We start from the raw sequence: 57133 nt of genomic DNA, 5'->3' as shown, positions 1-57133 counted from the left end.
TCAGCCGGTCCGTCGCCGCCGCCACCACGTCCTCGAACAGGGCCGGGACCGAGCCGTGCGGGTTGTACGACAGGGCCAGCTTCGCCTGGTTGCCCAGCCGGCCCTGGATCGACTTGGCCGGGGAGTTGACCCGCAGCATCAGCAGCCGGCGGGTGCCCGCCCACATCGCCCGCTGCTGGGCCTCCGGGGTGTCGAACAGCTTGATGCCGACCGAGCCGCCCTCGTCCACCAGCGCCGGGTAGGCGCGCAGCGAGTGGCCCTTGGAGCGCTGCTCGAAGGTGCGCTGCAGCACCGGCAGGTCGTCCGGCCAGGCGGACAGGCCGGTGCGCTCGATGCCGCGGCCGGACGCGGCGCTGGAGAGCGTCGCCGACAGCTTCGGCTGCAGCTTCAGGCGCAGCTCCTCCAGGTCCTTGGACTCGGCGAGCTTCCGCTTGCCGTCCACCACCCGGAAGGTCACCTTCAGGTGGTCCGGGATCCGCTCCTCGTCCCACGCCTCCGGCGGGATCGGCAGGCCCGACATCCGGTGCAGCACCCGCTCCAGCGTCGGCAGCAACGGCTCCTGCCGGTCGGTCAGTTCGCGCATCGCCGCCCGGGCGTAGTCCGGCGCCGGGACGAAGTTGCGGCGCACCGCCTTCGGCAGCGAGCGGATCCAGGCCGTCACCAGCTCGGCGCGCAGGCCCGGGATCTGCCAGTCGAAGCCCTCCGACACCACCTGGTTGAGCACCGCCAGCGGGATGTGCACCGTCACGCCGTCCGCGTCGCTGCCCGGCTCGAACTGGTACGTCAGCGGGAAGCGCAGCTTGCCCTGCTGCCAGAAGTCCGGGTAGTCGGCCTCGGTGACGCCGTCCGCCGAGTCGTTGATCAGCATCGACTTCTCGAAGTTGAGCAGGTCGGGCTGCTCGCGGCGGGTCTTCTTCCACCAGGCGTCGAAGTGCCGCCCGGAGACCACGTCCTCGGGCAGCCGGGCGTCGTAGAAGTCGAACAGGGTCTGGTCGTCCACCAGGATGTCCCGGCGGCGGGCCCGGTTCTCCAGCTCCTCGACCTCGTCGAGCAGCTTGCGGTTCTCCGCGAAGAACCGGTGGTGGGTCTCCCAGTCGCCCTCCACCAGCGCGGTCCGGATGAACAGCTCCCGGCACAGCTCCGGGTCGATCCGGCCGTAGTTGACCTTGCGCTGGGCGACGATCGGCAGCCCGTACAGGGTGACCCGCTCGTACGCCAGCACCGCGCCGGCCTTCTTCTCCCAGTGCGGCTCGCTGTACGTGCGCTTGATCAGGTGCGCCGCCAGCGGCTCCACCCACTCCGGCTCGATCTTCGCGTTGATCCGCGCCCACAGCCGGGAGGTCTCCACCAGCTCGGCCGACATCACCCAGCGCGGCGGCTTCTTGAACAGGCCCGAACCCGGGAACACCGCGAACCGGGCGCCGCGGGCGCCCGCGTACTCGCGCTTCTCCACGTCGAACAGGCCCAGGTGGGAGAGCAGGCCCGACAGCAGCGCCTGGTGGATCCGGTCCGCGTCCGGCTCACCTTCCTGGCCGTCGGCCCTCGTCGGGTCCTCGTCGATCGTCACGCCGAGCTGCTTGGCGATGGTGCGCAGCTGGACGTAGACGTCCTGCCACTCCCGTATCCGCAGGTAGTTGAGGAACTCGGACTTGCACATCCGGCGGAACGCCGAGGAGGACAGCTCCTTCTGCTGCTCCCGCACGTAGCGCCAGATCGACAGGTAGGACAGGAAGTCGGAGGTCTCCGACTGGAAGCGGCGGTGCCGGTCGTCGGCGGCCTGGCGCTTCTCGGCCGGGCGCTCGCGCGGGTCCTGGATGGAGAGCGCGGCCGCGATCACCATCACGTCCCGGACGCAGCCGAGCCGGTCGGCCTCCAGCACCATCCGGGCCATCCGCGGGTCCACCGGGAGCTGGGCGAGCTTGCGGCCCAGCTCGGTCAGCCGCTTGCGGTGGTCCTTCTCCTCCGGGTCGAGGGCGCCCAGCTCGTGCAGCAGGTTGACGCCGTCCTTGATGTTCCGGGAGTCCGGCGGGTCGAGGAACGGGAAGGCCGCGATGTCGCCCAGGCCCGCCGCCGTCATCTGCAGGATCACCGAGGCCAGGTTGGTGCGCAGGATCTCGGCGTCGGTGAACTCCGGCCGGGAGAGGAAGTCCTCCTCCGAGTACAGCCGGATGCAGATGCCGTCCGAGGTGCGGCCGCAGCGGCCCTTGCGCTGGTTGGCGCTGGCCTGCGAGACGGCCTCGATCGGGAGCCGCTGCACCTTGGTGCGGTGGCTGTAGCGGGAGATCCGGGCGGTGCCCGGGTCGATCACGTACTTGATGCCGGGGACGGTCAGCGAGGTCTCGGCGACGTTGGTGGCCAGCACCACCCGGCGCTGCGAGGAGCGCTGGAACACCCGGTGCTGCTCGGCCGAGGAGAGCCGGGCGTAGAGGGGGAGGACCTCGGTGGACTTCAGTTTCAGCTTGGTCAGCGCGTCGGCGGTGTCGCGGATCTCGCGCTCGCCGGAGAGGAACACCAGGATGTCGCCCGGGCCCTCCGCCTGCAGCTCCTCGACGGCCTCGCAGATGCCCTGGATCTGGTCCCGGTCGCGGTCCCGGTCGTTGCCGTCCGCGTCGTCGTCGAGGGCCGGGTCCTCGGCGGACTCGATCAGCGGGCGGTAGCGGACCTCCACCGGGTAGGTGCGGCCGGAGACCTCGATGATCGGCGCGTCGTCGAAGTGCGCGGCGAACCGCTCCGGGTCGATGGTCGCGGAGGTGATGACCACCTTGAGGTCGGGGCGGCGGGGCAGCAACTGCTTGAGGTAGCCGAGCAGGAAGTCGATGTTCAGGCTGCGCTCGTGCGCCTCGTCGATGATCAGGGTGTCGTACTGGCGCAGGTCCCGGTCGGTCTGGATCTCGGCCAGCAGGATGCCGTCCGTCATCAGCTTCACCAGGGTGTCCTGGCCGGCCTGGTCGGTGAACCGGACCTTCCAGCCGACCGCCTCGCCCAGCGGGGTGTCCAGCTCCTCGGCGACCCGCTCGGCCACCGTGCGGGCGGCGATCCGGCGCGGCTGGGTGTGGCCGATCAGGCCCTGGACGCCGCGGCCCAGCTCCAGGCAGATCTTCGGGATCTGGGTGGTCTTGCCGGAGCCGGTCTCGCCCGCCACGATCACCACCTGGTGGTCGCGGACGGCGGCCAGGATCTCGTCCTTCTTCTGCGCGACCGGCAGCTCCTGCGGGTACCGGATCACCGGCACCGCCGCCCGCCGGGACGCCACCCGGGCCTCGGAACGGTCGAAGTCGGACGCCAGCTCGGCCAGGACCTTCTGCCGGCCCTCGGCCGACCTGACCTTGCGGGTGCCCTCCAGACGGCGGCCGAGCCGCTGCGCGTCGCGCAGCATCACGCCGGGAAGCCGGGCGGCCAGCTCCGCGAAGGTGGGGGCGGGCTGCGGGGCGACGGGAGAACTCACTGCGGGCATCCCTCTAGATTGCATAAGGCCGGGGCCGGGGCGCACCTCGGTTTTTGTCGGTTTCGAGCCCCCCCAGTGTCACAGGCGGGGCGGGCGGACCGCGAACAGCCCGGACGGGGCTCCCGGGGCCGGACCCGCCCATTTCATCCGGGCGCCGTACTGACTAGCCTGGGGGGAACGGATTTTCGGGGAGTACGCGGGGGACAGGGGGACGGTCATGGGTCTGTGGGGCGACATCAAGCACCTCGCCGGCGACGTGGTCCAGGTCGGCGAGGACATCGTCATGGCGCCGGCCGAGATCGCGCACTGGGCGCTCGGCAAGATGTTCGGCGACGCCGACGCGGAACTGAACAAGATCGCCGAGGAGCTGGCCGAACTCGGCAAGCAGGTCGACGGCCTCGGCCGCGACGTCAACGCCGTGCTCGGCTCGATGACCTGGCACGGCGCCGCGGCGGACGCCTTCATCGCGCACGCCCAGGGCCGGGTCCGCGAACTGAACACCGTGGCGGACGAACTGGGACAGCTGAGCGGCTCGGTCAAGCAGCTCGCCAACGTCCTGTAGCACTTCCCGGTCGGGGTGACGAGATAGAAGTAGGGGGGAACACCGCGATGGCGGGGGACCAGTTCGGTTTCCAGGTGGGCGAACTGCTGAAGATCCAACGGGACTTCGAGCAGGTCAACCAGCGCATGGAAGAGATGACCGGCAAGATCGGCCACATCAAGGCGACCATCGCCAAGGCGGCCGTCACCGACGTCTTCTCGGGCGGCATCCTGGGGATCTTCGGAGCGGCGAAGGTCCTGGAGGAGGTGACCGGGAGGGTCCGGGAGATCCACGCCCGGGCCGAGGAGCTGACGAAGGCGAAGGAGAAGCTCACCAAGGAGTTGGGCGAGGACGCGGCGAAGATCAAGCAGATGCTCGCCGCGTACGAGGACGTCGAGCGGAAGATCGCCGAGGACCTCAAGCGCAAGCACTCCGAGCAGCCCAAGCCCCCCGCGCCGAAGTCGCCCGGCACCGGGATCGACAGCGCGGGCGGTGGCGGTGGTGGCGGGGGCACCGGCGGTGGTGGTGGCGGTCACGCCGCGCAGCCCTCCTCGCCGCACACCGGCGGCACCGACACCAGCGGCAACGACGGGACGGGCATCGTCAGCGGGCCGGGCGGCAAGCACGACGGCCCCAAGATCAAGGACCGCTCGACCGGCGACTGGAAGACCAAGATCGTCAACGGCAACAGCTGGGACGCCTGGTCCGACCACCGGCACCCGCGCAACGGCGAGGGCGGCGGCGTCCAGGCCCAGCCCAAGCTGGACGGGGTGTCGGACGAGCGCAAGGCGATGGTCGAACGGGCGATGGAGCGGGTCCAGCGCAAGCTCGGCTACAGCCAGGGCGCCGTCACCAACGGCTACCGGGTCGACTGCTCCGGCTTCGTCTCCGCCGCCTGGGGCCTGCCCGGCCCCGGCACCACCACCGGACCGCTGATCAGCGAGAAGGCGGGCATCGCGCACCACATCGCCCGCAGCGACCTCCAGCCGGGCGACGCGCTGGTGGTCGACAACAGCAAGGAGCAGCACGTGGTGCTGTTCGGCGGCTGGGCGGACGCGGCGCACACCCAGGCGATCATCCTGGAGGACTGCGGCAGCAGGGGCTGCATCTCGCACCAGGAACCGATCTCCAAGCTGGCCGCGTACACCCCGATCCGGAAGAACGGCATGTGACGCCCCCGGCGGGGCCGGCGGCGCGGTGGGAGACATCGGCACTGCCGGCCCCCCGGTGTCGGGCCTCCGGGAACCGCGGGCCGTCCGGTTAGGGTGGACGGATGAACGAGCAGCAGCGACCGGGATTCGAGGCGGACCCGACCGCGGTCCACCCCGTGGCCCGGGTGGCCTTCGGCGTGGCCGGGACGGCGCTCATCGTGGTGGGCGTGGTGCTGCTGGTCCTGCCCGGCCCCGGCATGCTCCTGCTGCTGGCCGGCATGGTGCTCGTCGCCCGCGCGGTACCGGCCTTCGCCCGCTTCGTGGAACCGGTACGGGCCAAGGCCATGCAGGGCGTCGAGGCCAGCGTCGCCTCCGGCTGGCGGATCGCGGGCTCGGTCCTCGCCGGACTCGGCCTGATCGCCGCGGGCGTCGTCGCCGCGGCCGTCCCCTCCCTGCCGCTCGCGGGCTGGGCCACTGGCACCAGCCTGGTCCTGTCCGGCCTGATCCTGCTCGGCCTGCTCGCCTGGAGCCACCGCCGGGTGCACGGCCGGCGGTAGGCGAAATCAGGGGCCCGGGGAACTGTCGGCAGACGGGCATGCACCATCAGGGGCCCGGGGAACGGCGGGTCGATGCTGCTGACGGCCGGAGCCCATCGGAGTGTCCGTGCTGCTGCGTGCCGTAAACAGAACCCGAAGCGGCGGCACCCAACGGCAGTCAACCGTCAGCAGCCACGGCCTCGCCGTTCCCCGAGCCCCTGAACGCGCGTACTGCCGAGCCCCTGGTGGGGCTCTCTTCAGTGCGTGAGGTGGAAGGCGAGGCGGGCCGCCGCGCGGAGGGGGAGGGGCGGGCGGGGGAGGGTGAAGGCGTCGCGGAGGGGGGCGTCGAGCAGGGCGGCGGCGAAGGCGGGGGCGTGCCGGGCGAGGGGGCCGGGGAGGCGGGCGGCGAAGAGCGGGGCGACGGCGTGCCAGAGGGCGCGGCCGGCCTCGCTGGGGGCGAACCTGGCGGTCTCGAACTCCCGCATCCAGGCGGCGGTCTCGGCCAGGGTGGGCCCGGGCGGCGGCGGGAGGCGGAGGGCGGCGGCGAGGTCGGTGGCGAAGGCGGCGGCCGCTTCGCGTTCGGCGGGGGTGCCCGCCGCGAACTCGACCGGGCAGACGGTGAAGCAGGCCAGCACGTAGCGCATCAGCTCCTCGTCCACGCCGGGGATCCGGTGCATCGCGGCGAGTTCGGCGACGATCTCCCGCCCGGCGGGGCTCTCGACGCCGTGGCCGATCAGGGCGAACATCATCGCGCCGGTGGCCTTCGCGCGGGCTTTCGGAGTGGCGGCCAACTTGCCGGTGCCGGACAGGACTTCGGCGATCTCGGGGACGGCGAAGGTGCGGACGAAGCCGAGCGAGAGGCCGACCCGGGCGCGTTGCGGGCGGCGGTGCAGGACGAGTGCGGCGAAGGCGTCCCGGGGTGGCGGGGGGTTCACGCGAGGGGTTCCAGGGCCCGTTCCAGCAGTGGGGAGCGCAGGTAGGCGGCGACCAGGACGAGGTGGGCGCGCTCCTCGGCGGGGGCGGTGTCCAGGCCGGGCAGGGCGGCCTGTTCCTCGCGCGGGCGGGGCACCGCGCCGGTGCCGAGGGCGGTGACGGCGGAGCGCAGCGCGGCGGCGACGACCAGGGCGTCCCGGTGGCCGGGGGCGAGCGAGGCGCGGCCGGCCAGGCGTTCGGCGGCGTGCACGGCGGCGGGGTCGACGAACGGCCGGAGGGTCAGCTGGCCGTCCCGGATCTCCAGCCCGCGCCGGGTGGTGCGCCATTCGAGGTCGCGCAGGGCGATGCGTTCGCGCCAGGCGGGGGAGGGCGGGCCCTCCAGGGCGAGGCGGCGGTCGGCCCGGTAGACCAGGTCCCAGAGCGGGCGCAGCGCGCGGAAGTCGCGGCGGCGGACGGCCCAGGCGGCGCCGGCCGGTCCGGCGAAGCCGCAGGTGATGCCGATCGCGCCGAGGGCGGCGAAGGCCGGGCCGAGGGCGGTGCTGAGCCATTCGGCGCCGTCGACGCCCGCGTGGGCGAGGGCGATGGCGGCGATCTTGCACAGCACGTAGCCGCAGGCGGTGAGCGCGCCGAGGGCGATCAGCCGGATGCCGCGGCGCAGCCAGCCGTCGGGGAGCCGGGCGGCGTGGCCGAGGCAGACCCGGCCGATGTCGACCAGCGCGTAGGCGAACAGGCCCTGGTAGAGCATCAGGAACAGGGCGGTGGCGGTGCGCGGGGCGAAGGTGGTGTCGAAGGTGAGCGGGGTCTCCGGCCGGTACGGGCCGCCGGCCAGGAACAGGGCGGCGAGGACGGGGACGAGGGCGGCGAAGACGGCGGTGCGGCGGCGCACCCGCTGCCGCAGCCGGTCGTCCAGCGGGGCCCAGACCTGGGTGCCGGCGCGCTCCTCGGGCGGGGTCCAGACCAGGGCGAGGACCACGGCGGCGGCCGAGAAGCCGACGATGCCGAGGTAGACGAACAGAGTGGCGAGGTTCCCGACGCCGGTGAGGCGGCCGACCGTCCGGTACAGCAGCGGGGAGGCGAGCAGGAAGGCGGTGGCCGGGGAGGCGACGGCCAGGGCGACCACCAGCAGGCCGAAGGACGGGTCGCGCCGCCAGGCCCTGAGCTTCAGCGCGGCGACCAGCCAGGCGGCGCTGCCGATGCCCAGGTAGACCAGGTCGTACGGCAGTTCAGACATGCTGTCCCTTGCGGTGCTCCAGCGCGGGGGCGAGCTGGGAGGTGGTGCCGGCGCCGGGGGCGAGGACCAGCAGGCGCATCAACTCGGCGCCGAGGACCTCGGCCTCCTCTTCGGCGGCGTCGTCGTAGTGCGAGCGGCCGAGCACCAGCCGGACCATGTCCGGGTCGATGGTGGGCAGTTCGACGAGTTCGGCGTCCTGCCCGGGGGGCGCGGGCGCGCTCAGGTGGCCGCAGAGCAGGTGGGCGAGCTCGTGGCAGACGATGTGCGCCCGGTGCAGTCCGGAGGTCTCCTGCTCGACGTGGACGACGTCCTCGGCGGGGAGGCGTTCGACGAAGCCGGAGGGCTCGCCGACCCGCATCCGGCGCGGGGCGATCCGGATCGGCCGGTCCAGGTGCGCGGAGACCGCGTCGCACAGTTCCTCGACGGTGCTCAGCGGTGGCAGGCGCAGGTCGCGCGCGACCGCCCGCATCCTCCGGCGGGTCCGCCCCAGTCCGCTCCCCACACCCCGCACGTCGACCCCTTCCGGTAGCCGCCAGTGTCCCAGCGGCACCTGCTGGCGCTCCGTCACGTCACCGGGCCGGCCTCGTCCGGCTGCCCGTCGGTCAGGCCCACGGCCCGCCGCAACTGCTCCACAATAGTGAGTGCGGCGTCCTGCATCTCGGGGGGCAGCCCGGCCGCGCGCATCGCGATCCGCTCGACCCGGGCGTCCCGCAGGGCCTCGATCTTGCGCAGGTCCTGCTCCACGGCGTGGGCGGTCCCGGAATCGGAGAAGTAGTCCAGCGGGACGCCGAAGAACTTCGCGATCCGGACGGCGTTCTCCAGGCTCGGTTTCTGGGTTCCCTTGCGGAGGTTGCCGATGTACGTGCCGCTCAGGCCGGTGCCTTCGGCGATTTCGGTGTCCCGCCAGGGGCGGCCGAGGTCCTTGGGGTAGATCACCGCTATCAGGCGCCGGAAGCGGCTGGCGAAGTCCGGGGCTTCGGCGCGGGATGAGTCCTGGGGCATGTGCCGGATCATAGAGGGTCCTTACCCCCGGGCGTATCCTCCGTCCAGCCCTTTCTGCACGATCGTTGGCGGAATCGTGGCGGAAACGTGGTGGACGATCACCAGGGGGCCCGGATCGTGGCGGAGGAATCCACGATAGTTGACACACCGTGGAGCCGGTCGGCAGGATCGGTGTCCGGAAGCTCGGGCGCCGTTGCCCCACGGGGGTGGGCAGCGGCGCTCGGTCGTTCCCGGAGCCCGCCGCGGCGCCCTTTTCCCGCGGCCGGCGCCCACCGGAATTCGGAGGACGGAACTCCGCTACTTTCTTTCCATCTTCCGTTCCCTGCAAGGTCGTTCAGGCCGGATATGCTGCGCGCGTCCGCGCCCGGCGGCATTTCCGCCCGCCTATTCGGGCGCCCAGCCCGAAAGGCCCGCGCAGCCGATGGCACCCCGTCTCTCCGTCGTCGTCCCGGTGTACAACGTCGAGCGCTACCTCGCCGCCTGCCTGGAGTCGATCGCCGCCCAGGCGTTCACCGACCTGGAGTGCGTCATGGTCGACGACGGCTCCACCGACGGCAGCGCGGCCATCGCCGAGCGGTACGCCGCGATCGACCCCCGCTTCCGGCTGGTCCGGCAGGAGAACCAGGGCCTCGGCGCGGCCCGCAACACCGGCGTGCGCCACCTCGCCCCCGGCACCGAGTACCTGGCCTTCGTCGACAGCGACGACGTGGTGCCGCCGCACGCCTACCGGCTGATGGTCGACACCCTGGACGGCACCGGCTCGGACTTCGCCACCGGCAACGTCCTGCGGCTGCGCACCGCCGGGCTGGAACCCTCGCACGTGCACGTCCGCCCGTTCGCCGAGACCCGGCTGCGCACCCACGTCAGCGAACTGCCCGCGCTGGTCACCGACCGCACCGCCTGGAACAAGGTCTACCGGCGCTCCTTCTACGCCGCGGCCGGCCTGGACTACCCCGAGGGCATGCTCTACGAGGACGCCCCGGTCAGCGTCCCGCACCACTTCCTGGCGGAGCGCGTCGACGTGCTGTCCGAGCCGGTCTACCACTGGCGGATCCGCGAGGACGGCGACAGCTCGATCACCCAGCGCCGCACCGACCCGCGCGGCCTGGCCGACCGGGTCCGCTCCATCGAACTCGTCCGCGGCTGGCTGCTCGACCGGCCCGAGCCCGTCTTCCGCGAGCACCTGCGGGCCTACGACCACAACACCCTGGTCGAGGAGATCCCGATGTTCTTCTGGACGATCCCCGACGGCGACCACGACTACCGGTACGCCTACCACCGGCACGTCACCCGGCTGGTCAGCGCCATCGGGGACGACCGGATCGACGCCCTGCCGCGCTTCCTGCGCCTCAAGTACCGCCTCACCGTGGCCGGTCGGGTGCACACCCTGGCGAACGTCCAGCGCCTGCACCGCCGGGTGCGCAACACCCGCAAGGCGCTGCGCCGGAAGTAGCGCCTGCCGCTCAGCGCCGCCCGCGGGACTCGACCTCGGCGCGGGCCAGCCACTCCAGGTACCAGGTGCGGAAGTCCGGGGCCTGCTGCGCCATCAGCCCGTCCGCGGCGAACGCGTCGTCCCAGACGCTGCCCCGGTGCGGGCCGGAGACCACCAGCCAGGACGAGTAGCCGCAGCCCTGCTCGCCGATCTGCACCGAGCCCGCCGTCATCCGGCGGCGCAGCGCCCCCCACTCGTCGTCCCAGACCCGGAACGCGGCCAGGTGGGCCTCCGGGTCGGGGAAGTCCTCCTCCCGTGGCTCGCGGGCGGTGAACTCCGCGTCCAGCCGGGCGCGTTCCGCCACCGAGAGGAACTCCGCCGCCAGGTCCCCCGGCCCGTCGTACTGCCCCGGCCAGCCCCAGCCGTCCGGGGAGTCGGTCAGCGGGAACAGGCCGTAGTACGGGCCGGCGCCGCCCGCGCCGACCTCGGCCAGGAAGGTGCGGTACTCGGCGGGCAGGGTGATCCGCAACTGCTCTTCGGCCCGCGCGAGTTGGTATTCGGTCAGCGGGGCGGCCAGGGTGAAGCGGTGCCGTCCGGAGCCGAACGCCCGCCCGCGGTACGGCCGGAGGGCGGCCAGCCGGGCCCGGACCCCGGCCCAGTTCGTCGTCATGCGGCGGACCCTACGCGGTCGCCCGGCCGGGCGGCAGCTCAGTTTCCGGGGCAGGCCGGGGCCGCCGAACCGCCCTGCACGTCGGTCGACTTGAGGTAGGCCAGCCGGTGGCCGTAGCGGATCGGGTAGTAGGTGTCGCAGCCGACCACCAGGGTGCGGTCCTCCGGGGCGTCGCCATTGATGTTCCGCGCGTAGTAGAAGTCGCCCCGCACCGGTTCGGCGTCCGCGGCCGGGTACGCCTGCCCGGCCGGGACGGTCGCCGACAGCGGCACCACCTGCTGGACCGGGATCGACGGGTGGCCCCGGTAGGCCGCGGCCTCCGGGTAGGCGCGGCCGTACACCGGGACCGAGGCCGCGCCGGGGCGCGGGGTGAGCACCGTCCGGCCGGAGCGGGTGTCGGGGGCGCTGACCGATCCGGCGGGGTCGGCGAACCACGCCTTCTGCCCGTCGTACCAGATCGCCGTCCAGCCGTCGGCGGTGTCCGCGACCACGTAGTGGGTGCCGGTGACGGCCTTGTCGCGCCAGTCGGCGGCGTCCCGGGTGCCGCCGTTCAGCAGCGGGGCGTCGGCGGACGGGCCGGTGTGCAGCGGGACGAAGTTCTCCGGCCGGTCCGGAGTGCCGTTCACCGCGGGGCGGTTGGTGTCGAACGCGGGGGCGACGGTGATCACCGCGCCGACCGCGGGCGGCCCGGTGTGCGCGGGCAGCGGGGCGCCCAGCAGGTCGAGGTAGTGCGCCCAGTCCCAGAAGGTGCCCGGGTCCCAGTGCATGCCGGCCACGTTCGCCTGCACCGGGCCCGGCACGTCGTCGTGCCCGAGGACGTGCTCCCGGTCCAGCGGGATGCCGTAGCGCGCGGCCAGGTGGCGCACCAGCGCGGCGGAGGACCGGTACAGCTGCTCCGAGTACCAGGTCGGCCGGTCCTTGGGGAAGGCGTAGCCCTCGTGCTCGATGCCGATGCCGTGCATGTTGAAGGTCTTGTTGCCCGCGTGCCAGGCCACGTCCCGGTTGCTCACCAGCTGGGCGACGTGCCCGTCCGAGGAGCGCACCAGGTAGTGCGCGCTGGCCTGGCTCTTCGGGTTGCGGAAGGTGGCGAGCGAGCCGTCGTAGCCGCCCTCGGTGTCGTGCAGCACGACGTACTGGATCCGCTGGCCGTCGTCCGGGCGGTTCGCCTTGGTGTAGTTGCCGTACGAGGAAGGGTCCGCGGGGTCGGTCAGCGCGTACGCGGCCGGGCGCGGCTCGCAGTCCAGCCCGGCCGGGCAGTCGGCGGCGGCGTCGCCGGAGCGGGGCGCCGGGCGGGCCGGGCGGTCGACCCGCAGGGCGGGGGCGCCGGCCAGCCGGACGTGCCGGCCGTCGGCGGTGGTGCGTTCGGCGCCGGTGCGCAGGGTGTCGAACACCCGGTCCGCGAACGGGCTCTCGTCGCTGCCGCCGTACCGGGCCACCGCCCGGTACCAGTCGCCCGGGTCGGCGCTCGCGGCCCGGCCGGACTCCCGCTGGTACTGCGCCAGCAGCGCGGCGGCGGCCCGCAGGTTCTGCGCCGGGTCGGCCGCGACCTGCTCGGCGGGACGGCCGATCAGCCGGGCGGCGGCGTCCAGGGTGTGCAGTCGCGGGCCGTCCGCGCCGGGCGGGACGGCGGCCGGGTCGACCCGGGTCAGCCCCGCCACCCCGTAGTTGCCGGTGGTGCTGGGCGCGCCGTCGTGCGACTCCCACCTGGTCTGCTGGTAGGCCACCGCCAGCAGCAGCCCCTCCGGAACGCCGAACTCGGCCGCGGCGGAGGCGAACCGGCGCTGCAGCGACTCCGCGGCGGGCTGCCGGTCGGCGGCGGGCCGCTGTCCGGTGGCGGCGGCCGGGGCCGCACCCAGGACGGCGGCGACCAGGGCCGTCGCGGCGGCCGCGGCGGCGGCCCGGGGCATCCGGATCACCGGGGACCTCCCTGCTGGTGGGCACGCCCGTGGACGTCCCCGGGCGGTCGCGACGCTACCGGCCGGGCCCGGCCGGACGGCGCTGCGACCCGCTGCCGGAAGGGTGGCCGGCCGCGGGCCTCAGCCCCGGCGGCGCAGCAGGGCGGCCCGGGCTCGCAGCAGCGCGGGCACCAGCAGGTAGACCACGGTGGGGACGACCAGGCCGGTGATGACCAGCACCCGCAGCGGCACGGACAGGCCGGCCAGCTCCGGGCCGAGCAGGAGTTGGGCCAGCGTGATCGCCGGATAGACGGCCAGCCAGGTGAGCAGGGCGCGGACGTGCACGGACGGCGCGGCGGCGGCTTCCGGGGTGGTGGCGGCGGTGGGGGCGGTCGGGGCGGTGGCGGTGACGGCGGTGGCGGTGACGGCGGTGGTCGACACGGGTTCCTCCTGGTCGGTCGGCTGGGAGGGGCGGCGGCAGGGTGCGGTAGTGGGGTGCGGTAGTGGGGTGCGGCAGGCCCCGCGGTGGTGGCTCGAAGCTAACCAACCAACCAGTTGGGTGTCAACTATCCAGTTGGTTGGCAGGTCCGCCCCTCCCGCCCTACGCTGACCGCATGACCCAGGACCCGACCTCCACCAAGCAACGGCTGCTCTCCGCCGCCAGGGAAGAGTTCGCCGCGCACGGGATCGCGGGCGCCCGCGTGGACCGCATCGCCGAACTGGCCGGCGTCAACAAGGAGCGCATCTACGGCTACTTCGGCAGCAAGCAGAAGCTCTTCGACCAGGTGGTCGCGCTGGCCCTGGACGAACTCGCCGAAGCCGTCCCGCTGCGCCCCGGCGACGACCCCGCCGAGTACGTGGGCCGGGTGTACGACTTCCACCGGGCCAACCCCGTCCTGCTGCGGCTCTCGCTCTGGGAGGGCCTGCACCACCGGGACGGCGCGCTGTCCAACGAGGAGCACCGGGCCACCCACTACGAACGGAAGGTCGCCGCGCTCGCCGAGACCTTCGGCACCGAGGTCTCCCCGCAGGTCACCTCCTGCCTGCTGAGCCTGATCGCGCTGGCCGCCTGGCCGCACGCGGTGCCCCAGATGTCCCGGCTGATCCTGGGCGCCGGGCCGCAGGCCGACCTGCGCGCCCAACTGGTGGCGTTCGCCCGGCAGGCGGTCGCGGACGCGCTCCCGGCCGGGAGGGCCGGCGCGCAGGCGTAGCGGGGGCGCCCGTGCGGACGTGCCGGTGCCCCCGGAGCGGGAACCCGCTCCGGGGGCACCGCGCCGTCCCCCGCTACGCCTGCGCGCCGACCCCCTCCCCGATCCCCTGCTCGGCCCCCTCCGGGGTCAGCCACTGGACGAACTGCACGACGATCCCGTTCGGGTCGGTGACCTGGAACAGCCGCTCGCCCCACGGCTCGTCCAGCAGCGGCATGGTGATCGCCACCCCCGCCGCCTTCAGCCGGGCCTCGGTGGCGGCCGCGTCGCCCACGGTGAAGGCCAGGATCAGCCCGGCCGCGTGCTGCTCGCGGAGGCCCTCCGGCAGCACCTCCAGGCCGCGGCGGAGCAGGACGACGTTCATCCCGGCGCTCGGGTGGCCGAGCGAGACGAAGCCGTCGGCGGACATCTCCTCGCGGAAGCCGAGGTGGGTGGAGAGGAAGGCGGCGGAGGCCGCGACGTCCTCGACGTTCAGGGACACGGCGGAGCGGTTGATCTTCAAGGGGGGTCCTTCCGGATCAGGAGGGTCGGGCTGCACCAGAATCTCCGTACGCCGTACACTATACACAGTACGGAGATTTTTGCGTGGAAGAATCCCCCGCATGGCCAGCAACCGGAGCAGCGCCGGAGACCCGGCGCAGACCCTCGCCCTGCTCTGGGGCGTCCCCACCGCCCCCGCCGCCGGACGGCGCGGGCCCCGGCAGGCCCAGTCACCCGCCGCGATCGCCGCCGCCGCGATCCGGGTCGCCGACGCCGAAGGGCTGGACGCCGTCACCATGCGCCGGGTCGCCCAGGAACTCGGCCTCTCCCCGATGGCGCTCTACACCTACGTCCCGGGCAAGGCCGAACTGCTCGACCTGATGCTCGACACCCTCTACGCCGCGATGCCCCGCAGCACCCCCGCCGACCCGGGCTGGCGCGCCCGCGCCGCCGCCGTCGCCGACGACAACCGCGCCCTCTACGCAGCCCACCCCTGGACCGCCGCCGTCCCCACCACCCGCCCGCCGCTCGGCCCCGGCCTGATGGCCAAGTACGAGTACGAGCTGCGCGCCCTGGAGGACACCGGCCTCGACGACGTCCGCCTCGACGCCGCCCTCACCCACCTGCTCGGCTTCGTCCACACCTGCGCCCGGATGGCCGCCGACGCCCGCGCCGCCCAGCAGGACAGCGCCATGAACGACCAGCAGTGGTGGGAAGCCAACGCCGACCTCCTCGCCCGCGTCCTCGACCCCGCCCGCTACCCCGTCGCCACCCGCGTGGGCACCGCCGCCGGCCAGGCCCAGGGCGCCGCCCACGACGCCGACCACGCCTACGAGTTCGGCCTCCCCCGCATCCTCGACGGCCTCGCCGCCCTGATCGAGCGGACCCCGCCGCGGTGAACTAGTACGGCAGCAACCCGGTCGTCACCAGCTCGAATCCGAACGGCTCGGGAATCCGCAGCGTCTCACCGAAGTCGACGTCCTCGCGCCGGTGGTACCGGCTGCCGTCCGGCCGGCTGAACAGCGTGACCGTCCGCTGCCGGGCGTCGACCAGCAGGTACAGCGGAATGCCCATCAGCGGGTAGTCGCGGACCTTGCCCACCCAGTCGTTCTCCGGGTTCGACGGGGAAACCAACTCGACGGCGACGGCGGCGAGTTCGGCCGGCACCTGGTTGGCCGCCGTCTCCAGCGCATCGCCCGGCAGGTAGGTCAGGTCCGGATTGCGGCTCTTGCCGACGTGCGGCGATACCAGGTCGGTGTTCTCGCTGGGCAGCAGCTCCAGCGGCGCATGGGCGTCGAACTGCCGCCGGACCACCAGCAGGTTGCGCTGGTGGATGCCCGAAGGGCCGACCATCACCACGATGGTGTCGCCCGAGATCTCCACCTTGAAGCCCTCCGGAAGGCTCCGGCGTGCCTCCTCCAGGAGAGCGAAGTGCTCCGGGGTCACGAGGACTCCTCCCGCCGCAGGCCGACCGACAGCCCAGGGTAAGCCCGGGTGTGTCGGCAGCCACGGAGTCGAGCCCGGACCGGTGGCGCCCGGACACGAGGAAGGCCCCGGAGCTGCTGCTCCGGGGCCTTCCTCACCAGCTGTGGCCAGGGCCGGGGTCGAACCGGCGACCTTCCGCTTTTCAGGCCAAGCCGGGGCGGTGGGATGCCCTGGTTTGGGCGATTCTGCCGTCCGTAGAAGGCTGCCATCGGACGCCGTCGTTTGGGTCGGTTGGCGTCAGCGTTGGCGTCAACCGGGGCGGGCTGGAAGTGTCACCAGGTAACAGACTGCTCCTTGATTCACACGATTCTCCGTGCCGGTTCCGCCGAAGAGGCGAGACTGAGCCTGCATCTCTCGGGAGGGGACTGATGGGGATCAAGATCGTGCCGGCGTCCGGTACGCAGGCGGACATGATCGAAGCGGCGATCGCGCTAGGAAATCGTTACACCAAGACGCTGGGCCTGTTGACTCCACCCGTCTACCAGAACGCCGCGGACGAGGGCGGCCTGCTGATCGCAGTCGACGGTGATGAGGTGATCGGCTACGCGCTCTGCGGACTTCCCAAGCGGAGCCCACATGTCCGCTTGACTCACCTTTGTGTCGCCGAGGAACGCCGGGGTGAAGGCGTTGCTCGCCTGCTGGTGGAGACCATCCGGACCAGGTACTCGCAGCGGCTCGGGATCAAGGTCAAGTGTCGGCGTGACTATGGGCTCACGGAAATGTGGACGAGTCTCGGTTTCGTCCCGCGTGGTGAGGTGCGGGGCCGTAGCAAGAATGGCGACGACCTGGACGGCTGGTGGCATGATCACAGTCATCCAGACCTCTTCACCGACGTCGAGAGCGATGCGCTGACCATCGTCGTCGACCACGGAGTGTTCGCGGACCTGCGCGGGCTGACTCCTTCACCCGGAGCGCTGGAGTCGGAGGCACTGGAGGCCGGCTGGCTGGCCGATCTCGTGGAGTTGGCCTTCACCCCTCAACTGTTCCGTGACGTCCGTGAGATCGCTGATGCGGCGGAGCGCAAGCATCAGCGGGCTGCCCTCTCTGGACTGCGCCAGATCACTCCTGCTTCGGAACCCGTGGCTGCCAGAAGCCGCGAGTTGCTCGAGGCGGCCCGTGGCGTCGGGGTCGACCTGTCCGAAGGGTCCGAACTGGAGCGGCGCGTAAGGTACGTGGCCGAGACCTCGTGTGCGGGGCTCCAGGTACTCGTCACACGTGATCCGCTGCTCGCCGGGTTGGCGGACGTAGCATGGGACATCGCCGGAGTACGGGTCGTCCATCCGTCGGTCGTCACCCTTCACGTGGACGAACTGCACCAGGCCCAGGTCTACAGGCCGGCCGATCTTATGGGCACCGAGTTTCGGGTCGGGGAGGTCGCTCCGGGCACCGAGGGCGAACTCGTCGCCTTCTTCGACCAGTCGAGCAGCGACAACGGCTCGGCCTTCGCACGACGACTCCGGGGGCTTGCGGAGGACGCCGTCGTGTGGCGTCGGGAGCTCCTCCGTGACGGGGACGGCCGACCGGTCGCTCTGTACGTATGGGCGATGGACGGCCGGACGTTGACTGTGCCCCTCCTGCGTACGGCTACACACCGGTTGGAGCAGACCCTGGCCCGGCAGTTGCTCTTCGGGTTGAAGCGCCTGGGTCGTGAGCGGGGCGCTCGAGCGGTACATATCTCGGACGCATTCATCTCGCCCGTCGCAAGGGCAGCTGCTGGCAGTGATGGATTCTTCGAGCATCAAGGCGGTCAAGCGGCCTTGCTTGTCGACGTGATTGGGACGGCCGATGCAGTCACGCAGTCCGCTGCGGAGGCCGCTCGTGGCCTGGGGTGTACGGCGACAGTCCTCCATACAGGACTGCCAGCCGAGGTGACGGGAGCCGTGGAGCGGGCCTGGTGGCCGGCCAAGGTCATGGACTCTCTGATGCCCTCCTTCATGGCGCCCATCAAACCGCGTTGGTCCACGGAGCTGTTCAACGTTCCCGCGATGCTGCTGCCGCGGAGCAGCGAGCTGGGAATCAGTCGCGAGCACGTCTACTACCGGTCACCCGGGCACCGGAACGAGAGCGTCCCGGGCCGCCTGCTCTGGTACGTCAGCGAGGGATTGCCCGGCCAGGACGGGCAGATGGTGATCGGTTGTTCGCGCTTGGACGAGGTGGTGATCGACACAGCTGACACCCTGTTCGCTAGATTCGAACACCTGGGCGTATATGGTCGAGCCGAGGTCCGCGAGATCGCCCACGAGGGCTCAGGTCGAGCGATGGCCTTGCGATTCTCGGACACTGAGATCTTCCCCAAACCGGTGACGCTGCGACAGCTGAAGTCGTTTGCCGGTGACCTGGGCCTACCGTTGTCCCTGATCTCGCTGACGAAGATCGACAACAGGCTGTTCCAAGCGATCTACGAAGAAGGGCATCGAAGGACGTGAACGAGCCGGAGCGCGCGATGCTGCTGTCCGTCCACCCCCGTTTCGCCACCGCGATTCTCGCCGGCAGTAAGACCGTGGAGGTGCGTCGACAGCGCGTCGCCGTCCCGCCGGGCACGCCCGTCGTGCTCTACGCCACTGCTCCCACAATGGCCCTGGTCGGAGCGGCTCTGGTCGCTGCCGTCCATGTCGGCTCTCCTCGGGAGGTCTGGGCGGCACACCGGGCGCAAACGGGCATCAGCAGGCGCGAGTTTGACGAATACATGAGCGGTGCTTCGCAGGCAAGCGGTCTCACACTTACGGAACCGGTTACTTTCGAGGAACCGGTTCCGCTCAGCGCGCTTCGGGCTGCCGGACCGTTCCACCCGCCGCAGAGCTACCGCTACCTCCACGGTGAGTCGCTCCGGCAGATGGTGGAAGCATCGTCTGCCGCAGGGGCTGTCCTGCAGGGCGTTTTGGGTACCCCGGTCCCTGTGTAACTCAAGCCTAAGCACTAGTGACGTGCACGATTCGGCGAGACCGGCGGATCAAACGCGCTCGTAGAGCTGGTCTTCGACCCGATAAATCGCTCGCTCGACGGACTCGGTCAGATTGGGGTTGTCGATGAGGACTCCGAACTCGACGTTGCCGTACTCCGCGCTCCAGGAGAAGTTGGCGCTGGTGACCAGGAGGAACCGGTGGTCGATAGCGAGGAACTTAGCGTGGTTGCGCACTGGTCCTCCATCGAACTCCCTCGTGCGTAGGACGATCCCTGGGCGAAGGTGCGCGGCCACCTCTGCTGTGGTCGGGGACCCGGGTTTGGAGTGCCGGTCGGCTGCTTGGGAATCGAGATAGACCCGCACATCGATCTCTGGACGGGTGGCCGCTCGGCGTAGTGCTCCCCAGAGCTCTGAGGACCGTTGGAAGTTGAAGGTCGAACAGGTGACGGATTGGCGGGCGCTGTCGACGAGGTGTGCGACGGAACTGGTCAGCGGACCGGACTGCGCGAGATGGCCGGGCATGGTCCAGAGCGGGTCGAGGGCGGTAGTGATCGACCGCGCTCCCTCCACGGCTCGGAGCACGGCCACGACCTGGCCTGTGCCGAGCGATCTTGGTCCAGAACCCCGTTCCAGCAGCGCTCGTATCTCGGGCCGGCGTCCGGCGGCGATCACCTTGAGGGCCGCCGTCAGGGTGTCGCCGTCGGTGAGCCGGTCGGCGAGCTCCCGGGCTTCGGTGCCGGTTAGGAGCCGCCCGAGCTGCCTTGCTGCTGCCGGGTCAATCGGCGTGGTCGAAGAAGCCAAGGTTGCTCCCAGGTAGGTCGACGAGGAAGCGCCGATCAAGAAAGCGGTTGGCCCGTTCGCAGGAGGTCTCGGAGGCCATGCCGCAGCAGTGGCAAGCGGCGCCGTGGAGGAAGTCCTCGGGGTCCTGCGGCGTGCGCGTGGCGCAGATCGGGTCGGAGGAGCACCGGGTGGCTCGATAAAGGGCGCGGGAGACGACCCCCTGCAGGCGCATGGGCTCGCTCAGCTGCACCAAGCCGCCGAGCGTGCCGTCGCTGTCCGAGGCGGTGGTGCAGATCAGCAGGCCAGCGGCGGCAGCCCGTCCCTCGGATGCCGGCCAGGCGTACAGGCGCTCGCTCAGGCTGGCTGCGGAGTAACCGCAGGTCATGGCCAGTTCGCGGATCAGCACGTGGGCGAGGGTGTGGACGAGCCAGTAGCGCGGCGGCCTCAGCCGGGTGTCGGGGTCGACCTCGACGGCCGTCTCGGAGAAACGACGGTGGAAGTTGCGCCGATGGGCGTCACGGTGCGCCCGCCAGATATCGCTGGTCGCGATCCGCTCCTCCCACGCAGCGACCGCTTGGTCGTCCAACTGCAGGAAGATGCCCTCCCCGCGGTCCTCGGTGGCGACGGTCCAGGCCGGATGGGCACTACGGGTCAATGGGACGAGCCGACGCGGCAGGTCCCCGACCCGGTCCATGGCGTCGATCCGGGTGAAGCCGATCAGGGCGTTGACCTTGCGCAGCTTTTCGACCGCGAGCACGCGGGCGATCTGCGGCGGCAGGCTGGGATCGCACTCTCGTTTCGAGAGCGTCAGCCCGCTGGCCGGGTCCTCAACCCCGGGTCCGAGCACGTCCTTTTGCAGGTAGAGCCATTCGGGAACGAGGAGGTCTACGGGATCCCAGCTGCGGATGCGCTCTTCCTGCTCCGCCTCGGAGGCCGCCGGCGCGTCAGCCGCCGCCACCGCCTCCGCCAGTTCGGCGTCCGACAGGTCGGTGACGTCGACCTTGCCGTCCAGCACGTCCCGCAGGGTCTCCAGGTCGTCGCGGTACTTCGCGAGCTTCTCGCCCAGAGCAGTGCGGACCTGGTCGGCGAGGTCGCTCTTACGCTCTTCCGAGGACTCCGGCATCACGATGATCGAGTGCGTCGCCGGGAACCACAGGTTGGAGGCACCGACGAGCATCAGCCGGGTGTCGTTTCCGCATCCGCTCGGCTCGAACGCGTCCAGGTGCGGGTGGCGCCCGCGGCAGCGCGGCAGCTTGGACCGTCCGGCTTCGCCCTGGGCCTCGTTCATCGGCCGCCGTGCGCCACAGGACTCGCAGTGGATCACGGCCGAGGCACCCTTGCCGGCCGTGCGGTCTACCATCTTCAGCGCCGGGAACTCTGCCTTGTCGCATTGCTGGCCCTGATGGACCCAACGCTCGTAGGGGAACTCGTCGAGATGACCGTCGACGCAGGCAAGCAGGTAGCGGGCCGGCACCGCCGGGCGCCGGGTCGGCCTGCGCATGCGGTCACCAGCTCGGCCGGTGCACCGGGTGTGCTCGAAGCAGGCCAGGTCGGTGCGGTAGGGGTGGGTGTTGCGGTAGTCGAACTGCGCGAGGCTGCCGAGCATGTCGCAGCCGGTGCATCGCAGCCACTGCGGGAACACGCGGGCTGGCACACCCAGGTCGTTGCCCTCGGTGGACAGGCTCATCTTCTTCGCCTGCCAGGGGAAGGGCCGCAGCTGGATATCCCGTGAGCGCAACAGCATCGCCACGGCCTGACGCAGCCGAGGTGCACGGATCTGCGGGACGCCGTCGCGGCGACGCCAGATCCGGTCCCAGTCGTCGAGTCCGGAAGGCATGACCGTGAACTGGGGAAGGTCCATGATCGCGCCCGGACCGTACGTGTACAGCAGGGAGGACGGGCGGCCCGAGCCGACCTTGGCCCTGTTGTGCTTGCGGCCCTCGTCCGACTCCCGCTCGGCGTCGCCCAGCGGATCGACGGCGTTGGACGCGTCGTAGAGGAACCGTGTCTCGGCAAGGGGTGCGGTGGTCACGAGTCCTCCTTGGGCGGAGCGAAGTTCCAGCTTGGGCTGCCGGGCGGTTCCACGAAGATCAGGTTCTCCTTGATCGGGCTCACCAAGAGGTTGATCTCCGGCTGCACCTCGCGCATCGAGTTGGCCACGACGAATGGTGGAGCGTCCTTCTTGTCCGCCCCGGAGCGGGCGTTCTCGGCACTGATCATGAGTGGTCCGAAGTGGGCTTCGTCCGAAGTCCGCTCGTAGACCAGGCCCTTGCGCAAGCGCGCCAGCTGCGTGCGCCGGTTTTCCCACTGGTCGAGCCGGTTGCGCAGACGCTGACGCGCCCGTTCGGCTGCGTTCTCGTCGGATGCGCGCTGCACCCGCGCCACCAGCGCGTCGATCAGCGCCTCCGCGAAGTCGCGCTCGGCCGCGATCCGGCCCGCGTGTTGCTCGGGCGACAAGCCGTCAGGTCGGACGGCGTCGAGGACCCGGGCCGCACTGACCAGAACGCCGTCCAGTCCGCGCTCCAGTGAGGTGACCGAGAACGGTGTGACCGACAGCGCCTCCACCCGGGCGTAGAAGGTCTCGTGGTAGTGCCGGAACTGCTCGAAGTGCGCGAGATCGCGCGGCCGGGCCCAGTTGCCCAGCGTAACCACAAGCCCCGGCTTGTCTCCGGAACGTCCCACGCGCGAGGACGCCTGGATGTACTCCGCCGTGTTCTTCGGCTGTCCGACCACGAGCATCAGCCCGAGCCGGGTCACGTCCACGCCCACCTGCAGCATCGAGGTGGCCAGGATCGCGTCGTACGGGCTTACCTCGCGGGTAGGCATCGGCTTGCCCGCCTCGCGCAGCGCGCGCAACTCCCGCTTACCGGAGACGGAGTCGAAGGCCGGGTCGAACGGCACTGCCATCTGGTCCAGCGTGGTGGTGATGTCGGCACTGGCCACACGGGAGGTGAGCTCCGCGGTGTTGAGCGTTCCGTAGGCCGTGCCGGTGCGGCGGGGCAGCTTCGACCATGGTCGCCGCTTGAAGAGAGCGGTTTGGATGTCGTCGCCCATGTAGCGGGCCATGCCGGCCAGTTCGCGGGTGGCGCTGAAGTAGCCGACTAGGGTCATGTAGGGATCGGCGGCCGGTCCGGACCGGTCGAGCAGCAGCTGCGCGCCGGCCATGAGGACCTCGGCGACCCGGATCTCCGCCGTGGTCAACCGAACCCCGGTGGTGCTGATCCCCACGTAGCGCCGGCCGGGGAAGTGCTCCGAGACGGGCTCCTCCTTGGAGAAGAACGTCTTCCCGGCGTCGAGCACCTGTGGCGGGAAGATCGTCACATCCCGCCCGTAGAGGGCGCGCACCTGATCGGCCGCGTTGCGGGCAGTGGCGGTGGAGGCGACCAACAGCGGCCGGACCGCCCGGCCCTGCGCGTCTCGCCAGCCCGCCATGACGTCGATTGCCACCTCGAACAGGCCCACCGTGGTGCCGAGCGCCCCGGTGATCAGGTGCAGCTCGTCCTGGATGATCAGGTCCGGCGGGCGCAGCCGCCCCGCCGGGCGGAGCCCTGCGGCAGGCAGACCGTCCTTGGCCGGATGCCTGCCGTTGTCGGTCAGCTCGCAGTACCGGGAGTCCGGGTGCACGTAACCATGCCGCCCACAGAACCGGGATACGTAGCCGAACAGGGAGGCGGCCTCCCCTTCCCGTGCGAGCCGGGCGAACTTGTCTACGGTGGCGATGACGAATGCCGGGGTGAGCCGGTAGATCTCCTCATCCACGGTCAGCACCGGCAGCCCCTCGGTCACCTCACCACCCTCGGCGAACGGGCAACCCGCAAGCTCGTCCCCGCAGTACACGTGTACCCGACGGGACGCCTTGACCGCCTTGACCTCCCGTGCATCGATCTTGCTTCCGCACCAGGGGCACCGCTGGATCTGCAACACCGTCAGCCGGTAGCCCGACCGGTTGTTGGCCTTCTCCAGCTGCGTCGCCGCCTCCTCGAACCGCTTCGGGCTCACATCCGTGCCCACCCACAGCCCAATCCGGAACGGCTCCTCCCCCCACGTCTGCGGCTCCGCCTTGCGCGCCAACTCAGCCGCGCACACCAACGCCGTCGCCCGCTGGAACTGCTGCGCCGTCAGCAGCCGCAGCGTGTAACGCATCAGCACGGACACACCTGTACCACCGTCCAGCGCGCCGTCCGGAGTCACGACGGCGCCCTGGCGCCGCCGGATCGCGAAGGTGTAGGCAGCCAGACCCAAATACGCCTCGGTCTTGCCACCACCGGTCGGGAAGAACAGCAGCTGCGCCTTCGCCAGATCGCCGGAGCGCTTCTCCGCCGCCGGATCGGTGAGCAACGGCAGCTGCATGAGAATGAAGGCCAGCTGGAAAGTGCGCCACGAGTGCGCCTTTGCTCCCTTGTCCGCCAGCACGGCGGCGCGAGCCTGCTCGATGCTCACCTGCGGGTGCTTGGCTCGGTGCTCGGCCACCTGAGTATGGATGCGCTGGTTCGCCATCACTCGGTTCATGAACTGGAAGCAGCGCAACGCCTCGTCGTCGCCGAGGAGGTGCTCCAAGCCATCGGCGAGCTGGCGCTGGACCTTGCGCGCCTCGCTGACCGCATCGAGACCCTCGCCCCGCAGGTGCTCCGGCAGAGCCTCGGCACGACGCTCCTCGCCATCCAGCCAGGCCGCGTACTCGCGGACGATCGGCTCCAGGCCGGCCCGCAGCTCCTCCCCGCTCGCCGCGGCGAGCGCGGTCATGTCCAGCAGCGCCTTGCCGATCTCCTCTGCCGTGGTCTGTGGCGTCTGACAGGTCGGCAGCCAGGTCGTCCACACTTCGCTGGCCCGGCGCGCACCCGCCGCCATCTGCCAATCCACCGAACATGTACGCCCGACGGCGAACTCCAGCCTGTCCCGGTATTGGAGATTCAGCCGCCGCAGCTCGTCGTCCCGCTCGTGACGGGTGTCCTCCACGGGATCCGCGACTGGGAGGAACACCTCGGCGCCACCGGCGTCCACGATCAGCTTGGTCTGGTAAAGCCACGCCTCGACCGGGATCTTGCGCGGCGTCTCCCGGTCATTGCACAACGCCACCTCGACGATCAGGCAGCCCCGCGCCTCGTCATCGTGCCGGTCGACGCGCAGCACGACCTTGTCCTTCAGCGGGAACTCCGTCGTTGCCGCTGCTTTGAGGTCGGCGACGGCGACCTTCGTGACGATCTCGATGGGCGTGCGCTTGTAGCGGCGGACGCGCCCGCCATCAGTGGCCTCGGACTCCACCTTGACCGGCTCGTACAGCCCCCAGGAGGCGGTGACCGTGAACGAGTCGAGATCGGACGGGACCTGGCAGCGCAGACCCATTGACGCGGGGATCATCAGTCCGCGCTGCTGCGGCTGGTCCTCGACGCCGGCGTCCTCGTCGGCGCCCGAGCCGCTCTCATCGACGGCCGTGACGGGCACACCGCGGCCCTGGTCCGCGTCCACGGCGTCACCGACATCGGTGGCCGCCTCGTTCGCGTCGACGTCCTGCGGGTCGTCGCGGCTGACGGTCAGCTTGAATGGGGCGATCCGGCCGATGAGGTACGCAGCGTCCGGCGCCGCGTCCAGCACCTCCTCCGGACCGCCTGCTGGGCCGAGCAGCTCCCGTTCGAGGATGTCGACCAGGTTCTCCCGCGCAGTCCACGACCGTCCGTCAGGCTCACGCACGAGCCGGTACTCCGCCTGGTCCTCGGCCTTGGCAGCGGGTGGCGTCGCGGCCGGCTTCGAGCTGGGCTTGCTCACTCGTCCTCACCCTCGATCTCATCCTCGCCCTCAGACGGGGACGGTGTCTCACTCTGTCCAGCAGCGCGGCGGTGATTTTCCTCCAGCAACCGATCCAAAATCTCCAACCGCGCTGCCGGGCTGACCGTCCAGCGCTCCATCTGCCGGTACGTATGGAACCCATGGTTCAGCGGAATATCACCCCAGCCGTAGGCCTCCATGACTGCCTCGTCCAGCGCAACGTGGATTTGTCGCAGCTGCGCCACGTCTGGGTCCGCCGAATCGGCGATATCCGGGTCATTGACGCGGTTGTACAGTTTAGTCAGTCCGAGATTGCGGCGCACCATGATTTCCCGCCGCCTAATGTCGAGATCCGCGCCTACCTTGGCGAGGCGGTCTGTGAACTTTGGCTGCGGCAACGTCACGAACGAGTCCGATGGCGTATAGCTCAGGTCTTTGCGTAGAGATGAAGAGTACCTACGTGCCCACAAATAATGAACGGAAGAACTGAGAATAGCATGCAGGGCGAATGAATCGGTTGCGAAGACCACGGTCTTCTGGTCGAAGATTTGTCGAGCGGGCACAAGAACTGGCTGCAGAGTATTGCTGGTCTGGGCCATGGCGATTACCTTGTCAAGCCCAAAAATTGCCTTGCGCATGGCCGGGCGAGGGCGCAGGAAGAGCCACCACGGAGCCTCTCGCACTGCTTTCGCTTTCGTTGCGCGTTCGGGCTTTACCCGCTCAAGCAAACGCCTGTATGGCAGCTCGTAATTCTCGGCCTGGTATTCCGATCGATTATAAAAGTCGATGATCCATCGGGATGGCGTGGAGTCGGGGCGAGAGTTAAGATCTTCGCCGTTGAGATAGGGGAAGAGCACCTCTGAATTCCTGGGATCAGCCTTAAGCCAGGCATCGGCCTCTTCGATCCCTAGTACAAAGCCCATGCCTTGAACGAAGCATCCCTTGAAGGCGATACCCGAATTCTCGGCGAGGCGCACTGGAGGCCCATCCACGCGACCAGCAGGCTCCAAGAGCGTGAGTACTTGCTGCGCTTCGACGCCATCGGCCACTCGCGGCACATCCGAGGCGATCGCGCTGCGAGTTCCCCACACGGCGGCATATTCAAGATTTGCACTAGTTGCGGGCCAGGGTCGGCTCTGAATCGACCGTGCGATGGTAAAGTTGTTGGCGACCATCTGGTCCAGGCCGACTTCCCGAGTGTCGCCTTGGGCAACGGTGTTCGTCGCGATGAGGCCAAGATTTCCCGTCCCTGCCAGCAGGGACATAGCGCGCAGGAAGAAGAAGGCAACGAGGTCGGCATTTCCCCGTCGCCCGGAGGCAAGAACGTTGACGAACCAGTCACGCACATTGGTGCCCATTGCGCCGGTAATCTTCGAACCACCCAAAAACGGCGGGTTGCCGATGATCGCGTCGAAGCCACCTCGTTCCATCACATCTGGTACGGCGAGGATCCAGTGCAGCGGCTTCCATCGCGCGTAATCAGTCTCAACCGAAGGCGTAAGCCCAGTCGTGAGGATGCCGTCGAACATGGCCCGGTTGGGCCTGGCGCCGTCTGCGGGGTAGGCCAGGCCGACTGCGATGCGAAGCTTCTCGTAGGCCTCGGTCAGCACCTTGCCGGGCTTGCCGCCGAGTCGCAGTCCGGCGGCGATCACGCCGTCGGCGACTTCCGCGAGTTGGCGGGTCAAGTCCTGGTACTCGCGCCACTGTCGCCGCTTCGTGGCCGCCGAGCGCTGCGGGTCGTCGTCGTTGACCTCGCTCGCCAGGCTTCGACGCAGCCTCGTAGCGCGCGTGAGGACGCCCTCGATGTCGAGGTGGCGGATCGTTGTGGTTCCTTCGCCGATGTCGAAAAGCGGTGTCGCGGCTGCCTTGACCGGGGTGATGTGGAGCGCGCGGAGCTGCTCGGCATCGGTAAGGCCAAGTAGGGAGTTGCCGTGCAGCACCTTGTCGTCGACGAAGGAAAACGGCAGTTTGGGGTCGAGGGAGACCAGCCACAGCGAAAGCTTGCACATCTCCACGGCCATGGCGTTGATGTCCGCGCCATAGAGACACCTCGCGACCACCGTCCTTATCGCATGGACGTATAGGTCATGGGCGGTCCCGGTCGCCACGCCCTCTCGGCGCCATGCCTCAACCAGCCGGGCGGCCAGGTACCGCGCGGCAGCGACGAGGAACGCGCCCGAGCCGCAGGCGATATCGGCGATCTTGAGATCGAGGATGTCGTCGGACGACGCTGGTCGCCAGGCGTCGTGGTCGGCGGTCTGGTATGGCCCAGGGTTGAAGACCAGCGGCTCCAGGGCGTGCTGGACGACCTCTTCCGCCAGTTTGCGCGGAGTGTAATGGGCGCCTGCCGTGGCGCGGGACGGGGTTTCGATGAGCAGGACGCCGCCGGGCTCGACGACGAAGGGCCGGTTGCGCAGGTCCCGTCGGATGATGCCGATGAGGGGCCGCAGCCGGTCGCGTAGTGTCCCGTCGGTGGTGACGGCGCGCAGGGCGCGTTCGGCGTCCTCGACTTCTCCGCTGCCGCGGATCGCCTTGGCCAGCGCGGCCTTGGACGGCGGTTTGGCCGCGGGCTGGTCGTCCTTCACCCAGGCCAGGATGGCGTCGGCCAGCTTCGTGGGGTCACGGTACCGGGCGGCCATGTCCTCCAGCTCGGCCAGTGGCATCTCCGGCTCCTCACCGGACTTGCCGATGAGGCCGACGGTGACCTCGTTCGTCTCCTCGCTGGAGTAGCCGAGCAGGCCCTCGTAGATGTAGCCGATCTGCTCGACGTCGATGTCGCGGAAGGAGATTCGCCGTGCTGGTTCGCCACGCAGCTCGGCCATCTGTACTGCGCGCAGCACCTCCAGCATGACCCGATCGCTGACCGTGATGGCCAGGGTGCCGCGCGGGCTGTGGGCGGTGAGGAACGGGAACCGGTCGGGGTCGAACAGCGAGCCACCGTACGAGGGCAGTCGCAAGTCCTCGAACGACGCGCCGCGCGATAGTGCCTGAGATGTCGCCAGCAGCCGGTGCCAGGTCAGGTGGGTTCCGTCGAGGGTTTCGCTGCCCTCTTCGCGCTCGCGACGGTCGAGGGCGTCCACCTCGTCGCTGATGCCGTAGCCCATGGCGAACAGCCGGCTCTGCGGAAGCAGGCCGCGTTCCTCGGCGAAGAGCAGGAAGACCACGCGCATCATCACCGTCACGGCGGCCTCGTAGACCTCCTCGCGGTCCGCCGGCAGAGGGTCGGGCTCGCCGTGGCGGACGGCGTCCAGGCCGGCCTCGGACAGGGCCTGGACGAGCAGCTCGACCGCGCGCCGCACCTGGACGCCGAGCGCTTCGGTGATCTCCTCGGCGGCGGCGACCGACTCGCCGAACAGCTCGGTCAGGCGGTCCTCTGGGCGTCCGCCGAGTAGCCGCCGTAGCCGGAGCAGTTCGACGAAGGCGTTGCGAGTCTGGGGTTCCTCGATCCAGGTCTGGGCGTCGATGATGCCGGAGGCGACCATGGTGTCCTTGCGGGCGCTAACGACGGCCCACCAGCGTCCGTCGGTGACGACGCCGATGGGGACCTTTCCGTGCCGCAGCAGTTCTTCCATGCGGTCGATCGGGCTGGTCGCCCAACCGTCGTCCAGCGGATCGCGTAGCGAGTCCACCGGGTCGACGACGAGGACGAGCGCGCCGATCGTCTCGCCGTGGGCGATCGCTCCGGTGGGCGTCACCGTCACGGTGTAGTTGGGCGACCGCACGCCGCCGGCGGCCTCGGCGAACAGCGCCCCAGTCAGATCGCTGGTGTAGTGGTCGCCCCAGCCGAGGATGTTCCGCAGAACCAGTTCGACCCAGGCGTCGCGGGCCTCGCGGTAGCGGTCGAGCGCGGACGGGTCGTCTCGGCGCAGGTCCCAGCCTTCCCATGCCTTCTCGAATGCCGGCTTGGCGTCCTTGAGCAGGGCCGCCTGGTCGGCACCGAGCTGGGGCATCCCCTGCTGCCAGACGCGCTTGAGGGCGGGAACGGACAGGAACGGCCCGTCGGCGTCCACCAGCTCCAGCCACGCGCGGTGGAGGTCGGCGGTGGAACGTGCTGACCCGGCGGACTTGCGCCTCATGACTGCGCCCTTCCTGCTTCAGCGTCGGCCGGGGTCAGTGCGAAGACCACGGCTGCGGCGGACACGTGCGGTTTGACATCGGCATACCGTTCACCGATCGCGGCGATCTCGCGCTGCTCCTCCTCATGGAGGTTTGCCAGCCGGTCCTCCATGGCCAGCAGGTCACGGCGGCGCTGTGCCTGCTGGTCGTCGGTGAACAGCAGTTCCTCCTGGGCCTGGATCTCCAGAGCCAGCCGCTGGCGGGACTCCTCCAGGTTGATCCGGAAGGCCCCGAAGATCTCCCGGGCACGGGAGACGTCGGACTCCTGGCGGGTGCGCAGCGCCTCCGTGACTCGCTCCTGGTGGGACTCGGCCCTGCGCGCCACGGCATTGAGTAGGCGGGTTCGCAGCCGGGAGTCCTCCGCGTCCCACAGCTGGGCGAGCGTGGCGCGCACGCCCTCGTCGGCCAGGATCAGGTGCTCCGCGTCGAGGGCCTGGTCGAGCACCTCCTCCACCTTGGCCTCGGCCATGGCCTGGCCCCGCAGACGCACGCCGGTGAGGAAGACCTCCTCGTGCAGCCGCAAGCCCCCGCGCCCGACGAGGACCAGCCGGGACACGGCGGCCACGCACGACTGCGGCAGGTCCTCGACCACGACTGCGGTAACCCGGTGCACTGGGGAGTCGACGCTGAACAGTGCGCTGCGCAGCAGCCGGGCCGAGCGTTGCATCAGCGCGTGGCCGAGGTGCACGTGCACCAGATCGGTGCGGTCCTGAGCAGCCTTGTCATCGAAGGTGATCAGGCGCAGGGCACCAGGGTTCAGGCGGGTGTCGAGCCCTTCGAGGGCGTGCTGCCACGCAGACCCGAGCGAGGGGATCTCGAACACCTTGGCGTCGGTGCGGTCGTCGCCGATCTCGATCAGCGGTGGCTGTGCAGTGAGCGCCAGAGCCGTGTCCACCACGCGACGGGCATTGCCTGGCGTCAGGTGCATCTCCAGCTTGCGCTGGTCGTAGGTGCGGGACAGCTCGGTGAGGCGGCGGTTTAGCTCGATGCCGCCCGCCAGTGCTCGGGTGATGATCGCGTCGCCGCTTTCGCGGTCGGTGGACCGGCTCTTGCGGGTGGCCGTGGTCGGGCTGAAATGCTCCTGCAGTTCGCCGTCGATGATCTGGTTGACCGAGCCGAGATCGTGGGCGACGTTGCCGACCTTCTCCGCGATGCGGCGCATGAAGTCCATGTCCGCGGCGTAGGTCGCCGAGGTCGAGTCGGGCGCGAAGTGGTAGATCTCGGGCGTGTGGTGCTGGCCGTAGCGGTCGATGCGCCCGATTCGCTGCTCCAACCGGGAGGGGTTGAACGGGACGTCGAAGTTGACCAGTCGGTGGCAGTACGTCTGCAGGTCGATGCCCTCGCCAGCCGAGTCGGTGGCGACGAGCACCCGCACGCGCTCCTTGCTCGGGTCCTCGGTGAAGCGGGCGCGGATCTCCTCCCGCTCCTCAGTGGGCGTGGATCCCTGGATAGTGGCCAGCACTTCGCCGTAGCCGCGTTGCGTGAGCACGTCGGCGATCCAGTCCAAGGTGGCGGCGTACTCGGTGAACACCACCACCCGCTCATTCGTCCAGGTCCTGCCGTCCGGACGGCAGATCGCGTCGAGGAAGCCGATCAGCGCCTTCAGACGCGAGTCCGGCCGGTGCTCGAAGCGCCGGCCCCATGAGACCAGGGCGGAAATCTCCTGGGGGCTCGCGGCTACCAGCGGATCGGAGCCCTTGCTCTGCCGCAGTGCGGTGAACTCCGGATGGTCTTCCCGGCCCTCCTCCTCGTCCGACTGCTGGCTGCCGAGGATCTCCTCGTAGTAGTCGTCCTCGTCATCCAGATCCGGCAGGCGACCCGTTGCGGCGGCCTGCTCGTAGAGCTCCAGCGTGCGGGCGAACGACCAGGGGCTGGACAGGAACCGCTTCTTCAGCAGCATCGCCACGATGTCGCCCGAGCGTTTCTTGCCGTTGGCGCGGGCGCTCTCGGCGAGGAGGCGCTCCAGAACCGCGAACTGCTGCTGCTCGTCGTCGTCCGGCGTGAACGGGATGGTCTTCAGCTGCCGGGTCTTGAAGCCCTTGTCCTTCAGCTCAGTCTTCAGCCGACGCACCGTCACCTCGCGCAGCGCTCGCTCGTCAAGGAGGGCGCCGCGGCTGAACCGCCGACCGTCGATCATCTCCAGTAGCGCGGTGAACGACTCCGGGTAGCCGTTGTGCGGGGTAGCGGACAGGAACAGGCGGTGCTCGCACCGCTCCGCCAGCTCGCGGGTGGCCACCGTGCGCTGGCTGTCCACGGCGTACCCGCGGTGGCCGTCCGCTGCGCTCGGGCCGGCGGGCGCAACATGGTGGGCTTCATCGACGACGAGCACATCGAACGCGAACCGCCGGGCAGTGGCCGTGTCCCGGGCGTCGGCGTAGATCGAGCGCAGCAGACGCTGTGCGCGCACCGTCGGCAGCCACGACAGGCTCACGATGACCCGCGGGAAGAGCCGGAACGGATTCGCGTTCAGCCCGTGGCTGCGCCGCACCTGCGACATCAGCTCGCTGTTGACGATCACGAAGTCCAGGCCGAACTTCTCCCGCATCTCGTCCTGCCACTTCAGTGCAAGGCTCGGCGGGCAGACGATGACGACCGAGCGCGCCCGGTGCCGCAGCAGCAGCTCCTGGATTACCAGGCCGGCCTCGATGGTCTTGCCCAGGCCCACGTCGTCGGCAAGCAGCAGGTTGGTGCGGGAAGACTGCAGGGCGCGGCGCAGTGGCTCCAGCTGGTATGCCTCGACGTTGGCGCCGCTACGGAACGGTGCCTGGTACGAGTCGGCGTCAGCGGAGGTGACCGCACCCCAACGTACGGCGTCAACGAATGCCGCGAGCGTGTTCGGGTCGTCGAAGCCATCCACTGCGATGGTCTCTGGCAGCCCCTGATCGGGCGCGACGGTGTGCCCGACCTCCAGCTCCCAGACCACCGCGAGCTCCTCGCCCAGGCGGTCCTCTTCGAGGGACTGGAGACTGACCACGTGGGTGAGCTGCGCAGTGCCCTCGTCGGCGGGGCTGCGCGGCAAGCCCTGCTGGCGCACATCGGTCACAGCCCAGGTGGAGCCCCGGACATTGACGACCTGCCCCGGTTCGGGGACCTGCGGCAGGGCCGCAGGCTGCACGGTGCGCGGGCCCCGCTGCACCTGCTCGTCAGATACAACCGCCATCGGGTGCCCCTTCGCTACCACCGCTGCTTGCCACCTGATCATGCCCGAGCCGGGACCATCTCTGGAGCAAACCAGCGGAAGAGTACGACGGCCCATGTGTCCCATCATCCTCGCGCTGTTTTTCGATTTTCGCAAACGGCCCTGCTAGCATGGCTTGCATGCCGAACACCCCCGACCGCGTACGCGAGCTGATCCAGGCATCGGGGCTGAGTCAACGCGATTTCGGCCTCCGAATCGGGCTCGACGACTCCAAGCTGTCCAAGTCCCTGAGCGGCAGTCGCCGCTTCTCGTCGCTTGACCTGGCGCGTATCGCCGAGCTGTGCACCGTGACAGTCGACTGGCTGATCACCGGGGAGGAGCCTCCGCTGGCTCTGGCAGCGCGGACCACCGGCGGTAGCGCCGGCGAGGCGATCCGCGCCGCGAGGCGATACAGCACGCTCAGATCAGACATGGCAGCTGTTGGTTTCCCGCAGCCGTGGCAGCCTGTGCTCCAGGGGCCCGCTGCAGGGAACTGGACGGAGCGGGGTCGCCGTCTGGCCACGAACGCACTGGGTGCTGTAGCTCGCCGCGGCCTGTCTGTACAACAGGAGGACCTCCCGAAGCTGGTGGAGGAGGTGTTCGGAGTCGACGTGGCGGTCGTCGAGGTGGGCCCCGACTTCGACGGGCTTGCTGCCGCGTCAAGCGAGGCGAAGATCATTGTGCTCGCTACCTGCCACCTCCCCTCTCGGCAGCGGTTCACTCTGGCCCACGAACTTGGTCACTTGCTGGCAGGTGACAACCAAGAGCTGCACCTCGACAACGACGTATTCGACAAGGCGTACGCGAAGGAGCCGAGCGAGATCCAAGCCAACGCCTTCGCTGCAGCCTTCCTCACGCCAGAAGAGGACATGCGCCAGGCTGTCGGCACGACCGGTCTCACCGAGGCATCTTTTGCCGCTCTAGCCTGCGACTGGATGGTGACCCCTTCGGCTCTCGCGTATCGGTTGCTGAACCTTCGTCTGATCGACGCCGGCGCCTGCGAGCGCTACAAGGCCATCACCTCGGCCAATGCGGCAGCCCTGGCTGGCCGTGGTGAGGAGCTCGCCCGACGGACCGTCATCACAAGCAGCTCTCGACCCCCAGGACTCCTCGTGCGCGACACCTATGCAGCCTACGAGGCGGGCGAGGCCACGCTCCGCCCGTACGCTGGCCTTCTTGGCAGGGACGTTGACGCGCTGAGGCGCGATCTGGAAACGGGAAGCGAGGCTTCCAGCTCCTCGTGAACGCCTACTTCTTCCCTGACAACACGGTGCTGTGCAATTTTGCCTCGGTGGAGCGACTCGATCTGCTCAAGGCAGTACTCGACGATCGCGGACGGTGGACCGCCGCAGTCGCCTACGAAGCGCACCGGTCAGCATCCGTCCTGCCCTCCCTCGGCAACGTCGCAGCTGACGGCTGGCTCGGCGAGCCAATCGAGATCACCAGTGACGTCGATGTCCAACAGATCAACCGCATCCGCCGCACGGTCTTCGGCGGCACCGACGACGAGCCGCTGAAGCACCTCGGCGAAGCGGAGACCTGCCACGTCATTCTGAACCTCGGGGAGTTCGCGGGCTCGTGGTGGATCTCGGATGACAACGAGGCGCTCAGATACGCACGACTCAAGGGCATCACCACCCGCGAGACAATTGATCTCATGGCCATCGCGGCTGTGAACGGGGATATCAGTGCACAGGACGCCTACGCGTTAATGCGGGCAATGGCCGCCCAGGGGCGGCATTTGCGGCTGCCCTCGTCCGCGGCTGACCTTCTGAACTGACGACCGGCACGTGTACCTGGCTCGTATGCGGGCCTGGCCCAGCGGGTGGTGGCGTGGCCAGCGGGTCCTGGGACGCCACTCTTGGCATCGTGGTGTTCGGGGCCGCACTTGCGTTTCGCGTGGCGCTTCGGCGGAGCAGCGCTGTACTTGTCAGGTGCGGGTCGGTAGCCAGGGCGCTCAAGAAGTGTTCGCCAGGAGAAGTCAGGCTGTTGGAGGCCGAGTTGGGCATTCTGAGGACGCCCCGGGCACCTGGTCAGAGGCGAGGCGTTCCGTGCTCCAGGTAGGAGGTCGCCGAGCGAGATCGGGCGTCAAGGCCGGCGTGGACCCGCCGGGCCAGACGAGGGATGAGGAGCTCGTCGATCTGGTCGGCGGTGTGGAAGGCGTACTCGCCGATCTCCACCCCGTCCAGGTTGATCTGAGCTCGCTCTTCTGCGGGGAGGATGCCCCCGTCGAAGACGAAGAGCAGCTTGTCGCCCTCGGTCGGGTGGGGTGCCCAGTCCGCGACGAGGAGGCGGCCGATGGGCGGGGTGATGCCGAGCTCCTCCTTGACCTCTCGGGCCGCGCCCTCGCTCGGGGTCTCGCCGGGGTGGAGGTAGCCGCCCGGGATCTCCCAGCCCGGCTTGTATGTGGGCTTCACCAGGAGCACGCGGTCAGCTTCGTCGAAGAACAGCACGCCGGCGGCGGTGCGCGGCTGGGCAACGGCCTCGGGTGCGTCGGAGTCGCTCATGCCATGACTGTAGCCGTCCCCGCCGGACTACCCCACGATGCGCAGCCGCTGGGCCACGCCCGCAAGCTGGTGGCTCGGCTTGCCGCGCTGCTGCCGGACCCAGGTGGTCACCAAGTGCCGTGGGATGAAGTGGTAGCGGACTTGTTCCGGGGCCAGTTCCTCGGCGTCCAGTACCAGGGCGAGTGCCTCGTCCATCCGGTTCTGCGCGCTGTAGGCGCGGGCCACTTCGAGGGTGTGCCGGACACGCCGCTCGAGCGGCAGGGTGGAGGAGTCCACGCGCGGCCCCTGGTCCGCGGCGACCTGGACATCGCCCAGTTCCATGGCCGTCGAGATGCGGTGGATGGCGACGTTGGTCGGCCCGAAGGCCGTCCACATGTGGTTGGCGTCGTGGCCGAGGCGCTGTGCGGCCTGGTCCGCCTCGGCGAGGAACGCGCTCACCGTGGCCCGGTCGTCGAGCCGGGCGGCGGTCACCGCGCCGACGAGGAAGAGCGTCCCGTAGATCGACAGGTAGGTCGGCGAGGCGTCGGCGAGGCCGCTCTCCAGATAGCCCGCCGAGTCCGCCACCAAGTCCCGCGCTGCGGTGAGGCGGCCGCTGGAAAGGAGGCAGTGGGAGACCGATCGGAACAGGGAACCGGTGACGACGAGGTCGCCCGACTCCTGCGCGGCAGCAAGACCGCGGTCGGCGGCCATCCAGGCGAGATCGGCTTCCCCTATCTTCGTCAGCACCATGGCCGCGCCCTGGTAGGCCATCGCGAGCAGGGCCTTGGCCTTCAGCTGCTCCTCGCCGTCGTAGGCACGGACAGCACGCTGGGCGTCGGAGAGGATCTCCGGGATGAGACGAGTGGCTCTGGCGTACCGGGCGTCCTGGTAGGCCGACCATGCGGATCCGACCTCCGCTCGCAGGATCTCCAAGTCGGGTGGCGGATCCGTGGACTCGGACGCCAGTAACGGCGACATGTGCTTGTAGTCCGTGAGTGCTTCGCGCAGTTTCGGCACTGCGCCGCCCCGGCCGTCGGTACTCCAGTCGATGAGGGACGGTTCGACCAGCAGGTCGCCCAGTTGGACGTCGAGCGCAGCGGCCAGCGCCTTGATTACCGAGAGCCGGTCGAGTTCGATGCGGCCGTTCTCGACCTTGCTCAGCCAGTCGGCGGTCCGCCCGACGAGGCCGGCCAATACCTCCTGCGGTATGCCTCGTCGGCGGCGGTACCAGGCGACGCGCTCCCCGATGGTCAGCGTCTCGGTCATCCCTCGCATGCCCCCAGCCTGGCGCTGCTTGGCTTCCTTACCCCGGAAGAATTTTCCGGGTTCCGCTGCATCCATCCTCCTAGCGTTCTGACGTGCCATCAAGCAGTGCTGATGAGCCGCCTGTTACGAGACGAGGAGGGGCACATGGCGATGGAACGTCGCGGCCGACAGGCCGCTGCACCCGCCCCGGAGGAGACGGTCACCCTCCACCCGGACTCTGAGCGTCCTCACACCCGTCAGGCACTGGGCAGCCTCGTCCTGGGCGACAGCAGCGTGCCCACGCGAAGCACACAGACCGAAGAAGTCCGGTGCGTCTCGGTGCAGATGAGGTTCGTCCTGTCCGCCCGTTCCGTGCCCTTGATCCGGACCTCGGTGAGGCGGATCGCTGACGCCTGGGGATTCGACGCCTTGCTGATCGACGATGCCGAGCTGATTGCTTCCGAACTCTCGGCCAACGTCGTGTTGCACAGTGACGCGGCGGGCTGCACTTGCTTCGATGTCCGCCTCGTTCCTTGCCCCTGCGGGCTGAGGATCGAGGTCTCGGACGGAAGCCCGCAGTTGCCCAGCGTCGAACACTCCAAGTCGACCTCGGAGCACGGCCGTGGGCTCTTCCTGGTCGAGGCGGTGTGCCGGCGCTGGGGCGTCGAGGAGGGTGGCAGCGGCAAGGTCGTCTGGGCCGAAGTCGGAGCTGATGCAGCGTGACCGCCCACCACGCGCCGCCGGCCCGACACCGGGGCGCGCACCACGACCCGTTGGGTGCCGCGCTCGCCTGGCTGTGGGCACTCGGACACCTGATCGTTCTGACGCTCCTCGGAGTCACGGCACACCACCAGCTCAGCGCTGATCACTCGGGCCCCGCCCTGGCGGCCGACCACGAGCCCGACCGCGAGCCACTACGTGAGCCCGCGGTCGAAACCGGGGCCTGACAACGATGCCAGGCCCGGCACCATCGCGCACCGCTGATCAGAAGGGAACACAGCCATGACGTTCACCAGCGTTCGCCTGGAGGCGCCGCAGCCTCCGCCGCCACCTCCCCCGCCGCCGCCGGCACCGCCGACCCCGCAGCCGCCCTACCCGGGGCGGTAGGCGGAAGAGAGACCGTGCGGGCCTGCCGGACGGAACCCGGCAGGCCCGCACGGGCTGATCCTCCCAGATAGCGGTGGGGAGGACGGCATGTCCAGCACGGCGCACAGGCGGACGACTCATCCCAGGCCGGGTCCAGACACCGACGGAGAACGGATCATGACGGCAGTCCTTGGAGACTCATCAACAGCAGCGCTCACCCTCCCGCACGTCGAACGCCTGGCGGACCGCTTCGGCGTGCCGGTCGAGGACGCACTACTCATGGCGATCAACCTATTCGGCATTTCCTCCGTCCACGCCCGCCACCGGGCCCGAGTCGCAGTGCGCATGGCCACCCGGCCCGAGGTCTCGTGGATGGTGATCGTCCCGCTCAACGCCGAGGCATCGCCGTTCAGGCTGGAGGGCGACGACCTCATGCTGGCCGGCAGCCCGATCGCCACCGTCGAGCGGGTCGCCGCCGACGAGGCGGTCGGCGGGTACTTCCGGGATGACGGTCGCGCCGCCACGCTCAACCCCAACGCCCGCAGCCGCTGCGTGGGGTGCGCGTTCTGCCCGAACACGCTGGAGGCGGCAGCAGACCCCCGGCTCGCCGAGGAACGGGAGCTGACCGAGTTGCTCGCCACCATGGTCGAACAGCACCCCCACCGGGACCTGACCGAACTACGCGAAGTCACCGTGTCGACCGGCTGTTTCGAGCGCGAGCGGGCTGCCGTCGACCACCTGATCGGACTGCGTCAGGTGCTCAGCGCCCACGGAATCGGCGCCCGGATCGGCTTCCTCACCTCGGTGATCCGGAGCGCCAGCGCTTTCGAGGAACTGGCCCAGCGCGTGACGCCGTTCGTGCTCCGGCTGACCGCCGAGTGCTTCAGCCGGCGGGACCTGCTGCTCAAGGCCAGCAAGGCGGTGCTGACGGCCGAGGAGATGCCCGAGGTCCTCCGGCGGGCGATGGCGGCCGGTCATGCCACGTCGTTCACCTACATAGTCGGTCTGGACAGCCTCGCGGAACTCAGCGACGGGGTGTCCAAGTTGATGCCGTTCGTCACCGAGTTCCCGAACTTCCAGGTCTACCAGGCGCACAACTCGATCATGGCTGGCCTGCGGGCCGGTGGGTCGGACTCACTGGAGTTCTACCTTCGAGCGCGTCGCGAGATCGAGCGGATCGTGAGCCCGATCGGGCTCCGTCCGGCAGCCTGGGAGTGCTACCGGCCGCTGTGGTACTTCACCTTCGACGGCGAGAGCCTGGTGCCCCCGTGCTGAGCCGGGCTGATGCGCTCTGGAGGGCCGCCGTGTACGTGTCGGTGGTGCTCCTGCACCTCGATAAGAACGTTCTCCTGGCGGAGCCCTTGCGAGCCCACCACATCAAGCGCCGGCCGGCGGGCCACTGGGGAACGGTGCCAGGGACTGCGTGGGCCCTTGCCCACACGGCGCTCGCAACGGGGGAGGCGGCTCCTGACCGGACGCTCGTCCCCGTGCTTGGCGCCGGCCATGCGGGTGTGGTGCAGCTGGCCTTCGCGTGGTTGTCGGGAGAGCTCGCCTCTGTACGTCCGCAGTACTCCCGGGACGCTGCGGGCCTGGCGCGTCTGGCCCACGACTTTCCGGAGGTGGACGGCCTGGGGTCAGAGGTTCATCCCCTGCTCACAGCGGGGACGGCTCCCGGGGGCTGTCTCGGTGGCGCCTTGGCGTTCGGCCACGGGCTCGCACTGGACGCGCCTGACCGCGTCGTTCTCCCGATCATCGGGGACGGCGAGTGCGAAACGCCCACCACGGCGGCCTCCTGGCTCGCGGCACGGGCGTTGCCCGCGAGTGCGGTGGTCCCGATCGTCCACGTCAACGGCTTCCGCATGGGCGACCGGTCCCTGCTGGGAGCGATGACGGACGGGGAAGTCGCCGGATACGCGGCCGGGCTGGGCTGGCAGAGCCGCGTGGTGCACGTGTCCGCTGCCTCCCGCGAAGAGCATGAGTCCTTCCGGCAGGCTCTCCTGGAGTCCGTGGGGCAGGCCGTGGACGGTGTGCGCGCCGCCGTCTTCCTGCGGTGCGTGAAGGGCTGGAGCGGGCCAGAGCGGATTGGTGAACGGCCCGTACTCGGCACACCTGGCGCCCACAAGACACCGCTCGGCCTGGCACACGAAGACGGCCGCCAGCGAGAGCTCCTGGGGAAGTGGCTCGCCTCGTACCGGCCGGCAGAGTTGTTCGACACCGACGGGCGCCCGACCGGAGAGCTGGCCGGCGCACTCGAAACGGCAGGGCGGCGCCCGGCAGCCCCGCTCTCTCAGCCGACCGCGATCCAGCCCGTATCCCGTCGGGCCCGGGGTGGCGACGACTTCGGGCACGCCGTGAGCCAAGTTCTTCGCAACCACGCCGTCGCAGGGGGTTTCCGCCTCTTCAGCCCTGACGAGCTCGCCTCGAACCGCCTCGGTGCGCTTCAGGATGAGCCGTGGGTGTCCGAGGTCCTGGCGGAGGAGGTCCTGCTGGGATGGCTGTGCGGCTGGCTCGCCGGTGGCCGACGCGGTGTCCTGGTGTCCTACGAGGCTTTCGCGCCGCTCCTGACCTCCGGAGTCGTCGGCCACCTCAAGCACCGCCGGCTCACCGCCGGAGCCCCCGCACCGAGTCTCAACCTGCTGCTGACCTCGTACGGGTGGCACAACGTCTACACGCACGGCGATCCTTCCCTGGCGACTGCTCTGCTGGCCACATGCGATCCGGTCGTGCGGGTGCTGACCCCGGCGGACCCTGCGAGGGCGGCCCTCGTTCTGGACGAGGCGCTGGGGTCGACCGGCCGCGTCAACGTGGTGGTCGCCGGCAAGCATGCGACGACACGGCAGCCGGACGAGACCATCGAGCAGGAACTGGCACGGGGCTTGGCGGTCTGGCCCCACCTGAGCGATCAAGGCGAGCCCGAGCTCACCATCCTGGTTGCAGGCGATCTTCCTGCGGAGGCCACCACAGCGGCGGTTCCCGTGATCCGAGCCCAGTTGGGCTGCCGGATCCGCGTCGTGGGCGTACTGGACCTGACGGTCCTCGGAGATCCGCAGATCTGGCCAAGGGGTCTGTCGGCGGCCGAGACAGCGACGTACCTCGGCGAGAACGCTGCGGTCCTCGTGGCCACGCTGGGCCATCCGGCTGCCGTCTGGGGACTGCTCGCCGGACGGCTCGGCCGTCCCGTCGAAGTCATCGGCTGGCGCGAGCCCCCTGGGCCGATGCCCCAGGCAGCGCTCGCTGGTGAACTCGGCCTCGACCCGGCTGGTCTGCTCCAGGCCGCCTGCAAGCTGACCGCCTCGCGGAAGGTGGCGTGCTGATGGACGTCACTATCGACAAGGTCGAAACTATGCTGGTCGGAGCAGGCGCCGCTGCCGGGGACGACACCGTCTTCGTCACCGTGCACGGCGGTGGTCAGACAGGTTGGTACGGCCCAGTCAGCGAGCCCGTCGGCCGCGCTGTCGACGTGCTGTCCCACGCTGCGATCGGTCACCTCGTGACCGACCACGACGGCCACCGAGCACGACTGCAGGTCGCGGCCGGCGGACTGGTCGGCAGCGTGGCCGAGTGGGCCGTCGGAGCAGTGGACTGTGCTCTGTGGGATCTCCACGGACGTCTGGCCGATCAGCCAGTGGCCGACCTGTTGGCCCCGGCAGCGAGCCGCACGTCCGTACCGGCGTACGCCTCGTGGCTCCGCCTTGATCTCAGCGGCCCTCCCGCGCCGGGTGCCCTGACCCAAGTCGCCGACGAGGGCTGGGCCTTCACCAAGTGGGGTCTCCGGCGACGACCGGATTCCACCACCGCCACCGAAGCGAGTCACCTTCTCCAGTCCGTGGACCGGGCAGCCGAGATCCTCGGCAACGGCTTCGCCGTCGACGCGGTCGGAACGTGGAGTCCCGAGCTCGCCGCTGCGTTCGCGAAGCGATTCGACAATCCGGCACTCACCTGGCTGGAAGACCCCTTGCCGGAGCACTACCTGCGGATCTACCACCGCCTTGCCAATGCCGGCCTGCCCGTGGCCGTAGGGGAGCGACTGCGGCCGGACGAGGACCTGCCCATGCTGTTCGACCAGGTGAGGCCGAAGGCGCTCACCATCGACGTCGTCGGGTGTGGCGGGCTCACCCGAGCTGTCGAGATCGTTGCGGCGGCTCGCAAGGTCGGCATCCCCGTCTACCCCCACGGCCGTTCGATGGTGCCGGGGATCCACCTGGCGGCGGCCTTCCCCGACGCCGTACCTGCCGTCGAGTACCGCCGTCAGTGGGAGCCCCGCCGCCAGACCCTCTACGCCGAACCCTGGACACCCGAGCACGGCCATCTCCCCTCGCCCCGAACCCCCGGCCTCGGCACCCAACCACGGAGACCCCAATGACCCGGAGCAGCGAGAGCCTTCCCGTCCGTGGCACAACCCGGCACGACGAACAGGGCCCCCTCCTCGTGCTCGACCACCGCCTCGATGGCCACGACACCTTCCTGTCCGGCGAACTCGACCTCGGCGATGGGCGCGCGCCAGTGCGCATCATCAGCCTCGACGACGTCACCGTCCTGCGGCCGATGCATCGGGTGCCGGTGCCAGCGCCCGTCTGGTCGGGCATGCTTCACCTGCCGCACGGGCTGCGTCCGCGCACCATCCCGACGGACCTTGCGGAGGCGGCCCAGAGGCACGGACGCGACCTGGACGCGCTCGATCAGGCAGAGACGCGGTATGCGCTCACCTTCCTCGGAGAGGCCACAACGGAGTCGATCCGTACGGCGCGTATCGAGGCGATCGTCTCCGCCTTGCCCGTCACCGGAATGGAGACCGCCTGATGGAGCCCGTCCGATCGCTGATCAGCCTCGACATCGGAGGCACGCTGGGGAACGCGCAGGGACCAGGTCTCGCCGCCCACCTGGCCGCCGCCTCGCCGCTCGGCCCGAAGCAAGCCCGACGCATCATGCGCGACGTCCTGCACACCGCGCCCGAGATCACCGATGCGGTGGTCGACCGGGTGTGCCGTGCCCTGAGCATCGAGCCCTCGGCCTTCCCCCGAGACCTTCCGGTGACGCCGCTCGTGCTGTTCCCGGGGACGGTCGATGCGCTGCAGGAACTCAGCCGGGAGGCGACCGTCGTGACCCTGTCGAACGTCACATGCACGGAGGCCGACCCCGAGCGACTCCTCAAGCTCCTGTCCCCTTGGGTCAGTGGCCACTTCCCCTCGTGCCGTACCGGCTACGCCAAGCCGGACCGCCGGGCCTTCTGGGCGGTCGCCGACTCGCACCAGGTGTCGCCCTCGCAGATCATCCACGTCGGCGACGACTGGGAGTGCGACATTCGAGGAGCCACGGACGCAGGACTGCGCGCCGTGTGGGTGTCCCACGGGCGTACGGTTCCTGACGAAACGTCACTCGTTGGACATGGCGTGCTGGTGGCCAACGATCTCGCTGATGCTGTGCAGCACGTACGTCATCTACTCGCACGGAGGCTTCCATGAGCTTGTTCACCGGCACCGTCGGCTACTACCGCCAGTACCGCCCGGGTATCCCGGAGGAGGTCGCCGCTGTCCTGGACCAGGCCGCACCGAAGAGCAGCCCTCGCCGGCTCCTGGACGTCGGCACCGGCACCGGCCTGGTTGCCGAGGCCCTGCTGGACCGGTTCGACGACATCATCGCGATCGACAACGACGCCGAGATGCTCGCGGCGGCGGAGTCGGCTCTCCGCCCCGCGCTGCCGGACGGGACCGCCCTGGCATTCGTCGAGTCCACGGCCGAGGACTTCACGCCTCCGACGGGCTGGCTCGCCGACCTCGTCACGATCTGCCGGGCCTTCCACTGGCTCGACCAGGCCACCGTCCTCTCACTCCTCGACGACCAGGTCGCGCCGGACGGCGCGGTCGCGATCTTCGGGGACAACAGCTTCTGGGCCGCGGACAGCCCCTGGAAGCAGTCCGTGCGTGCGGTCGTCCAGGAGTTCCTCGGAGAGGAACGCCGGGCCGGCAGCAGCACCTTCAAGCACCACAACCGGCCCTACAGCGAAATCATGGAGGAATCCCCGTTCAACCAGGTCGAAGAGGTCCGGGTGCCGGTCCAGCGCACCTGGACCACCGAGGGCATCCTCGGCTATCTCTACTCGACCAGCTTCGCCGCACCCCACCTCTTCGGCGATCGACTCGCCGAGTTCGAGACCGCCGTCCGGGCCGCCCTCGCCGAGCACAGCAGCGACGACACGTTCCTCGAGGACAACGAGTTCCTCATCCGGATCGGCCGCCGGAGCAAGACGTGACGCCAGCCGCAGCGACGGCTCGGCAGTACGGTCGGCTTGCCGCCCCGGACGTCGCTGCCGAGCTCGGTGCCGGATCTGTGCTGTGCCTGCCGATCGGCTCCGTCGAACAGCACGGCCCCCACCTGCCGTTGAACACGGACACGGTCATCGCGGAGCAGTTCACCACTCGGCTGGTCGAGCGCTACGGCGACCACCACGACCTGTGGGCGCTGCCGGCGATCCCGTACGGCCTGTCGCTGGAACACATCTGGTCGCCCGGGACGGTCTCGCTCCGGGTGGCGAGCTTCATGTCGCTGCTCGATGCGGTGGTCGGCGGCTACGTCCGATCCACCCCTGCCCGGACCCTCCTGATCGTCAACGGCCACGGCGGCAACCGCGGCGTCCTGGAGGCCGCACTCTACGAGTTGCAGGACCGGTACGCGCTCGCCGCCTGTGTGATCCACCCGAGTTCGCTGTCGGCCTTCCGAAACGAGGGCGAGCTGCCGGAGATCCACGCCGGCCACCGCGAGACCTCGCTCATGCTCGCCCTCGCTCCCGAGGACGTCCGTCTCGACCGTTTCCCCGTGGACTTCAGTGCCGACGGAGGGCGGCGCAGGGAGATCGACCGTCGGGTGCTCGACCGTGGGGCGACGTGGCCGTGGAACTCCGGTGACAGCGCCATCGCGGCCTGCGGGGTGATCGGCGGCGACCCGCGAGCAGCATCCCCCGACGTCGGCCACGCGATCGTCGAGAGCGCCCTGGACTCGGCTGCCGGAGTCCTCACCCAGCTTCTCCCTCACCGCCCGCAGCGGCCCGCCTTCGTCAGGAGTTCCCATGGCCCTCACCCCTGCTGAGAAGAGCGCCTTCATACGTGACGGCCTGCTCATCAAGCGCGGCGCCGTTGGCTCCGATCTCGTCGCTCGCGCTCGTGCGCTCGTCGACGACTGGCTCCGAGAGTCGATGGACCCTGCCCTCATCCACTCCTACACCCAGCGCACCTTCGCCCCTGAACTCGGCGGCCACCCCGATCTGCTGGGCCTCTTCTCCAGCTCCGGGGCAGCCGCTCTCGCCGGTGCGCTGCTCGGAGACTTCCTGCCCGTCTCAACCACGCAGATCCAGGTCCGCATCCCCGAGTCGCAGCTCCCCGAGTCGCAACCCGAGAAGGCGATGCACGTCGACGGCGTCGCCTGCCCCCACCTCGATCCCGACGAACTGCGGACCTTCTCGCTCCTCGTCGGCGTAGTGCTCTCCGACATCACGGACCCGACCGGCGGAGCGTTGCGCTACCAGTCCGGCGGACACCTGACCATGTCCGAGTGGTTCCGCGACCAGTGGTCCCTCGGCATCACCGACCAGGTCCCCCCGGACGTCGACGCCCGGACCGGCACACCGTTCCTCGGGGCACCCGGAGACGTCCTGCTCATGCACCACCTCGTGCCGCACGCTGTGGGCCGCAACCTCAGCCGCGAACCCCGGACCATGGCGTACTACCGCGTGTCGCACGTCGCCCATGCCGAACACCGACTCCAGTCACTGCGGGACCCATGGCTGGACTACCCGGGTCTCGCCGGGCTGCACCAGGCCGCGGCGTCCTCGTAGGAACCTCCCGCAGCGCCCCCGTGCACGACAGCCGCTGGAAGCACTACTGCCGAGCCAGACCTGATCCAACTCGCCGATCTTGAAAGCGGAGTGTTCATGCAGCAGATCCCAACCGACCAGCTCGACCGAGCCGCCAGCGCCCTCGAAGCCGGCGAGCTGGTCATCGTCCCCACCTCGCGGTGGTACATGATCTGTGCCGACGCCACCAACGCGCCCGCCTGCCGGAGCATCTTCGAAGGCAAGCGGCGGCCCGCCGCCAAGTCCCTCGTCCTCGTCACCCCGTCCCTGGCGGACTGCGAACAACGCTTCGTGATCTCCGACGAGGCCCGCAGGCTGGCGGAGGCATTCTGGCCGGGCGATCTGGCCCTCCTCCTGCCGTGGCGTGACGCCGACGAGGGCGCTCGGCACTCTGCCGTCGGTACTCCGGCCCTCGTCACCAACTCCCCGGGCCCACTCGGGATGCTGGCCTCGCTGACCCGCACGCCCATCGCCGCGACCACTGTCAACATCTCCGGGGATGCGGGCATCGACGCGCGCGGGCCAGCGATCTCGCCCGAGGAGGTCGCCGACTTCCTGAGCCTCACGGGCGTCAAGGCGACCGTGATCCTGGACGGCGGTGTCTGCCCGGCCGCCAACCACCTGACGATCATCGACTGCTCGACCGCTGACGCACGCCTCGTCCGGGCCGGGCTCGTTCACGAACGCGCGGTCGAAGCGGTACTCGGACGCGAGATCCTTTCCTGAAAGGAGCCACCGATGCTCCGATCTCGGCGCCACCTCTCGCGGAAGGAGTAGGCGTGACGCAGACGTCCGACAGGGTGCCCGGTATCGCCGCTGCGATCGTGGTTCACAAGGGCCGCGTGCTGATGGTGCGGCGCCTGGTCAGCGAGGGGGAGCTGTCCTGGCAGTTCCCGGCCGGCAAGATCGAGGCCGGGGAGACGCCGTTGCAGGCCGCCGTCCGTGAGACCCGGGAGGAAACGGGCCTGAGCGTGGTAGCCGTCAGGCTCCTGGGCGACCGTATCCACCCGAAGACCGGGCGGCGGCTGTTCTACGTAGCCTGCGCGGCCCAGACCGGGGAGGCGCAGGTAGCGGCTCCCGACGAAGTAGCCGAGCTTGCCTGGGTCTCTCCTGCTGAGATCCCCGCGTACGTGCCCTACGGGATCTTCGAGCCCGTGCAGGCATACCTGGACGGCGCGTCCCTCGGTTGATCTCGCCGCCGGACATGCTCGCCGCGGGGGCGCCACCGGTTCGGTGGCGTCCCCGCACCAGTTCGGCCTACTCGTTCCAGATCGCTCCGGCCATCATCCCGTCGAAGGCGAGGGCTCTCATGGCGGTGTCGAAGTCGTCCCACTCGTGCTCGGGTTCGGTGTAGTGCTCGTCGAAGTCGGCGCGGGTGAGGTCGGGCTCGCGCCATTCGTGGGCGCAGCGGCAGCGGACGAAGATCTGGTCGTGGACGGCGAGGAGGAGCCAGTCGCGGCGGGCGCCGCAGCCGGTGCAGGTGATGCTGAAGCCGCGCGGGTTGAGCTCGGCGGGGTGCGGGACGGCGCGGATGACGGCACGCGCGGGTTCGGGGGTGGGGTTGTAGAAGTCGTGGTCGTAGTCGGTCATGCGGTCCCTTCGGGTTGGCAGCGGGGCAGCAAGGGACCATACGACGTGCGCTGTCGGAATGGATCCCTCCCAGCGAGAAGGACATCGAATCGACACCGTCACCTTGCTACAGGTCAGTTGTGGCGCTCCGGCCACGCCGGATTCCTCGCGGCGGTCCGCTTCGTTGGCTGGTCCTGCTTTCGCCAGCGGCTGGCGGGTGACGTCCGTGCTGGGCGGGATTGGGGGGGTGGTGGGCGGGTGCGGAGGCTCCGTACCCGCCCACCTGGGTGGTCAGCGCGTTCGGCGCACCTGGTCGGGTGCGACCGGCGTCGGCGGTGTGATGGCCGTGGTAGCCGGTGTGCCGTTGGTGCGGTTGGTCGTGCGGGCGCGGGCTGCCCTGGTGCGCAGTTCGTCGGGGGTGGCGGCCGGTGCGGGGGCGGGGAGGTTGGCGTCGCGGCGGATGCGCCAGGTGAGGACGGCGGCGGGTGAGTCGGCGGTGGCGAGTTCGCGGCGCCCGGCGGCGTTGGTGAGCAGGGTGGCCGGGTTGTGGCCGGCGGCTTCGGCCTGGGCGAGGGTGGCGGCGAGGGCTGCCCAGTTCTCCTCGGCGAGGAGGCGGGTGGCCTGGTCGGCGGGCAGGGTGCGGCGGACGGCGTCGGCCTGCCGGTCGTGGTCGGGCTTTGGGAGGAGTCGGCCTTCGAGGGTGAGGTGGGCGATCGGCTTGGCCGCGTGCCGGGTGTAGGCGGCGCGAAGGTGGTCGGCCGCCGTGCGGGCGGCGTCGGCCTGGTGGCGGTGGCCTTGGGCGGCGTGCCACTTGGCGATCATGATGGCGAGCAGGACGAGGCTGGTCAGGGCCGTGGCGGCAGCCGTGCCGTCCTCGCCCCGGCCGGTGGCGGGTCCGGCGTAGAGGAGTTCGCGGGCGGCGGAGCGCATCGCGCGCAGGTCGGCACCGGCGGCGCGGGTGTGGGCGGTGCGGGTGTACTCCAGGGCCCGTGCTGCCTGGTGGAGTTCCTTCCTGCTGAGGGTTGGGCTGGTGGCGGCGAGCGTGTCGAGGACTTCGAGGCCGCCTCGGATTACTGCCTCCGCGCGGGCGGCGTCCTGGTCGTCCTCGAAGGCCGGGTAGGCGCGTTCGATGGTGGTGCTGGCCCGGTGGCGGCCGTCAGCGGGCCAGGTGCGGGGGTCGGGCGTGGGGAAGGCGGGTTCGTCGACGCCGAGCGCGAAGCGGGCCTGGATCTTCGGCTGGGTGAGGTCGGAGGCGAGCTTGCTGCCGGAGAACCAGATCGGCGCGCTCTCGTCGCCGGTGGGGAGGGCGAACTTGTAGCCGGTCACGTCGCCGGACGGCGCGCGGCGCACGGCAAGGAGCACACCCTTGGCAGCGAGCCGGGCAGTGAACTCCTCCTCGTCCGCGCCCCCGGCCAGGGCCTGGCGTACGGCGGTTCGCAGCCGGTCGCGGTCGGTGCCTTCCCGGCCGAGGCGCTGGGCCTTGTGCAACTCCGCGCCCTTGGCGCGCTTGGGGATCGCGTCCCGGTATTCGCGGGTGCGGGTGTCGGAGAGGTTCTTGAGCCCGTACTCGCGTTCGATCTTCGTGAGTTCGGTCTCGACGCGGTACTGGTCACCGCGCAGGCGGGCCTGCGTGAGGTCCGCCCGCACAACGGTCGCGAGGATGTGGATGTGGTCGTCGGCGTGGCGCACGGCGATCCAGCGGCAGCCGTTCCGGTCGCCGTCCGGTGCGATCCCGGAGGCGGCCACGATCCGGCGGGCGATGGTGCCCCACTCCTCGTCGCTGAGGATGCGGTCGGTCGGGTCCGCCCGCACGGGCCGGTGGTAGACGTGCTGGGTGACCGGCTTGCCGTAGCGGACCACGTGCAGGTCGAGCGCGTCGCGCAGCTGGACGAGGATGGCATCGGGGTCGCCCGGGTCGCGGCCGGGATCGGGCGCGAAGCCGCCCCAGGAAGCGACGATATGCGCATCGGTGTGCTCGTTGGCCTTGCCTGGACCGAAGAGGTACTTGAGCGCGCCGTGCGTCTTGGACCCGCGTATGGGCTTGCTGATCATCGGTGCTTCGCCTTCGCCAGGCGCATGGCCGACGAGTCGACCTCCGCGACGGCCGCCCGGACCTCGACGACCAGGGCCAGGGCCCTGTCGAGGACGGCTGCCGCAGGGCCCGGTTCGACGCCGATGCCGGCGTTGAGCCGGTAGGCGATCTGGTTAGCGTTGTTGCCGACCGGCGCCAGCTGGCCGCGTGCCGCGTCGAGCGCCACGATGGCCCGCTCCAGACGCTCGTCGCGGGTGGTGATGCCGACGAAGTCATCGGCCAGAGCCCGGCGCTCCAGGTAGGCGGCAACGTTCAGTTCGGCTGCGGCGGCCAACTGCTCGATACGCGCCTTCTGGGCTTCGGTGCAGCGGAAGCCGACCTTCTTCGGCAAGGGGTTATCGGGGTCACGGCGGCGACGCTTCGGGGCGCGCTGTGCGCGGCGGGCGGCGCTCGCGGAAGGGCTGGCAACGGGGGGCGTCAGCACGTCGGCGGCGTCGGCGGCGGGCTCGGACGGCGTGTCGGTGGGCTTCTCCTGCTTCGCCGCGCCCTCGCGGTGAAGCTCCGGTGCTGCCGCCCTCGGCAGCACCGGCCCGTCCACGCCCTCCTGGGCGGGGACGTCCGCGTACGGGGCCCCGTAGGGGCCCCGTACGCACTCGCTTGCTCCGCCAGGGGCAGGGAGGCGGTCAACTCCGGTGCGGTCCTGGGAGCTTACAGGCTTCCCGAGCAGGCTGTGCAGGGTTCGTCGGACGGCGTTCACGCGTGTCGTTCCTCGGTGGCGGCTGGCGATTCGGGCTGGTGGGAGTACGGGTGGGCAGTGTCCGGGTGGTTGCCGGTTTGGCCGCGCCGGAGTTCGCAGGTATGGGCGACGTGTCAGGCGCGGCCTTCCCGGGACCGACTGCCGCATGGGACTGGTGTCCGCGGTGCGAGTCGAGTCCGGCCGGGTGCAGTGACCGGGCGGAGGTGGCCTTCTGCTGAGTGCGGCCGTGGGTCGGCAGAAGTCGGTGTCCGGCTGACCGACCGGGCCGGACAACCGGACACCAGGACCGGTCAGCCGACCTCGGGGTGCGGAGGGTTCTGTTCGTCGGGTTGCTCCTCGCGGAGCTTTCGCATCAGCTCGGTGAGGCGGGTACTGCCGAGCGGAAGGCCGGCTTCGCGCACGGCCTTTTCGACGATCGCGCGGGTGAGACGGCCCTCAGCGGCGACCGCCGCGCGGCCCACCTCCAGCAGCCGCTCCATCGGCGCGCCCGGCGGACGCCCGATCGGCTTGCTCTCCGCCCCGGCGGCGCCTTCGGCGGCTTCGGCCCGGGTGTCCGGGGCATCGGCCGGTCGGTCGTCGGCTTCTGCCGGTTCGGGATCGGGCAGCGCGTCGCGCCACTCTGCGGGCAGAAGTCCAGCTGCGGACATGAGCGTCAGGAGCGCGTTCTCGTCGCTGCGGTCCTCCGCCCGTTCCGGCTGGAACTCCGGCTCGGGGTCGGCGGTCACCAGGTCGGCAGAAGTCTCGGTGTGCGGAAGGGCGTTCTGCTCAGCGGGACCGGTTGGGGTGTCGTGGCCGTGGCGGGCGATGAGGATGTAGAGGTGGACGGCGCCGCCGAGGGCGAGCGGGGCGAGGGTGGACAGAACACCGACGACGGTGTCGGTGAGCCTCAGCCCGCTGCCGGTGGTGGGCAGTTGGTTGAGGCGGACGGCGTGCAGGGCGTTGGCCCAGACGCTGGTGGCGGTCGCTCCGGCGAAGAGCGTCCAGGCGTAGGCGCGGGCGGGCCAGCGGGCCTCGCGTAGGACGAGCAGGGCTCGGACGCCGTAGGCGATGAAGCCGTCGATGATGATCGGGAAGAGGTAGGTGAGCGGTCCGCGCACGTGGGTCGCGCCGGCCATCTGCCGCAGGGCGTCGTAGGACAGGACGAAGCCGAGGACGCCGAGCAGGGCGACGGCGAGGCGGTCCCAGAGGGTGACCCGGACGGTCGGAGTGTGGGCAGGGGGTATTGCGATGCTGGTCAACGGTGGTGCTCCAGGGGTGGCCTCGCCGCAGGCGGGCGTGCCGAAGCGGCAAGGCGGTGGTGGGGTTCAGTTCGGGGAGGCCGGGGTGCGCGGGGAACCGGCGCCGGTCAGGCTGCGCTTCGCCTGCGGCGGTCGGCGCCGGTGAGAATCGCGCGTTCGCACATCTCCGCGAGGCGGGAGGCGGTGCGGTCGCCGAGGGCGTTCTTGATGTCGCCGGGCGCCAGGTTGGTGGTGAAGATCGTCGGGAGCAGGTGCTCGTAGCGGTGGTCGACCAGCCGCAGCGTGAGCTCCTCGGTCCACTCGGACGCCTTGGCGGCGCCGAGGTCGTCGAGGACCAGCAGCGAGCAGGCCATCAGATCGCGCATCTCCCGCTCGAGGTCCGCGCCCTGGCGGGGCCGCTGGGAGGCGTACAGCTCGGTGGCGGTGAGCTTGGTCCAGCGCAGACGCACACCGGCCTTCAGCAGGCTGCGGATTGCGCCGTACGCCTGGTGGGTCTTGCCCGAGCCGGTGGGTCCGGCGATCAGGAGCGAGGGCCCCTGGGCGATGCCCGGGGTGCCGCCGGGGCCGGGTCGGCAGGCCAGGGTGACCTGCTGGACCCAGGTGGTGACCTCCGGGTGGTCGGCTTCGGCGAGGCGGTAGCGCGGGGGGATGCGGCGGTCGGCGAGCTCCAGCGCCGTGGAGGGCTGGTCGGCGTCGGCCAGTGGCCGGTCAGGGTCGATGCCCTTGGCGGCCAGCATCCGCTCCAGGCGCAGGACAGCGCCGGAGGCCGGCTGCGGGTCGCGACGCTCGTCCGCGCGGCGGGGGTTGGGCAGGCTGGTCACAGGTCCCCCTCGTAGTAGTCGCGGGCGTCGGCCGGGTTGGCGAAGGGCCGGTACGGGGACCGGGCAGCGCTCTGCCCGGCGTGGGAGGGCGCGGCGGGCTGGGCGTTGATCGCCTCGTGGACCATGCTCGGCAGCACGCTCGGGCTCATCGGCTTCGCCGCGTACAGCCGCAGCCCGGCACGGATGTCGTCGTCGCCGGTGCCGCCGTCGAGCAGCTCCTTGATGACCTTGCCGAGGTGCCCCCGCACCTTGGCCGGTACCGGCTTCGGGCAGCCGGCGACGTACTCGGCCACCAGGTCGCCCGCGTTCACTGACGGCTTGCCGGTGGGCACGGCGACCAGGACCGGGCCGACCCGGTCAGGTGCTGCCGACGAGGGTGCCGGGATGGGCGCGGCGAAGCCGCCCCCTTCAGGGGTAGATCCATGGTCCAAGGTCCATGGTCCAGGCACGACGTTCTCCAGAGCCCTCCGAAGGGACTCCGGACAAGCCGTCTGACCTGCACTTTCGCTCGGATCTGCCACATTGGGCACTGGCCGGGCCGCTGCGGGGGTGGGATCGACGTCGGCCGAGAAGGGCCGTTGGGCGGGGACGGTCTCCGCGAGCGCCGCGAGCGGTTCCGGAAGGCTCCGGAAGTTCTCCGGAGCCGGGCGCGCGCAGCCCTTGCCCTTGGCCTTGCACTTTCCGCACCAGCCCGCGGGCTCGTGGACGGGGCAGGCGGGCAGGCGCGAGGGGGTGGGGTGGGAGATCTTCTGGTGCTCGTGCCACTTGGTGGCGTGCAGGTACTGGCGCCCGTCGCAGCCGGTGTACCGGCAGATGAGGCCGGTCTCGGCGAGTTGGCGAAGCTCGTCCTCGGTGTCGAGCGCGGTGTGCTCGGGCCGCAGCGACCACAGGGCGCCGTTGAGGACGGCCGCGTTGTCGCGGTGGCGTCCCTCGTCGTCGGCCTGGGTGAGCAGGCAGACGAACGTGCGCTCGGCGGTCAGGGAGACCGAGGCGAGGTCTTCGGAGACGGGGTACTCGGGCTTGATGGTGCGGATGCGCGCCATGGCCTACCACCCCGCCTTCGGGGAGAAGGCGTGCGAGACAAGGCGTGCGCTGGCGGCACGCGGCGTCGTACGCTTGGGCACGGAGATTCCTTCCCCGGTGACATTTCGGACGGCAATCCGGTCACCGCGGTCGATCGTCGTGGATGGGCGGTTAGGGGATCCGTGGAGGCCCTCGGTGTTGGTAGCACCGAGGGCCTCGGTGTAGGTGGGTGGCCTCTTCGGTGAGGCCGCAGCAGATCTGGTCAACTGCCAGCCGCGCAGAGGATGTTGAAGCGACCGTCCGCTTGGCGGCGCGAGCTCGACACTATGTCGAGCCCCCTCGAAGATCCAACGCGAAGTGGCCCCATCCGCTCACGGCAGACAGGGCGGTCCGCCCGGTGTCGCGAGGCTGCTCGACACGGTCTCCCGGCAGCGCTTGGGCGCGAGCCCGCTCGGCTACGCGCCGGCGCGACGGAAGGCGCCACCGCGCGAAGGTCTGGGGAACTCGGCTTCGGCTTGCAACACAGCAGGCCGGTCTTCCTGTGTAGTCATGGGATCACCTCGTCCGGCAGGTCAGGAGTCGATGCCCCAATCCCTACCACGGACTTGCGGCGACACACAATCGGAGCTAATTTTGCATCCATGACACAGACCGACTGGCCGTCCAAGGTGACAGCCCGCGTCGCCGATGCTCTTCGAGCTCGGCGCAAGGAGCTCGGCCTGAGCGCCCAGGACGTCACCGACGCTTGCGCCGCGCTCGGGTACCCGATCCCACGCACTGTGATCGCCAACCTCGAGAGCGGCCGGCGGGCGAGTGTCGATGTGGCCGAGCTTCTCGTCCTTGCAGAGGTCCTCGGCGTGCCCCCGATCACCATGCTCTTCCCCCTCGGCACCGCGCCCACCATCGAGGTGCTGCCGGGGCGGGAAGTGTCGATGTGGGACGCGGTGGCCTGGGTGACTGGTGAGTCGCGGGAGGAGGCGATGAAGGCGCCCACGCAGACCGTGCTCAACATGTTCCGCGAACACGGCATCCTCGTCTCGGTCGCGATGCTCAGCCGCGAGCTGGGCGAGGAGAAGCGCCGCGAGGCGGCCCTGGCCAGAGATCCCGAGCACCGGGCGAAGTTCCTCGACATGGTCGCCGAGCTCGACAGGATTCACGCACGAGACATCCAGTCGCTCCGCAACTGGCGTGCTCGCATGCGCGAACTGGAGGTCGTGCCCCCCGCGCTGCCTGATGAATTCGCCTACCTGGAGTCCTCGGAGACCGCCCAGTAACGAGCCCGTTCCGGGCCGACCGCCCGAGCACCCCTCGGCCGTCGCCGTGCCATTTGGTGCGGCCGGAATCCAGAGCTACTGTCACACCCCACTGCGGCTACCAACCGCGTGAAACGCCCATCCACGACGATCAACCACGGTGCCGGGTTGCCGCCCACCAACCACCGGGGAAGGAACCGCGTGCTGTCCACGCGTCGCCATGCCGTCGGCCAGACTGCCACTGGCCCGGCGCAGGCCGAGGTCATCCTCGGCCGTCTCGCCGTACCTGCCATGCCCGCCGCGAGTGCGGCCCTCAGACCGATCTGACGGTCCATCCACGCTGTCGCCGGTGACCACTTCCCGGTGCTGCCTTCGGGCCGACAGCTTCTTCCCAGTCACCCGCCGCCCCGCATCGGGCCGGTCGGGACTTCTCTCCTGTTCCCGGCAGAGGCGTCCAGTCGCCAAACCTTCGCCCCTGCCGGGCCAGATCCCTCCGCACCTGGGCGCTCGCGCGCCCGCCAACTGAAGGGTCCTGTCCCTAGCATGGCACTCTCGATCGTTGCTTCGCCGAAGGTCTCAGCGCCGCCGTCGCTCACCTCCGCCGAAGCCGCTGGCTCGCTCGGCGGTCCGGTCCTCGTCTCGGTACCTGTCGCCGCTCCGGCCGGCGCGGCCGACCCCACGGCCCCGCACGAGCAGCTCCTGCTCACCATCCCGGACGTCATGGCCCAGCTCCAGCTCGGCCGCTCCACCGTCTACGACCTCATCCGCACCCGCCGTCTGCCCTCGGTGACCATCGGCCGTTCCCGCCGCGTCCCGGTTGCCGCCGTGCGTACGTTCGTCGCCGAGCTCGCGGAGGTGGCGGCCTGATGGCCAAGCGCAACCCCAACGGCGCGGGCAGCATCACCCTTCGCAAGGACGGCCGCTACCACGGCCGCGCGTACGTGATCACCACCTCCGGCCTCCGCAAGCGGGTCTCCATCTACGGCAAGACCTGGGACGAGGTCCACAACGCCCTCGTCGAGCTGCAGGCCGACGCTATCAACGGCATCCCGCTGCCCGACACCGACTCCAACGTCGGCCAGTACCTCAACTACTGGCTCGCCGAGGAGGTCCTGCCCAACCGCCGGCCCAAGACCTACCAGGGCTACGAGAGCGTGGTCCGCGTCCACCTCATACCCGGCCTCGGCACCAAGCGGCTGCGCGACCTGCGGGCCCAGGAGGTCCGGGTCTGGCTGAACCGGGTGCGCGCCGAGTGCCAGTGCTGCAAGGGCGGCTGGGACGCGCAGCGGCCCAAGCCGATCTGCTGTGCCGCAGGTGAGTGCTGCAAGCGGCTGCTGTCCGCGCGGATGATCCAGTCCGTGCACGCCGTGCTCCGCAACGCGCTGGAGCATGCCGTCCGAGAGGAGCTGATCCACAAGAACGTGGCCAAGCTCGTGAAGGTCCCCACGCCCGACTATCGGATCGGAAAGGGCCTGACCACCGCTCAGGCCAAGCTTGTGCTCAAGGAGCTGAGCGGCCACCGCCTGCACACCCTCTACGTGTTCGCGCTGATGCTCGGCATGCGCCGGGGCGAGCTGCTCGGTCTGCGCTGGAGTTCGGTCGACCTGGAGCGCGGCACCCTCACGGTGAGCACCAACCTCCAGCGGGTCGACGGCGAGCTGCGACTCGTCCTGCCCAAGACGCTGTCCTCCGAGCGCACCCTGCCGCTGCCCGCGCCGGTCCTCGCCGCCCTGGTGGACCACCGGGAGCGTCAGGCCGTCGAGCGCGCCGCCGCCGGCATGGACTGGCAGGAGAACGACCTCGTCTTCCCGTCCCGGATCGGCACCCCGTACGAGCCGGACAACCTGCGCCGCAGCTGGCACGCGGTCCGCGGTCGCCTGGGCCTGGACGACCTCCGCTTCCACGACCTCCGCCACACCTGCATCACCCTGCTGCTCGACCTCGGCGTGCCCCCGCACATCGTTCGGGAGATCGCCGGCCACAGCGACGTCGGCGTGACCATGAAGGTCTACGCGCACGCCTCCCTCGCCGAGCGCCTCAAGGCCCTGAGCCGCCTCGGGGAGGCGCTCTCCTAGACATACCCTGTGCCCGGCAGGACCCGTCAGCAGACGGGTCCTGCCGGGCACAGGTCGGTCACGACCACTCCGGTGCAGGTCGGAGCGACTCCGTCACGGCCCCGCAAGAGCCCGTTCGACAGTGCTGATCGGGATGCGCTCCTGTTCGAGGCGAAGGCGCGGCTGGTAGGTGCCCATTCGCAGATCCCGTTCCAGTTCGCTCTCGTCCGGCGTGAGATGGTCGGGCGTTTCGATGGTCTGGGTCTTCTCCTCGCCCCAGTGCGACTTGTGGGTCAACAGAGTGCTCCGATCCATGAGTAGCGATCGGGTGTGCGGGAAATGGCGGCGGACCTGGCTCAGGATGGCGAAGCCGTGCGTGTCGATGTCCCCCCAGTACCTGAGATCGACGTCGGCAAGCCACGGCAGATGGCGCAGGAGTGTGGCGGCGTAGCCGGAGCCGAGGATGGCGATGGCATTCGGCACGGGAGGAAGCGACAGGTAGGTGATCTCGTTTTCGAGCACGAAGACGCGGCGGACGCCGGAGGGCTGGGCGGTCAGCTCATCGGCCCGAACGATGAGTTCGCTGAATGGGCCCGGCTGGTCGGCTAGGTAGCGCAGCCGTACATAGACGGGCTTGCTGAGGAAGCCGTAGCGCGCGGCGAAATCCGTCCTTGGCGCGTCGGCATTGATCCGGCTCGCGGGCAGGACGACGTCGAGGATCTCGCTGAGGAGCCCCTTGTTGGTCTCGATGAACTTGGTGTCGACGCCCGGGATGTCGATCTGCCGCAAGTAGATCGGGTTGGTGACGTGGTCGCGGATCCAGCAGACAGTGTCGACGACGCGCTGCCAGTGGGCATGGGCTTGGAGGACCTTCATGGGATGAGAAGCGATTCCCAAACCGAAGGTAGGGTCACGTTTTCGCAGGTGAGGTGTGTGGCCGTCGCTCGGTAGGCATGCTCGGACCGTCATGTCGGT

The 57133-nt window shown here is 70.1% G+C and carries 48 protein-coding genes and 1 tRNA gene (1 of these 49 cut by a window edge); 24 read left to right on the top strand and 25 right to left on the bottom strand.

The features are described 5' to 3' along the window. Positions 1 to 3454: the 5' portion of an ATP-dependent RNA helicase HrpA gene (hrpA, locus tag ABD345_RS26040; RefSeq protein WP_344555149.1), read on the bottom strand. It extends 548 nt beyond the left edge of the window; 3454 of the gene's 4002 nt are visible here — the first part of the coding sequence; the start codon lies at positions 3452 to 3454; the stop codon falls past the left edge of the window. Between the two features lie 208 nt (positions 3455 to 3662). Between hrpA and ABD345_RS26035 the strand changes: the two genes are divergently transcribed. The 3 genes from ABD345_RS26035 to ABD345_RS26025 all read left to right on the top strand — a co-directional run bounded on the left by ABD345_RS26035 (position 3663) and on the right by ABD345_RS26025 (position 5694). Beyond that, positions 3663 to 4007, top strand: coding sequence for a hypothetical protein (locus ABD345_RS26035; protein WP_344555147.1), 345 nt, complete (start codon positions 3663 to 3665; stop codon positions 4005 to 4007). Positions 4008 to 4054: 47 nt separating this feature from the next. Then, positions 4055 to 5158 carry a hypothetical protein gene (locus ABD345_RS26030; RefSeq protein WP_344555146.1) on the top strand — a complete coding sequence of 368 codons (1104 nt, stop codon included), beginning with the start codon at positions 4055 to 4057 and terminating at the stop codon, positions 5156 to 5158. A gap of 101 nt (positions 5159 to 5259) precedes the next feature. Further along, positions 5260 to 5694 (top strand): PGPGW domain-containing protein, encoded by a 435-nt coding sequence (locus tag ABD345_RS26025; protein ID WP_344555145.1) that lies wholly within the window; start codon positions 5260 to 5262, stop codon positions 5692 to 5694. Between the two features lie 236 nt (positions 5695 to 5930). Here the strand turns inward: ABD345_RS26025 and ABD345_RS26020 are convergent, their stop codons facing one another. The 4 genes from ABD345_RS26020 to ABD345_RS26005 all read right to left on the bottom strand — a co-directional run bounded on the left by ABD345_RS26020 (position 5931) and on the right by ABD345_RS26005 (position 8839). Then, positions 5931 to 6608: an oxygenase MpaB family protein gene (locus tag ABD345_RS26020; RefSeq protein WP_344555143.1), complete on the bottom strand. Its 678-nt coding sequence runs from the start codon at positions 6606 to 6608 to the stop codon at positions 5931 to 5933. Further along, positions 6605 to 7837: an MAB_1171c family putative transporter gene (locus ABD345_RS26015; protein ID WP_344555141.1), complete on the bottom strand. Its 1233-nt coding sequence runs from the start codon at positions 7835 to 7837 to the stop codon at positions 6605 to 6607. Before ABD345_RS26015 ends, ABD345_RS26020 begins: the two co-directional genes overlap by 4 nt. Then, positions 7830 to 8306: a hypothetical protein gene (locus ABD345_RS26010; RefSeq protein ID WP_344555139.1), complete on the bottom strand. Its 477-nt coding sequence runs from the start codon at positions 8304 to 8306 to the stop codon at positions 7830 to 7832. Before ABD345_RS26010 ends, ABD345_RS26015 begins: the two co-directional genes overlap by 8 nt. Before the next feature lie 95 nt (positions 8307 to 8401). Continuing rightward, complete coding sequence (locus tag ABD345_RS26005) at positions 8402 to 8839, bottom strand: helix-turn-helix domain-containing protein (RefSeq protein WP_344555137.1); 438 nt, start codon at positions 8837 to 8839, stop codon at positions 8402 to 8404. A 421-nt stretch (positions 8840 to 9260) separates the two neighbouring features. Here ABD345_RS26005 and ABD345_RS26000 point away from each other — a divergent pair, with 421 nt between their 5' ends. Then, on the top strand, positions 9261 to 10292 hold the full coding sequence (locus ABD345_RS26000; protein ID WP_344555135.1) for a glycosyltransferase family 2 protein: 1032 nt from the start codon (positions 9261 to 9263) through the stop codon (positions 10290 to 10292). 10 nt (positions 10293 to 10302) lie between these two features. Here the strand turns inward: ABD345_RS26000 and ABD345_RS25995 are convergent, their stop codons facing one another. From ABD345_RS25995 to ABD345_RS25985, 3 genes are all read right to left on the bottom strand, one after another. Further along, a complete protein-coding gene (locus ABD345_RS25995; protein WP_344555133.1) occupies positions 10303 to 10941 on the bottom strand; it encodes an SMI1/KNR4 family protein in 639 nt (212 codons plus the stop codon). A 38-nt stretch (positions 10942 to 10979) separates the two neighbouring features. Beyond that, positions 10980 to 12848 carry an N-acetylmuramoyl-L-alanine amidase gene (locus ABD345_RS25990; protein ID WP_344555209.1) on the bottom strand — a complete coding sequence of 623 codons (1869 nt, stop codon included), beginning with the start codon at positions 12846 to 12848 and terminating at the stop codon, positions 10980 to 10982. Between the two features lie 129 nt (positions 12849 to 12977). Further along, on the bottom strand, positions 12978 to 13277 hold the full coding sequence (locus ABD345_RS25985) for a putative antibiotic biosynthesis monooxygenase (protein WP_344555129.1): 300 nt from the start codon (positions 13275 to 13277) through the stop codon (positions 12978 to 12980). 173 nt (positions 13278 to 13450) lie between these two features. Here ABD345_RS25985 and ABD345_RS25980 point away from each other — a divergent pair, with 173 nt between their 5' ends. Next, a complete protein-coding gene (locus tag ABD345_RS25980; protein ID WP_344555127.1) occupies positions 13451 to 14047 on the top strand; it encodes a TetR/AcrR family transcriptional regulator in 597 nt (198 codons plus the stop codon). Between the two features lie 73 nt (positions 14048 to 14120). Here ABD345_RS25980 and ABD345_RS25975 read toward each other — a convergent pair whose 3' ends face one another. Next, on the bottom strand, positions 14121 to 14546 hold the full coding sequence (locus ABD345_RS25975; protein ID WP_344555125.1) for a VOC family protein: 426 nt from the start codon (positions 14544 to 14546) through the stop codon (positions 14121 to 14123). 100 nt (positions 14547 to 14646) lie between these two features. Here ABD345_RS25975 and ABD345_RS25970 point away from each other — a divergent pair, with 100 nt between their 5' ends. Next, positions 14647 to 15423, top strand: coding sequence for a TetR/AcrR family transcriptional regulator (locus tag ABD345_RS25970; protein WP_344555123.1), 777 nt, complete (start codon positions 14647 to 14649; stop codon positions 15421 to 15423). Position 15424: 1 nt separating this feature from the next. On the opposite strand, the gene ABD345_RS25965 is transcribed toward ABD345_RS25970, so the two are convergent. Together ABD345_RS25965 and ABD345_RS25960 are read right to left on the bottom strand one after the other, a co-directional pair. Further along, the gene (locus ABD345_RS25965; protein ID WP_344555121.1) at positions 15425 to 15970 is read right to left on the bottom strand and encodes a Uma2 family endonuclease; all 546 of its coding nucleotides are present in this window, start codon (positions 15968 to 15970) and stop codon (positions 15425 to 15427) included. Between the two features lie 143 nt (positions 15971 to 16113). Continuing rightward, a tRNA-Phe gene (locus tag ABD345_RS25960) sits at positions 16114 to 16191 on the bottom strand. A gap of 186 nt (positions 16192 to 16377) precedes the next feature. Between ABD345_RS25960 and ABD345_RS25955 the strand changes: the two genes are divergently transcribed. After that, positions 16378 to 18435 carry a GNAT family N-acetyltransferase gene (locus ABD345_RS25955; protein ID WP_051942585.1) on the top strand — a complete coding sequence of 686 codons (2058 nt, stop codon included), beginning with the start codon at positions 16378 to 16380 and terminating at the stop codon, positions 18433 to 18435. After that, positions 18432 to 18911 carry an ASCH domain-containing protein gene (locus ABD345_RS25950; RefSeq protein WP_232248042.1) on the top strand — a complete coding sequence of 160 codons (480 nt, stop codon included), beginning with the start codon at positions 18432 to 18434 and terminating at the stop codon, positions 18909 to 18911. Before ABD345_RS25955 ends, ABD345_RS25950 begins: the two co-directional genes overlap by 4 nt. A gap of 48 nt (positions 18912 to 18959) precedes the next feature. On the opposite strand, the gene drmC is transcribed toward ABD345_RS25950, so the two are convergent. From drmC to drmD, 5 genes are read right to left on the bottom strand one after another with little or no spacing between them, the layout of a single operon-like run. Next, positions 18960 to 19712 (bottom strand): DISARM system phospholipase D-like protein DrmC, encoded by a 753-nt coding sequence (drmC, locus tag ABD345_RS25945; RefSeq protein WP_037600995.1) that lies wholly within the window; start codon positions 19710 to 19712, stop codon positions 18960 to 18962. Then, positions 19687 to 21723 (bottom strand): DrmB family protein, encoded by a 2037-nt coding sequence (drmB, locus tag ABD345_RS25940; RefSeq protein ID WP_344555115.1) that lies wholly within the window; start codon positions 21721 to 21723, stop codon positions 19687 to 19689. The genes drmC and drmB overlap by 26 nt, the downstream gene beginning before the upstream one ends. Continuing rightward, positions 21720 to 25454: a DISARM system helicase DrmA gene (drmA, locus tag ABD345_RS25935; protein ID WP_037600989.1), complete on the bottom strand. Its 3735-nt coding sequence runs from the start codon at positions 25452 to 25454 to the stop codon at positions 21720 to 21722. Before drmA ends, drmB begins: the two co-directional genes overlap by 4 nt. Then, positions 25451 to 29530: an Eco57I restriction-modification methylase domain-containing protein gene (locus tag ABD345_RS25930; RefSeq protein WP_037600986.1), complete on the bottom strand. Its 4080-nt coding sequence runs from the start codon at positions 29528 to 29530 to the stop codon at positions 25451 to 25453. The genes drmA and ABD345_RS25930 overlap by 4 nt, the downstream gene beginning before the upstream one ends. Continuing rightward, positions 29527 to 32730, bottom strand: a complete 3204-nt coding sequence (gene drmD / locus ABD345_RS25925; protein ID WP_051942584.1) for a DISARM system SNF2-like helicase DrmD — start codon at positions 32728 to 32730, stop codon at positions 29527 to 29529. The genes ABD345_RS25930 and drmD overlap by 4 nt, the downstream gene beginning before the upstream one ends. Positions 32731 to 32888: 158 nt before the next feature. Here drmD and ABD345_RS25920 point away from each other — a divergent pair, with 158 nt between their 5' ends. Beyond that, entirely contained in the window at positions 32889 to 33992 is a 1104-nt protein-coding gene (locus tag ABD345_RS25920; protein WP_037600983.1) for an ImmA/IrrE family metallo-endopeptidase, read from the top strand. After that, positions 33989 to 34528 (top strand): PIN domain-containing protein, encoded by a 540-nt coding sequence (locus tag ABD345_RS25915; protein WP_030459225.1) that lies wholly within the window; start codon positions 33989 to 33991, stop codon positions 34526 to 34528. Before ABD345_RS25920 ends, ABD345_RS25915 begins: the two co-directional genes overlap by 4 nt. 253 nt (positions 34529 to 34781) lie before the next feature. Here ABD345_RS25915 and ABD345_RS25910 read toward each other — a convergent pair whose 3' ends face one another. After that, complete coding sequence (locus ABD345_RS25910; protein WP_037600979.1) at positions 34782 to 35255, bottom strand: NUDIX domain-containing protein; 474 nt, start codon at positions 35253 to 35255, stop codon at positions 34782 to 34784. A 27-nt stretch (positions 35256 to 35282) separates the two neighbouring features. Beyond that, positions 35283 to 36500, bottom strand: coding sequence for a helix-turn-helix domain-containing protein (locus ABD345_RS25905; RefSeq protein ID WP_037600977.1), 1218 nt, complete (start codon positions 36498 to 36500; stop codon positions 35283 to 35285). A 144-nt stretch (positions 36501 to 36644) separates the two neighbouring features. On the opposite strand from ABD345_RS25905, the gene ABD345_RS25900 reads away from it, so the two are divergent. The 11 genes from ABD345_RS25900 (at position 36645) to ABD345_RS25850 (ending at position 46601) form a co-directional block, all read left to right on the top strand. Continuing rightward, a complete protein-coding gene (locus tag ABD345_RS25900; RefSeq protein WP_051942583.1) occupies positions 36645 to 37202 on the top strand; it encodes an ATP-binding protein in 558 nt (185 codons plus the stop codon). Positions 37203 to 37742: 540 nt separating this feature from the next. Beyond that, complete coding sequence (locus ABD345_RS25895; RefSeq protein ID WP_051942582.1) at positions 37743 to 38840, top strand: hypothetical protein; 1098 nt, start codon at positions 37743 to 37745, stop codon at positions 38838 to 38840. A gap of 29 nt (positions 38841 to 38869) precedes the next feature. After that, on the top strand, positions 38870 to 40879 hold the full coding sequence (locus ABD345_RS25890) for a phosphoketolase family protein (protein ID WP_344555107.1): 2010 nt from the start codon (positions 38870 to 38872) through the stop codon (positions 40877 to 40879). Then, positions 40879 to 41928: an enolase C-terminal domain-like protein gene (locus ABD345_RS25885; protein WP_157596888.1), complete on the top strand. Its 1050-nt coding sequence runs from the start codon at positions 40879 to 40881 to the stop codon at positions 41926 to 41928. Before ABD345_RS25890 ends, ABD345_RS25885 begins: the two co-directional genes overlap by 1 nt. Beyond that, on the top strand, positions 41925 to 42365 hold the full coding sequence (locus tag ABD345_RS25880) for a hypothetical protein (RefSeq protein ID WP_344555103.1): 441 nt from the start codon (positions 41925 to 41927) through the stop codon (positions 42363 to 42365). Before ABD345_RS25885 ends, ABD345_RS25880 begins: the two co-directional genes overlap by 4 nt. Then, positions 42365 to 43027, top strand: a complete 663-nt coding sequence (locus ABD345_RS25875; RefSeq protein WP_051942579.1) for an HAD family hydrolase — start codon at positions 42365 to 42367, stop codon at positions 43025 to 43027. Before ABD345_RS25880 ends, ABD345_RS25875 begins: the two co-directional genes overlap by 1 nt. Beyond that, positions 43024 to 43815, top strand: a complete 792-nt coding sequence (locus ABD345_RS25870) for a methyltransferase domain-containing protein (RefSeq protein WP_037600966.1) — start codon at positions 43024 to 43026, stop codon at positions 43813 to 43815. The genes ABD345_RS25875 and ABD345_RS25870 overlap by 4 nt, the downstream gene beginning before the upstream one ends. Then, positions 43812 to 44648 carry a creatininase family protein gene (locus ABD345_RS25865; protein WP_084713125.1) on the top strand — a complete coding sequence of 279 codons (837 nt, stop codon included), beginning with the start codon at positions 43812 to 43814 and terminating at the stop codon, positions 44646 to 44648. The genes ABD345_RS25870 and ABD345_RS25865 overlap by 4 nt, the downstream gene beginning before the upstream one ends. Further along, a complete protein-coding gene (locus tag ABD345_RS25860) occupies positions 44629 to 45393 on the top strand; it encodes a phytanoyl-CoA dioxygenase family protein (protein ID WP_344555099.1) in 765 nt (254 codons plus the stop codon). Before ABD345_RS25865 ends, ABD345_RS25860 begins: the two co-directional genes overlap by 20 nt. A 96-nt stretch (positions 45394 to 45489) precedes the next feature. Continuing rightward, positions 45490 to 46137, top strand: coding sequence for an L-threonylcarbamoyladenylate synthase (locus ABD345_RS25855; protein ID WP_037602476.1), 648 nt, complete (start codon positions 45490 to 45492; stop codon positions 46135 to 46137). A gap of 53 nt (positions 46138 to 46190) precedes the next feature. Further along, positions 46191 to 46601, top strand: a complete 411-nt coding sequence (locus ABD345_RS25850; RefSeq protein WP_037600962.1) for an NUDIX hydrolase — start codon at positions 46191 to 46193, stop codon at positions 46599 to 46601. A gap of 67 nt (positions 46602 to 46668) precedes the next feature. Here the strand turns inward: ABD345_RS25850 and ABD345_RS25845 are convergent, their stop codons facing one another. The 6 genes from ABD345_RS25845 to ABD345_RS25820 form a co-directional block, all read right to left on the bottom strand. Beyond that, positions 46669 to 47001, bottom strand: coding sequence for a hypothetical protein (locus tag ABD345_RS25845; RefSeq protein ID WP_051942577.1), 333 nt, complete (start codon positions 46999 to 47001; stop codon positions 46669 to 46671). 270 nt (positions 47002 to 47271) lie between these two features. After that, positions 47272 to 49032, bottom strand: coding sequence for a relaxase/mobilization nuclease domain-containing protein (locus ABD345_RS25840; protein ID WP_344555095.1), 1761 nt, complete (start codon positions 49030 to 49032; stop codon positions 47272 to 47274). Next, positions 49029 to 49610, bottom strand: coding sequence for a plasmid mobilization protein (locus ABD345_RS25835; RefSeq protein WP_051942576.1), 582 nt, complete (start codon positions 49608 to 49610; stop codon positions 49029 to 49031). The genes ABD345_RS25840 and ABD345_RS25835 overlap by 4 nt, the downstream gene beginning before the upstream one ends. A gap of 449 nt (positions 49611 to 50059) precedes the next feature. After that, a complete protein-coding gene (locus ABD345_RS25830; protein WP_051942575.1) occupies positions 50060 to 51007 on the bottom strand; it encodes a DUF2637 domain-containing protein in 948 nt (315 codons plus the stop codon). A 107-nt stretch (positions 51008 to 51114) separates the two neighbouring features. Next, on the bottom strand, positions 51115 to 51744 hold the full coding sequence (locus ABD345_RS25825; RefSeq protein ID WP_051942807.1) for an ATP-binding protein: 630 nt from the start codon (positions 51742 to 51744) through the stop codon (positions 51115 to 51117). 80 nt (positions 51745 to 51824) lie between these two features. Then, on the bottom strand, positions 51825 to 52871 hold the full coding sequence (locus ABD345_RS25820) for a hypothetical protein (RefSeq protein WP_037600956.1): 1047 nt from the start codon (positions 52869 to 52871) through the stop codon (positions 51825 to 51827). A 621-nt stretch (positions 52872 to 53492) separates the two neighbouring features. Here ABD345_RS25820 and ABD345_RS25815 point away from each other — a divergent pair. From ABD345_RS25815 to ABD345_RS25805, 3 genes are all read left to right on the top strand, one after another. After that, complete coding sequence (locus ABD345_RS25815) at positions 53493 to 54125, top strand: helix-turn-helix domain-containing protein (protein ID WP_037600953.1); 633 nt, start codon at positions 53493 to 53495, stop codon at positions 54123 to 54125. Between the two features lie 678 nt (positions 54126 to 54803). Next, a complete protein-coding gene (locus tag ABD345_RS25810; RefSeq protein WP_037602464.1) occupies positions 54804 to 54971 on the top strand; it encodes a helix-turn-helix domain-containing protein in 168 nt (55 codons plus the stop codon). After that, positions 54971 to 56179 carry a tyrosine-type recombinase/integrase gene (locus tag ABD345_RS25805; protein WP_037600951.1) on the top strand — a complete coding sequence of 403 codons (1209 nt, stop codon included), beginning with the start codon at positions 54971 to 54973 and terminating at the stop codon, positions 56177 to 56179. The genes ABD345_RS25810 and ABD345_RS25805 overlap by 1 nt, the downstream gene beginning before the upstream one ends. 93 nt (positions 56180 to 56272) lie before the next feature. Here ABD345_RS25805 and ABD345_RS25800 read toward each other — a convergent pair. Continuing rightward, the coding region (locus tag ABD345_RS25800) for a Wadjet anti-phage system protein JetD domain-containing protein (RefSeq protein ID WP_344555086.1) at positions 56273 to 57133 on the bottom strand (861 nt) is incomplete at its 5' end.

This window comes from Kitasatospora saccharophila (assembly GCF_039529925.1).
Lineage (GTDB): Bacteria > Actinomycetota > Actinomycetes > Streptomycetales > Streptomycetaceae > Kitasatospora > Kitasatospora saccharophila.
Note: the sequence above shows the minus strand (reverse complement) of the source record. Positions and strands in the feature narration are given on the sequence as shown.

Bases quoted from the DNA above. Each gene is read 5' to 3' on its own strand.
- ABD345_RS25980 (WP_344555127.1), top strand. From the start codon at position 13,451: ATGACCCAGGACCCGACCTCCACCAAGCAACGGCTGCTCTCCGCCGCC.
- ABD345_RS25920 (WP_037600983.1), top strand. From the start codon at position 32,889: ATGCCGAACACCCCCGACCGCGTACGCGAGCTGATCCAGGCATCGGGG.
- ABD345_RS25855 (WP_037602476.1), top strand. From the start codon at position 45,490: ATGCAGCAGATCCCAACCGACCAGCTCGACCGAGCCGCCAGCGCCCTC.
- ABD345_RS25875 (WP_051942579.1), top strand. From the start codon at position 42,365: ATGGAGCCCGTCCGATCGCTGATCAGCCTCGACATCGGAGGCACGCTG.
- ABD345_RS25880 (WP_344555103.1), top strand. From the start codon at position 41,925: ATGACCCGGAGCAGCGAGAGCCTTCCCGTCCGTGGCACAACCCGGCAC.
- ABD345_RS25820 (WP_037600956.1), bottom strand. From the start codon at position 52,871: ATGGCGCGCATCCGCACCATCAAGCCCGAGTACCCCGTCTCCGAAGAC.
- ABD345_RS26005 (WP_344555137.1), bottom strand. From the start codon at position 8,839: ATGCCCCAGGACTCATCCCGCGCCGAAGCCCCGGACTTCGCCAGCCGC.
- ABD345_RS25995 (WP_344555133.1), bottom strand. From the start codon at position 10,941: ATGACGACGAACTGGGCCGGGGTCCGGGCCCGGCTGGCCGCCCTCCGG.
- ABD345_RS25860 (WP_344555099.1), top strand. From the start codon at position 44,629: ATGGCCCTCACCCCTGCTGAGAAGAGCGCCTTCATACGTGACGGCCTG.
- ABD345_RS25990 (WP_344555209.1), bottom strand. From the start codon at position 12,848: ATGCCCCGGGCCGCCGCCGCGGCCGCCGCGACGGCCCTGGTCGCCGCC.
- ABD345_RS26035 (WP_344555147.1), top strand. From the start codon at position 3,663: ATGGGTCTGTGGGGCGACATCAAGCACCTCGCCGGCGACGTGGTCCAG.
- ABD345_RS25870 (WP_037600966.1), top strand. From the start codon at position 43,024: ATGAGCTTGTTCACCGGCACCGTCGGCTACTACCGCCAGTACCGCCCG.
- ABD345_RS26000 (WP_344555135.1), top strand. From the start codon at position 9,261: ATGGCACCCCGTCTCTCCGTCGTCGTCCCGGTGTACAACGTCGAGCGC.
- ABD345_RS25900 (WP_051942583.1), top strand. From the start codon at position 36,645: ATGGCGATGGAACGTCGCGGCCGACAGGCCGCTGCACCCGCCCCGGAG.
- ABD345_RS25910 (WP_037600979.1), bottom strand. From the start codon at position 35,255: ATGAGCGACTCCGACGCACCCGAGGCCGTTGCCCAGCCGCGCACCGCC.
- ABD345_RS25840 (WP_344555095.1), bottom strand. From the start codon at position 49,032: ATGATCAGCAAGCCCATACGCGGGTCCAAGACGCACGGCGCGCTCAAG.
- ABD345_RS26010 (WP_344555139.1), bottom strand. From the start codon at position 8,306: ATGCGGGCGGTCGCGCGCGACCTGCGCCTGCCACCGCTGAGCACCGTC.
- ABD345_RS25905 (WP_037600977.1), bottom strand. From the start codon at position 36,500: ATGACCGAGACGCTGACCATCGGGGAGCGCGTCGCCTGGTACCGCCGC.
- ABD345_RS25845 (WP_051942577.1), bottom strand. From the start codon at position 47,001: ATGACCGACTACGACCACGACTTCTACAACCCCACCCCCGAACCCGCG.
- ABD345_RS26030 (WP_344555146.1), top strand. From the start codon at position 4,055: ATGGCGGGGGACCAGTTCGGTTTCCAGGTGGGCGAACTGCTGAAGATC.
- ABD345_RS25815 (WP_037600953.1), top strand. From the start codon at position 53,493: ATGACACAGACCGACTGGCCGTCCAAGGTGACAGCCCGCGTCGCCGAT.
- ABD345_RS25885 (WP_157596888.1), top strand. From the start codon at position 40,879: ATGGACGTCACTATCGACAAGGTCGAAACTATGCTGGTCGGAGCAGGC.
- ABD345_RS26015 (WP_344555141.1), bottom strand. From the start codon at position 7,837: ATGTCTGAACTGCCGTACGACCTGGTCTACCTGGGCATCGGCAGCGCC.
- ABD345_RS25825 (WP_051942807.1), bottom strand. From the start codon at position 51,744: ATGCTGGCCGCCAAGGGCATCGACCCTGACCGGCCACTGGCCGACGCC.
- ABD345_RS26025 (WP_344555145.1), top strand. From the start codon at position 5,260: ATGAACGAGCAGCAGCGACCGGGATTCGAGGCGGACCCGACCGCGGTC.
- ABD345_RS25930 (WP_037600986.1), bottom strand. From the start codon at position 29,530: ATGAGGCGCAAGTCCGCCGGGTCAGCACGTTCCACCGCCGACCTCCAC.
- ABD345_RS25970 (WP_344555123.1), top strand. From the start codon at position 14,647: ATGGCCAGCAACCGGAGCAGCGCCGGAGACCCGGCGCAGACCCTCGCC.
- ABD345_RS25805 (WP_037600951.1), top strand. From the start codon at position 54,971: ATGGCCAAGCGCAACCCCAACGGCGCGGGCAGCATCACCCTTCGCAAG.
- drmD (WP_051942584.1), bottom strand. From the start codon at position 32,730: ATGGCGGTTGTATCTGACGAGCAGGTGCAGCGGGGCCCGCGCACCGTG.
- ABD345_RS25955 (WP_051942585.1), top strand. From the start codon at position 16,378: ATGGGGATCAAGATCGTGCCGGCGTCCGGTACGCAGGCGGACATGATC.
- ABD345_RS25895 (WP_051942582.1), top strand. From the start codon at position 37,743: ATGACGGCAGTCCTTGGAGACTCATCAACAGCAGCGCTCACCCTCCCG.